This is a genomic window from Streptomyces vinaceus, from assembly GCF_008704935.1.
Taxonomy (GTDB): Bacteria; Actinomycetota; Actinomycetes; order Streptomycetales; family Streptomycetaceae; genus Streptomyces; species Streptomyces vinaceus.
On sequence record NZ_CP023692.1, the window covers coordinates 1,996,654 to 2,050,000 of the forward strand.

Annotated in this window: 41 protein-coding genes, 1 tRNA gene and 2 rRNA genes (2 of these 44 running past the window's edge); 18 read left to right on the plus strand and 26 right to left on the minus strand. The window is 72.2% G+C overall.

The genetic code is table 11. The features are described from left to right. Positions 1 to 762, minus strand: the beginning of a protein-coding gene (gene miaB, locus CP980_RS08645) for a tRNA (N6-isopentenyl adenosine(37)-C2)-methylthiotransferase MiaB (protein ID WP_150527906.1). Its footprint begins 765 nt before the window's first position; the window shows 762 of its 1,527 coding nt (coding positions 1–762); its start codon is at positions 760 to 762; its stop codon lies beyond the left edge, outside the window. A 93-nt stretch (positions 763 to 855) separates the two neighbouring features. On the opposite strand from miaB, the gene CP980_RS08650 reads away from it, so the two are divergent. Continuing rightward, positions 856 to 1,851, plus strand: a complete 996-nt coding sequence (locus tag CP980_RS08650) for a TAXI family TRAP transporter solute-binding subunit (protein ID WP_132759233.1) — start codon at positions 856 to 858, stop codon at positions 1,849 to 1,851. A gap of 16 nt (positions 1,852 to 1,867) precedes the next feature. Here CP980_RS08650 and CP980_RS08655 read toward each other — a convergent pair whose 3' ends face one another. Both CP980_RS08655 and CP980_RS08660 read right to left on the minus strand, forming a co-directional pair. Then, positions 1,868 to 2,809, minus strand: a complete 942-nt coding sequence (locus tag CP980_RS08655) for an ROK family protein (protein WP_150530176.1) — start codon at positions 2,807 to 2,809, stop codon at positions 1,868 to 1,870. 90 nt (positions 2,810 to 2,899) lie between these two features. Further along, on the minus strand, positions 2,900 to 3,931 hold the full coding sequence (locus CP980_RS08660; RefSeq protein WP_132759234.1) for a LacI family DNA-binding transcriptional regulator: 1,032 nt from the start codon (positions 3,929 to 3,931) through the stop codon (positions 2,900 to 2,902). A gap of 212 nt (positions 3,932 to 4,143) precedes the next feature. On the opposite strand from CP980_RS08660, the gene CP980_RS08665 reads away from it, so the two are divergent. Both CP980_RS08665 and CP980_RS08670 read left to right on the plus strand, forming a co-directional pair. After that, a complete protein-coding gene (locus tag CP980_RS08665) occupies positions 4,144 to 5,424 on the plus strand; it encodes a glycoside hydrolase 5 family protein (RefSeq protein ID WP_150527907.1) in 1,281 nt (426 codons plus the stop codon). 31 nt (positions 5,425 to 5,455) lie between these two features. After that, entirely contained in the window at positions 5,456 to 7,609 is a 2,154-nt protein-coding gene (locus tag CP980_RS08670) for an endo-beta-N-acetylglucosaminidase (RefSeq protein ID WP_150527908.1), read from the plus strand. 24 nt (positions 7,610 to 7,633) lie between these two features. Here CP980_RS08670 and CP980_RS08675 read toward each other — a convergent pair whose 3' ends face one another. Both CP980_RS08675 and CP980_RS08680 read right to left on the minus strand, forming a co-directional pair. After that, positions 7,634 to 9,046, minus strand: a complete 1,413-nt coding sequence (locus CP980_RS08675; protein ID WP_150527909.1) for a sensor histidine kinase — start codon at positions 9,044 to 9,046, stop codon at positions 7,634 to 7,636. 12 nt (positions 9,047 to 9,058) lie between these two features. Continuing rightward, positions 9,059 to 9,763: a response regulator transcription factor gene (locus tag CP980_RS08680; RefSeq protein WP_132759238.1), complete on the minus strand. Its 705-nt coding sequence runs from the start codon at positions 9,761 to 9,763 to the stop codon at positions 9,059 to 9,061. Positions 9,764 to 10,043: 280 nt separating this feature from the next. Here CP980_RS08680 and CP980_RS08685 point away from each other — a divergent pair, with 280 nt between their 5' ends. The 8 genes from CP980_RS08685 to CP980_RS08715 all read left to right on the plus strand — a co-directional run bounded on the left by CP980_RS08685 (position 10,044) and on the right by CP980_RS08715 (position 16,345). Next, entirely contained in the window at positions 10,044 to 10,829 is a 786-nt protein-coding gene (locus CP980_RS08685; protein ID WP_030859665.1) for an amino acid ABC transporter ATP-binding protein, read from the plus strand. Positions 10,830 to 10,916: 87 nt separating this feature from the next. After that, entirely contained in the window at positions 10,917 to 11,771 is an 855-nt protein-coding gene (locus CP980_RS08690) for a glutamate ABC transporter substrate-binding protein (RefSeq protein ID WP_150527910.1), read from the plus strand. An 83-nt stretch (positions 11,772 to 11,854) separates the two neighbouring features. Beyond that, positions 11,855 to 12,529 (plus strand): amino acid ABC transporter permease, encoded by a 675-nt coding sequence (locus CP980_RS08695; RefSeq protein WP_150527911.1) that lies wholly within the window; start codon positions 11,855 to 11,857, stop codon positions 12,527 to 12,529. Next, complete coding sequence (locus CP980_RS08700; protein WP_150527912.1) at positions 12,526 to 13,419, plus strand: amino acid ABC transporter permease; 894 nt, start codon at positions 12,526 to 12,528, stop codon at positions 13,417 to 13,419. Before CP980_RS08695 ends, CP980_RS08700 begins: the two co-directional genes overlap by 4 nt. Positions 13,420 to 13,600: 181 nt before the next feature. Further along, a complete protein-coding gene (locus CP980_RS08705; RefSeq protein ID WP_150527913.1) occupies positions 13,601 to 15,199 on the plus strand; it encodes an FAD-dependent monooxygenase in 1,599 nt (532 codons plus the stop codon). A gap of 33 nt (positions 15,200 to 15,232) precedes the next feature. Continuing rightward, positions 15,233 to 15,319, plus strand: coding sequence for a putative leader peptide (locus CP980_RS36545; protein WP_311318651.1), 87 nt, complete (start codon positions 15,233 to 15,235; stop codon positions 15,317 to 15,319). Positions 15,320 to 15,380: 61 nt separating this feature from the next. Further along, the gene (locus tag CP980_RS08710) at positions 15,381 to 15,950 is read left to right on the plus strand and encodes a cupin domain-containing protein (RefSeq protein ID WP_132759243.1); all 570 of its coding nucleotides are present in this window, start codon (positions 15,381 to 15,383) and stop codon (positions 15,948 to 15,950) included. Beyond that, positions 15,941 to 16,345 carry a rhodanese-like domain-containing protein gene (locus CP980_RS08715; RefSeq protein WP_132759244.1) on the plus strand — a complete coding sequence of 135 codons (405 nt, stop codon included), beginning with the start codon at positions 15,941 to 15,943 and terminating at the stop codon, positions 16,343 to 16,345. Before CP980_RS08710 ends, CP980_RS08715 begins: the two co-directional genes overlap by 10 nt. Positions 16,346 to 16,404: 59 nt before the next feature. On the opposite strand, the gene CP980_RS08720 is transcribed toward CP980_RS08715, so the two are convergent. The 3 genes from CP980_RS08720 to recA all read right to left on the minus strand — a co-directional run bounded on the left by CP980_RS08720 (position 16,405) and on the right by recA (position 20,838). Next, positions 16,405 to 18,951, minus strand: a complete 2,547-nt coding sequence (locus tag CP980_RS08720; protein WP_150527914.1) for an FtsX-like permease family protein — start codon at positions 18,949 to 18,951, stop codon at positions 16,405 to 16,407. A 105-nt stretch (positions 18,952 to 19,056) separates the two neighbouring features. Next, a complete protein-coding gene (gene recX, locus CP980_RS08725) occupies positions 19,057 to 19,725 on the minus strand; it encodes a recombination regulator RecX (RefSeq protein WP_132759246.1) in 669 nt (222 codons plus the stop codon). A gap of 3 nt (positions 19,726 to 19,728) precedes the next feature. Continuing rightward, a complete protein-coding gene (gene recA / locus CP980_RS08730; protein ID WP_099889169.1) occupies positions 19,729 to 20,838 on the minus strand; it encodes a recombinase RecA in 1,110 nt (369 codons plus the stop codon). A gap of 203 nt (positions 20,839 to 21,041) precedes the next feature. Here recA and CP980_RS08735 point away from each other — a divergent pair, with 203 nt between their 5' ends. Beyond that, a complete protein-coding gene (locus CP980_RS08735) occupies positions 21,042 to 21,818 on the plus strand; it encodes a Clp protease N-terminal domain-containing protein (protein WP_150527915.1) in 777 nt (258 codons plus the stop codon). Here CP980_RS08735 and CP980_RS08740 read toward each other — a convergent pair. Beyond that, positions 21,754 to 22,866 (minus strand): AI-2E family transporter, encoded by a 1,113-nt coding sequence (locus tag CP980_RS08740; RefSeq protein ID WP_189998955.1) that lies wholly within the window; start codon positions 22,864 to 22,866, stop codon positions 21,754 to 21,756. The two genes, CP980_RS08735 and CP980_RS08740, sit on opposite strands and share 65 nt — an antisense overlap. Before the next feature lie 273 nt (positions 22,867 to 23,139). After that, on the minus strand, positions 23,140 to 23,334 hold the full coding sequence (locus tag CP980_RS08745) for a DUF3046 domain-containing protein (RefSeq protein ID WP_030301520.1): 195 nt from the start codon (positions 23,332 to 23,334) through the stop codon (positions 23,140 to 23,142). Positions 23,335 to 23,416: 82 nt separating this feature from the next. On the opposite strand from CP980_RS08745, the gene CP980_RS08750 reads away from it, so the two are divergent. Next, entirely contained in the window at positions 23,417 to 24,355 is a 939-nt protein-coding gene (locus tag CP980_RS08750) for a hypothetical protein (RefSeq protein WP_150527917.1), read from the plus strand. Positions 24,356 to 24,405: 50 nt separating this feature from the next. On the opposite strand, the gene CP980_RS08755 is transcribed toward CP980_RS08750, so the two are convergent. The 3 genes from CP980_RS08755 to CP980_RS08765 all read right to left on the minus strand — a co-directional run bounded on the left by CP980_RS08755 (position 24,406) and on the right by CP980_RS08765 (position 26,361). After that, positions 24,406 to 24,714, minus strand: a complete 309-nt coding sequence (locus CP980_RS08755) for an AzlD domain-containing protein (RefSeq protein WP_099889173.1) — start codon at positions 24,712 to 24,714, stop codon at positions 24,406 to 24,408. Beyond that, positions 24,711 to 25,409 (minus strand): AzlC family ABC transporter permease, encoded by a 699-nt coding sequence (locus CP980_RS08760; RefSeq protein WP_132759289.1) that lies wholly within the window; start codon positions 25,407 to 25,409, stop codon positions 24,711 to 24,713. The genes CP980_RS08755 and CP980_RS08760 overlap by 4 nt, the downstream gene beginning before the upstream one ends. 88 nt (positions 25,410 to 25,497) lie before the next feature. Further along, a complete protein-coding gene (locus tag CP980_RS08765; protein ID WP_132759250.1) occupies positions 25,498 to 26,361 on the minus strand; it encodes a helix-turn-helix transcriptional regulator in 864 nt (287 codons plus the stop codon). Between the two features lie 80 nt (positions 26,362 to 26,441). On the opposite strand from CP980_RS08765, the gene CP980_RS08770 reads away from it, so the two are divergent. The 4 genes from CP980_RS08770 to CP980_RS08785 all read left to right on the plus strand — a co-directional run bounded on the left by CP980_RS08770 (position 26,442) and on the right by CP980_RS08785 (position 33,622). After that, positions 26,442 to 31,034 (plus strand): ATP-dependent helicase, encoded by a 4,593-nt coding sequence (locus tag CP980_RS08770; protein ID WP_150527918.1) that lies wholly within the window; start codon positions 26,442 to 26,444, stop codon positions 31,032 to 31,034. Positions 31,035 to 31,231: 197 nt separating this feature from the next. Then, positions 31,232 to 31,915 carry a hypothetical protein gene (locus tag CP980_RS08775; RefSeq protein WP_132759252.1) on the plus strand — a complete coding sequence of 228 codons (684 nt, stop codon included), beginning with the start codon at positions 31,232 to 31,234 and terminating at the stop codon, positions 31,913 to 31,915. 96 nt (positions 31,916 to 32,011) lie between these two features. Continuing rightward, on the plus strand, positions 32,012 to 32,815 hold the full coding sequence (locus tag CP980_RS08780) for an Fpg/Nei family DNA glycosylase (RefSeq protein WP_150527919.1): 804 nt from the start codon (positions 32,012 to 32,014) through the stop codon (positions 32,813 to 32,815). Between the two features lie 36 nt (positions 32,816 to 32,851). Further along, complete coding sequence (locus tag CP980_RS08785; RefSeq protein ID WP_150527920.1) at positions 32,852 to 33,622, plus strand: SDR family NAD(P)-dependent oxidoreductase; 771 nt, start codon at positions 32,852 to 32,854, stop codon at positions 33,620 to 33,622. On the opposite strand, the gene CP980_RS08790 is transcribed toward CP980_RS08785, so the two are convergent. The 9 genes from CP980_RS08790 to CP980_RS08830 all read right to left on the minus strand — a co-directional run bounded on the left by CP980_RS08790 (position 33,570) and on the right by CP980_RS08830 (position 48,019). Continuing rightward, complete coding sequence (locus CP980_RS08790) at positions 33,570 to 33,905, minus strand: hypothetical protein (protein ID WP_150527921.1); 336 nt, start codon at positions 33,903 to 33,905, stop codon at positions 33,570 to 33,572. The genes CP980_RS08785 and CP980_RS08790 overlap by 53 nt on opposite strands. A gap of 165 nt (positions 33,906 to 34,070) precedes the next feature. Next, the gene (locus CP980_RS08795) at positions 34,071 to 34,451 is read right to left on the minus strand and encodes a helix-turn-helix domain-containing protein (RefSeq protein WP_048477521.1); all 381 of its coding nucleotides are present in this window, start codon (positions 34,449 to 34,451) and stop codon (positions 34,071 to 34,073) included. Positions 34,452 to 34,560: 109 nt separating this feature from the next. Then, entirely contained in the window at positions 34,561 to 35,049 is a 489-nt protein-coding gene (locus CP980_RS08800; protein WP_229907209.1) for a CinA family protein, read from the minus strand. Positions 35,050 to 35,147: 98 nt separating this feature from the next. After that, a complete protein-coding gene (gene pgsA / locus CP980_RS08805; protein ID WP_099889181.1) occupies positions 35,148 to 35,804 on the minus strand; it encodes a CDP-diacylglycerol--glycerol-3-phosphate 3-phosphatidyltransferase in 657 nt (218 codons plus the stop codon). Beyond that, positions 35,801 to 37,297, minus strand: a complete 1,497-nt coding sequence (gene rimO, locus CP980_RS08810) for a 30S ribosomal protein S12 methylthiotransferase RimO (RefSeq protein WP_150527923.1) — start codon at positions 37,295 to 37,297, stop codon at positions 35,801 to 35,803. Before rimO ends, pgsA begins: the two co-directional genes overlap by 4 nt. A 115-nt stretch (positions 37,298 to 37,412) precedes the next feature. After that, positions 37,413 to 38,315 carry a helix-turn-helix domain-containing protein gene (locus CP980_RS08815; RefSeq protein WP_099889183.1) on the minus strand — a complete coding sequence of 301 codons (903 nt, stop codon included), beginning with the start codon at positions 38,313 to 38,315 and terminating at the stop codon, positions 37,413 to 37,415. A gap of 219 nt (positions 38,316 to 38,534) precedes the next feature. Further along, entirely contained in the window at positions 38,535 to 41,375 is a 2,841-nt protein-coding gene (locus CP980_RS08820; RefSeq protein WP_150527924.1) for an FtsK/SpoIIIE family DNA translocase, read from the minus strand. 151 nt (positions 41,376 to 41,526) lie between these two features. Further along, positions 41,527 to 42,207: a response regulator gene (locus CP980_RS08825; protein ID WP_132759258.1), complete on the minus strand. Its 681-nt coding sequence runs from the start codon at positions 42,205 to 42,207 to the stop codon at positions 41,527 to 41,529. A 277-nt stretch (positions 42,208 to 42,484) separates the two neighbouring features. Beyond that, entirely contained in the window at positions 42,485 to 48,019 is a 5,535-nt protein-coding gene (locus tag CP980_RS08830) for a HAMP domain-containing protein (protein WP_189998953.1), read from the minus strand. Between the two features lie 168 nt (positions 48,020 to 48,187). Here CP980_RS08830 and CP980_RS08835 point away from each other — a divergent pair, with 168 nt between their 5' ends. Next, positions 48,188 to 50,773, plus strand: a complete 2,586-nt coding sequence (locus CP980_RS08835) for a SpoIIE family protein phosphatase (RefSeq protein ID WP_229907205.1) — start codon at positions 48,188 to 48,190, stop codon at positions 50,771 to 50,773. Between the two features lie 34 nt (positions 50,774 to 50,807). Here the strand turns inward: CP980_RS08835 and CP980_RS08840 are convergent, their stop codons facing one another. The 4 genes from CP980_RS08840 to CP980_RS08855 all read right to left on the minus strand — a co-directional run. Beyond that, positions 50,808 to 51,410 (minus strand): HdeD family acid-resistance protein, encoded by a 603-nt coding sequence (locus CP980_RS08840; protein WP_132759261.1) that lies wholly within the window; start codon positions 51,408 to 51,410, stop codon positions 50,808 to 50,810. A gap of 128 nt (positions 51,411 to 51,538) precedes the next feature. Then, positions 51,539 to 51,614: transfer RNA gene (locus CP980_RS08845), tRNA-Thr, on the minus strand. A 5-nt stretch (positions 51,615 to 51,619) separates the two neighbouring features. Next, positions 51,620 to 51,736, minus strand: a 5S ribosomal RNA gene (rrf, locus tag CP980_RS08850). A 77-nt stretch (positions 51,737 to 51,813) separates the two neighbouring features. Beyond that, positions 51,814 to 53,347 (minus strand): 23S ribosomal RNA (locus CP980_RS08855); it runs 1,589 nt beyond the window's last position.

Genomic DNA, 53,347 nt, shown 5'->3' on the forward strand with positions numbered 1-53,347 from the left:
GTCCCGCGGGTGGGGGGAGGTGAAGCGGACCCGCTCCAGCCCCTCGATCCGGCCGCAGGCGCGCAGCAGCTTGCTGAACGCCTCGCGGTCGCCCAGGTCGGACCCGTACGCGTTCACGTTCTGCCCGAGCAGGGTGATCTCGGAGACGCCCTCGGCGACCAGCGCCTCGACCTCGGCGAGGATGTCGCCGGGCCGGCGGTCCTCCTCCTTGCCGCGCAGGGCCGGGACGATGCAGAAGGTGCAGGTGTTGTTGCAGCCGACGGAGATCGAGACCCACGCGGCGTAGGCGGACTCGCGGCGGGTCGGCAGCGTGGAGGGGAAGGCCTCCAGCGACTCGGCGATCTCGACCTGTGCCTGCTCCTGGACGCGGGCGCGCTCCAGCAGGACCGGCAGCTTGCCGATGTTGTGCGTGCCGAAGACCACGTCGACCCAGGGGGCCCGCTGGACGATCGTGTCCCGGTCCTTCTGCGCGAGGCAGCCGCCGACGGCGATCTGCATGCCGGGGCGCTTCGTCTTCATGGGGGCGAGCCGGCCGAGGTTGCCGTACAGCTTGTTGTCGGCGTTCTCCCGCACGGCGCAGGTGTTGAACACCACGACGTCGGCGTCGCCGTCGGACCCCTCGGGCGCCCGCGTGTAGCCCGCGCCCTCCAGCAGACCGGACAGCCGCTCGGAGTCGTGCACGTTCATCTGGCACCCGTAGGTGCGCACCTCGTATGTTCCCTTGACGTCCACTGCCGTGCTCCGGTCGCTGCTGCTGGTCATGGAACAAGGGTAGGCGGTGCCCGGAACCCCTCCGGCCCCCCTCCGCCGCGGGCGGGCCGTGACAGCGGCTCCGCCCGGTGGCAGGATCGCGGCATGGCTCACGTACCGCCCCGCATCCGCAGGCGCACCGCCCTGTGGGGGCTGGTGGCCGTACTGGCGGTGCTCGGGCTGCTCGCCTGGTGGCTCAGGCCCTTCGGGGAGCCGGAGCTCAGGGGCGAGCTGACCTTCAGCACGGGGGTCCGTACCGGCGTCTACCACCGCTACGGCCAGCTGCTGGACCACGCCCTCGCCGAGGACATGCCGGGGGTGAAGGTGCGGCTGCAGCCCAGCGAGGGCTCGCAGGAGAACCTCCAGCGGGTGGCCACCGGCAAGGCCGATTTCACCATCGCCACCGCGGACGCCGTCTCGAAGTACCGGGCCGACGGAAAGCCGGGCGCGGAGCGGCTGCGCGGTGTGGCGCGCCTCTACGACGACTACGTGCAGCTCGTGGTGCCGGCCGGGTCGGGCGTGCTGTCGGCGCGGGACCTGAAGGGCAAGCGGGTCGCGATCGGGCAGCCGGGATCGGGGGTGCGGCTGATCTCGGAGCGGCTGCTGAGGGCGGCCGGCCTGGATCCGGCGCGGGACATCACCCCGCTGTCGATAGGCATCGACACCATGCCGGCCGAGCTGGAGGCCGGCCGGATCGACGCGTTCTTCTGGTCCGGCGGACTGCCGACGCAGGCGGTGCGCGATCTGGCGGACCGGTACGAGATCCGCCTGGTGCAGCTCGGCGACCTGGTGCCCTCGCTCCAGGCCAGCGGGACCCCGGCCCGGTACTACCGGGCGGCGGTGATGCCGCAGGACGCGTACACGCGGGCCCGCAACACCTCGTCGGTGGCGACCTTGGCCGTACCGAACCTGCTGGTCACCACCGAGGGGACGGACCCGGAGCTGACCAAGCAGTTCACGCGCACGGTGATCGACAGCCGCGACACCATCGGGCACGAGGTGCACGCCGCGCAGCTGGTGGACCTGCGTACGGCGATCTACACGGACCCGCTGGACCTGCACGAGGGCGCGCAGCGGTACTACCGCTCGGTCAAGCCGTAGGAGCGGGAGCGGCCCGTCAGCCGGCGGGCAGCAGCATCACCGCCGCCGCGGCCGCCCCGATCAGCCCCGCGTGCGTCCCCAGGGCCGCCGGGACCACCCGCAGGCCGCTCACGAACGACAGCGTGGCGTAGTCGGCCAGGTGCGCGCGGATCGGCGCGAACAGCGTGTCCCCCGACGTGGCGACGCCCCCGCCGATGACGGCGATGTCCGTTTCGACCAGCGTCGCGGTGGCCGCGATGGCCGCGGCGAGGGCCCGGCCCGCCCGGTCGAACGCGGCCACGGCGACCGGGTCCCCGGCCTCGGCGGCCGCGGCCACGCCGGCCGCGGAAGCGTCCCCCTCCGGGTCCGCCGGGCTCCAGCCCTGCTCCAGGGCCCACCGGGCGATGGCGGTGCCGGACGCGATGGACTCCACGCAGCCGCGGCTCCCGCAGACGCAGGGCTCACCGTCGAAAGCCACGCTGATGTGGCCGATGTGACCCGCGTTGCCCGTGGGACCGGGGTGGAGCTGGTTGTCCAGGATGAGCCCGCCGCCGACCCCGGTGGAGACCACCATGCACAGGGCGTTCGCGTGCCCCCGAGCCGCGCCCAGCCAGTGCTCGGCGGCGGTCATCGCGACGCCGTCACCGGCGAGTACGGTCGGCAGGGCGGCGCCGTGCCGGGCCAGTTCGGCCTCGACCCGGGCCTGGACCGGGAACTCCCGCCAGGCCCCGATGTTCACCGGGCTCACCGTGCCGCGCGAGGTGTCCACGGGGCCCGCGCTGCCGATGCCGCAGCGGACCGCCCCGGACCACAGCGAGGAGCCGGCGAGCTCGGTGACGACCTCGGCGACGGCCGCGAAGACGCCTTCGCCGTCCGCGCCGCGCGGGGTCGGGCGGCGGGTGGCCGCCGTCATCGTGCCGTCGGGGTGCACCAGCGCGCCGGCGATCTTCGTACCGCCGATGTCGATGGCCACGGTCAGACCGGCGGGCGGACCGGGGGCGGCGGCGCGCGGTGCGGACGAGGCGGAGGTGGGACTGGTCACGGAAGCGGCTCCAGGAAGGGGTCGGGATCAGTATGCGGCCGCCGGCGGGGCCGTACTCTCCCGGGGCTCCAGCCGCGGCCGCTCGCCCTCCCGGGCCCGCGGCGGGCTCCCGGCGAGCACGCCGAGCAGCTCCTCGGCGGCGAGCCGTCCGAACCCCGCGGTGTCGCGCACGAGGGCGGTGAGCCGGGGGTGGGTGACCCGGCACAGCGCCGAGTCGTCCCAGGCGACCACGGAGATCCGGCCGGGGACGGCGATGCCCAGCTCCGCGGCGGCGGCGATGCCGGCGACCGCCATCACGTCGTTGTCGTAGACGAGCGCCGTCGGCGGTCCGGGCTCGGCGAGGACCCTGCGGGTGGCGGCCGCCCCCTCGGTGTCGGAGTAGTCGGTGACCACCGAGCGCACGTGCTCCGGGTCGAGCCCGCGCGCCCGGGCCTCGGCGCGCAGCGAGGCGATGCGGCGGGCGGTGTGGGCGAGCCCGGGCAGCCCGGCGACGTGGGTGATCCGGCGGTGGCCCAGCCCGTACAGGTGGTCCACGACCTGGGCCATGGCCCGGGCGTCGTCGGCCCAGACCGAGGACAGCGGGGCGCCGGCGCCCGTCCCGCCGATCATCACGGCCGGGAGTCCGAGCCGCGTGAGGAGCTCCGGCCGCGGGTCGTCCGTACGCGGGTCCACGACGAGGACCCCGTCCACGCGCCGCTCGGCCCACCAGCGGCGGTAGACGGCGCATTCGGCGTCGATGCCGTCCACGACCTGGAAGAGCAGCGCGACCCGGTCCGCGGAGAGCACTTCCTGTATGCCGGAGACCAGTTGGAGGAAGAAGGACTCGACGCCGAGGGTCTGCGCGGGCCGGGCGAGCACCAGTCCGACCGCGCCGGAGCGTTCGCCGGACAGGGCCCTCGCGGCGCTGTTGGGCTGCCAGCCGAGTTCCTCGGCGACGCGGCGGATCCGGGCGCGGGTGTCCTGGGAGACGCCGGGCCGGTCGTTGAGCGCGAAGGACACGGCGCTCTCGGACACCCCGGCCCGGCGGGCGATGTCCTTGATGGTGGGTCTGCGGGCCATCGCGTGCCTGCCTCTTCCTCCCGGCCGTTTCCGCACGGATTCGGAAGCCGGAACTAAACCGCATTAGTTCGCCCAGCTTGAGAGGCCGAAACCCTTCTGTCAACAGCACTGAAGCGCTTAAGTACCCGCTGTGGAGGCCCTGTTGACTTCACTTCCCGCACCCGGCAGGTTGTGCGTCACCCGGCGAATTCCCGAGCACTCCAGGACGCCTCATGCACGGCGAAGCCACCCCTCGTCCGCTCCGTTTCGGCGCCAACTACACCCCTTCCCGCGGCTGGTTCCACCACTGGCTCGACTTCGACCTCGACGAGGTCAGGGCCGACCTCGACTCCCTCGCCGCGCTCGGGCTGGACCACGTACGGGTCTTCCCGCTGTGGCCGGTGTTCCAGCCGAACCGGACGCTCATCCGGCCGCGCGCCGTCGAGCAGCTCGTCGCGCTCGCCGACGCGGCCGCCGAGCGCGGCCTCGACGTCAACGTGGACGGTCTGCAAGGGCACCTGTCGAGCTTCGACTTCCTGCCCGCGTGGACCGGGACCTGGCACCGGAGGAACATCTTCACCGACGCGGACGTCGTCGCCGCGCAGGAGGAGTACCTGCGCACGCTGGCCGCAGCCCTCGCCGACCGGCCCAACTTCCTCGGCATGACGGTGGGCAACGAGGTCAACCAGTTCTCCGACGGCCCGCATCCGGACCCGGACCGGATCACCGCGGAACAGGCCGGCCGCTGGCTGGAGCGGATGCTCGCCGCGTGCGAGAGGGGCGCGCCGGGCCGCTTCCACGTGCACGCCGAGTACGACGCCGCCTGGTACCGGGACGGCCATCCCTTCACCCCGGCCCAGGCGGCCCGGCTGGGCGCGGCCACGGCGGTGCACTCCTGGGTGTTCAACGGCACCGCCCAGCGCCACGGCCGTACCGGGACGGCCACCGAGCACCACGCCGCTTACCTGGTCGAGCTGTCGAAGGCCTGGGCGCGCGGTCCGGGCCGGCCGGTGTGGCTCCAGGAGGTCGGGGCGCCCGCGCCGCTGATCCCGGCGGAGCACGCGGCCGCGTTCACCGAGGCGACCGTGGCCAACGTGCTGGACTGCCCGGACCTGTGGGGCGTGACCTGGTGGTGCTCCCACGACGTGTCCCGGGAGCTCGCCGACTTCCCCGAGCTGGAGTACGGGCTCGGCCTGCTCACCAACGACCGCCTGGTCAAGCCCGCCGGCGCGGCCGTCGCCCGGATCGCCGCACGGTGGCGGGGCCGCGAGCACCGTCCCGCCGTACGGACCACCGCGCTGGCGGTGGACGTCGGCGGGGCGCAGGCGGCGCCCGGGCGTTCGGTGTGCGCCCCGGGCGGCGCCTTCTTCGAGGCCTGGGCCGCGCTGAGCGCCCGGGGGGTGCGCCCCGCCGTCGTCCTGGCGGAGCTCGCCGAGGACCCCGCCCATCTGTCGGCGCGCGGCATCACGGAGGTGCTGCGCGTCCGCGAGGTCGTCCGACCGCCCGCACGCTGACCGCCCGTCCCCCGTCACCGAGGAGCCCCGCATGTCCGAGACCGGCCACGGCGCCGACCCTCGTACCGCCCGCCCGTTACGCCCGGCGCGCACGACGCCGCCGACCCGCCGCCACGTCCTCGCCGCGGGTGCCGGAGCGGGAGCTGCGGCACTGCTCTGCGGGATCGCAGCCGCCACCGAGGCGCAGGCCGCGCCGGCGCCCGGCCCCACCCCCGACGCGGCAGCCGTCCCCGACCTGGCCCCCTACGCCTCGTACTGGTTCCCCGACTCCCTCCCCCAGGGCGCCCCCGGACCCGGCGTCACCTGGCGCTCCCTCAAGCAGTGGACCCCCGAGTCCGATCCGGACCTCGCGTACAACACGGCGACCGTGCCGCTGGCGCCGCGCTTCACCCCCGTACCCCCGAACGCGGGCGCCCGCGCCGGCCAGGCCCGGATCTCCTCGCTCGTCTCGTTCGGGCCCACCGCCCGGAACCCCTCGCAGGGCTCCGCGACCGCCGACCACTACGCCCTCACCCACTGGGCGTACCTCGACGAGCTGGTGTTCTGGGGCGGTTCCTCCGGCGAGGGCGTCGTCCTCGCCCCGAACGCGCCCGTCGTCGACGCCGCCCACCGCCACGGCGTCCCGGTGCTCGGCAACGTCTTCCTGCCGCCCGTCGTGTACGGCGGCGACCTGCGGTGGACCCGCGACCTCGTCCAGCAGGACCCCCTCGGCCGGTTCCCGATCGCCGAGAAGCTGGTGCTGGTGGCGCGGACCTACGGGTTCGACGGCTGGTTCGTGAACGCCGAGACCGACGGCGGGGACAGCTCGCTCGCCGCGCGGATGCGGGCGTTCCTGCGCGCCCTGCGGGCGGCCGGCGCCCCGTACGGACTGCGGACCACCTGGTACGACGCCATGAACAGCACCGGCCGGGTCGGCTGGCAGGGCGCACTCAACGCGCTCAACCAGGAGTTCTTCGAGGACCGGGCGGGCCGCGTCTCGGACACGATGTTCGTCGACTTCCGCTGGACGCAGCAGTCCCTGGCCGCCTCCGGCGCGCTCGCCGACCGGCTGGGCCGTTCCCGCCACGAGCTGTGGGCGGCCCTCGACGTGGAGTCGGCCGGCTGGGACTCCGGCGTCCGCTGGGACGCGATCATCCCGCGCGACCGCGCCCACGTCGTCAGCTTCGGCTTCTACCGCCCCGAGTGGACGCGCAACCACCTCGCCGACCGCTCCCCCGGCGCCTTCCACCGCGCCGACGACCGGTTCTGGACGGGCGAGTCGCTCGACCCGGCCCACCCGGCCCCCGAGGGCACCTGGCGGGCGCCCGCCACCGCCGTCGCCGACCGGTCCACCGTCACCGCGCTGCCCTTCGCCTGCGCCTTCAACACCGGACACGGGGAGCGCTGGTACGAGGACGGCGAGGTCATCTCCGACACCCCGTGGAACCACCTCGGGCTCCAGGACCGGCTCCCGGGCCGGCGCTGGGCCGTCGAGACCTCCGGAGCGCGCCCCTGCGTCACGCTGGACTTCGCGAGGGCCTGGCGCGGCGGCTCCAGCCTCCTCGTGTCGGGCTCCCTGACCGCTCCGGCCGTCGTCGGACTGCACTGCACGCGGCTGCCGCTGACCGCCTCCACGGTGCTGGAGCTGGTGCACACGACCGGGTCGGGCACGGTCACCGTCGAGGTGGGCGTGGCCACGCGCGAGCCCGCCGCCCCGGGCAGGCCCGTCCCGTACACCTGGTTCAAGGCCCGAGCGGTCTCCGGCCGGGGCGCCTGGCACACCTCCCGGACCGGCCTCGGGGCCCTGGCGGGCAGGACCGCGTACGGGATCGCCGTACGGATCACCCCCGGCGGGAACGGAGCGGTGTCCTGGCGGCTCGGCGCCCTGTCGGTACGCGAGGACACCGCGCGGCGGCGCCCGGCGGCTCCGGACGCACTGACCGTCGACGCCTCGGCCCAGCAGGACGGCAGGGCCTCCGTACGGCTGTCCTGGCGCCGGGCAGCCGGTCCGGTCCGCCACCACGAGCTGTACCGCCTGCTGCCGGACGGCACCCGCCGCTTCCTCGGCGGCACCTGCGGCACGGCCCTGTACCTCCCGGCGGTGACCCGGTCCGGACAGGAGCCCGCGGCCGTCTTCGAGGTCCGGGCCGTGGACGAGCTGTACGCGACCTCCGCCCCGGCGGGCACCACGCTCCCCTGGAGCTGACGACCGCCCCGCGGGTCGCGGCCGTCAGGCCGTGTGCGGATCGCTGCGCGGGACGGCCACCGTCACCCGCAGCCCGTGCGGCGGGTTCTTCTCGTAGGCGAGGGACCCGCCGCCCGCGGCGAGCAGCGCCCGGGAGATCGACAGGCCGAGCCCGGAGCCCTTGACGTTCTGGTGGCGGCCGCTGCGCCAGAACCGGTCGCCGACGCGGAGCAGCTCCTCGTCGGTCAGCCCGGGCCCGCGGTCGGCGACGACGACGTGCACGAAGGGACCGGCCGCGCCGACCGACACCTCGACCTCCTCACCCTCGGGGGTGAACTTGAGGGCGTTGTCGATGACGGCGTCGAGCGCACTGGAGAGCGCGATCGGGTCGGCCCAGCCCGTCACGGCGGTCCGGCCCGTCTCCGTGAGGCGTACGCCCTTCTCCTCGGCGTACGGGCGCCAGGAGGCGACCCGTTCCGCGGTCAGCCCGCCGATGTCGGTGAGGCTGAGCTCGGCGGAGGTGTGCTCGGCCAGCGCCAGGTCCAGCAGGTCGTCCAGGACTTGGGTCAGGCGCTTGCCCTCGGCCCGCACGGAAGCGATCTCCTCGTTGCCCTCGGGCAGTTCGAGGGCGAGCAGCTCGATCCGCAGGAGCAGCGCCGCGAGCGGGTTGCGCAGCTGGTGCGAGGCGTCGGCGACGAACGCCCGCTGCTGCTCCAGGACCTCTTCCACGTTGTCGGCCATCTCGTTGAACGAATGGGCCAGGCGTTGGAGTTCCGGGGGTCCGCCGGCCGCCGCGACCCGGGAGTTCATCCGTCCGGTCGCGATGCCGTGGGCGGCCGCGTCGAGGGTCCGCACGGGCTTGAGCACCCAGCGGGTGAGCACCAGGGCGGCTCCGAACGCCACGAGCATCGCGGCGGCGAGCCCGGCGATGATGATCAGCCAGCCGTCCAGGATGCGGGCCCGCATCTGGTCGGTGGGCGACTCGGTCACGACGACCGCGACCACGTCGCCGTCGAGGACGACCGGCGAGGCGACGAGCAGCTTGCCGTGCGTCTGCCACGGCCACACCTGGGCGGGGTCGTGGCTGCGCCGCCCGGCGAGGGCCTCCTGGAAGGCGCGGCGGCCCTCGCCCGTCGCCGGTGCCTCCCACCAGCCGGGCGCGCGGGCCAGGGCGTTGTCGTCGCGCCGGTAGATGCCGACCCGGATCCCGTACAGCTCCTGGTATCGGGCCAGTTCCAGCTGGAGGGTCTCCAGGCGCTCGGTGGCGCCCGAGGAGTTGGAGCCCTCGGCGTCGATGACGAACTGGGCGAGGGCGGCGAAGCGGGCGCTGTCGTCGATCCGGTCGACGACCACCCGCTGCTGCTGCCCTGCGGCCAGGCTCACGGCGAGCGGGAAACCGAGGGCGAGCAGCACGCCCGCCATGAGGACGACGAGCAGGGGGAGCAGGCGGGCGCGCACGGCGGGGCCCCGCTAGGGCGCGGCCGGGGTGACGAGCCGGTAGCCCACCCCGCGGACGGTCTCGATGAGCGCGGGCATGCGCAGCTTGGAACGCAGCGAGGCGACGTGGACCTCCAGGGTCCGCCCGGTCCCCTCCCAGCTGGTGCGCCACACCTCGCTGATGATCTGCTCGCGCCGGAAGACGACGCCGGGGCGCTGCGCGAGCAGGGCCAGCAGGTCGAACTCCTTGCGGGTGAGCGGTACGTCGACGCCGTCCACGCTGACGCGGCGGGTGGGCAGTTCGATGCGGACCGGGCCGAGCCGGACCACGTCGGGGGCGCCCGCCCCGGTGGCGGCGGCCTCCTCGGAGGCGCCGGTGCGCCGGGCGACGGCGTGGATGCGTGCGAGGAGTTCACCCGTGTCGTACGGCTTGACGACGTAGTCGTCGGCGCCCATGTTGAGGCCGTGGATGCGGGAGCGCACGTCGCCGCGCGCCGTCACCATGATCACGGGCGTCGCGGTGCGCTTGCGGATCTTGCCGCACACCTCGTAGCCGTCCTGGTCGGGCAGTCCGAGGTCCAAGAGGACGACGCCGAAGGGGGGAGCTCCCGCCGGCAGCAGGGCCTGCAGGGCCTCCTCGCCGCTCCGGGCGTGGGTGACCTGGAAGCCGTGCCGGGCGAGGATCGCGGACAGGGCGGCGGCGACGTGGTCGTCGTCCTCGACGAGCAGCAGTCTCACGGCGTCCCCCTTTCCTCTTTCCCGTTGTCGTGATCAGGGCCCGCGGTCAGGGCCACCCTGCATCCACGCCGATGAAGAGGCCCACGTCAAGGGGGTTCCGCTCCGGCGCGTCTTCCGTTATGCACCCGGTACGGGCGGCGCCGCCCCGCAGCCGCGTCGCGCACGGAGCGTATCGGAGCGAGGCCGTTTCGTTATGCTCAATTCTCCCTCAGATGTGATGACGGTGTGCGCGCCACGTCACTACTGTCCTCCCAACCGAGGAGGACGGAGCAAGAAGCCGATGAGCGGAGTATCAGTGACCAAGGACGCGCAGGACGCGGCCCCGGCCGCGGACGACCTGGTCGTACTGAGCAACGTCAACAAGCACTTCGGCGCGCTGCACGTGCTTCAGGACATCGATCTGAGCATTGCCCGCGGTGAGGTCGTCGTCGTGATCGGTCCCTCGGGATCGGGCAAGTCCACGCTGTGCCGGACCATCAACCGCCTGGAGACGATCGACTCGGGCACCATCACGGTCGACGGCAAGGAACTGCCGTCGGAGGGACGGGAACTGGCCCGGCTCCGTGCCGACGTGGGCATGGTGTTCCAGTCCTTCAACCTGTTCGCGCACAAGACCGTGCTGCAGAACGTGATGCTCGGTCAGCTCAAGGTCCGCAAGACGGACTCGGCGGCCGCGCTCGAGAAGGCCAAGTCCCTGCTGGACCGGGTGGGCGTCGGCTCGCAGGCCGACAAGTACCCGGCGCAGCTGTCCGGCGGCCAGCAGCAGCGCGTGGCGATCGCCCGCGCGCTGGCGATGGACCCGAAGGTGATGCTGTTCGACGAGCCGACCTCGGCGCTCGACCCGGAGATGATCAACGAGGTGCTGGAGGTCATGCAGCAGCTCGCCCGGGAGGGCATGACGATGGTGGTGGTCACGCACGAGATGGGCTTCGCCCGGTCCGCGGCCAACCGCGTCGTCTTCATGGCCGACGGAAAGATCGTCGAAGAGGCCGCACCCGAGCAGTTCTTCAGCAACCCGCGCAGTGACCGTGCGAAGGACTTCCTTTCGAAGATCCTGCACCACTGACGGTCCTGTCTGGTAGTGATCCCCTGGCGGCTCGGAGCACGCGTGTCGCTCGTCGTCCAACAACGTCTCATCCGAGGGAAGTTCACCATGAAGGTTTTCAAGGCCGGTGCGGCCGCAGCCGTTGCCGCAGTCCTCGCCCTGACGGCGACCGCCTGCGGCGGCAGCAGCGACAAGGCGAGCAGTGACGGCGGCGCGTCCGGTGGCGCCAAGAAGGACAAGATCGTCATCGGCATCAAGTTCGACCAGCCGGGTCTCGGCCTCAAGACCCCGGACGGCAAGTTCACCGGCTTCGACGTGGACGTGGCGACGTACGTCGCCAAGGAGCTCGGCTACCAGCCCGACCAGATCGAGTTCAAGCAGGCCGTCAGCGCCGAACGCGAGAACCTGATCGCCAACGGCGACGTCAAGCTGGTCGTCGCGACCTACACGATCAACGACAAGCGCAAGGCGAAGGTCGACTTCGCCGGCCCGTACTTCCTGGCCCACCAGGACCTGCTGGTCCGCGCCGACGACACCTCGATCACCAAGGCCGAGGACCTGAACAAGAAGAAGCTCTGCTCGGTCACCGGCTCCACCTCGGCGCAGAACGTCAAGACCAAGCTGGCCCCCGAGGCGGACCTGCTGGAGCAGGGCGGCTACTCCGAGTGCCTGACCGGCCTGGAGAACAAGAAGCTCGACGCCCTGACCACGGACAACTCGATCCTGGCCGGCTACGCCGCGCAGGAGAAGAACAAGGGCAAGTTCAAGCTGGTCGGCCTGAAGCTGAGCGACGAGCCGTACGGCATCGGCCTGAAGAAGGGCGACAAGGACCTCCAGACGAAGGTCAACGCCGCCCTCAAGAAGATGGTCGAGGACGGCTCCTGGCAGAAGGCGGTGGACGCCAACCTCGGCCCCGCCAACTACAAGGCCGAGCCTGCCCCGCAGATCACCGAAGGCAGCTGATTCATCGGTGAGGGGTGCCGCCGCCCGCCTGCCACGGGCGGCGGCCCTCCTCACCGGCCATCCTGGGGAGAGCGCAGGGCAACGTGTTCGACTTTCTTAATTCCGGGCAGTACGACGTGCTCGGGGCCTTCTGGGTGACGGTTCAGCTCACCCTCTACTCAGCAGTCGGATCCCTGATCTGGGGCACCGTGCTGGCCGGGATGCGGGTCAGCCCGGTCCCGCTCATGCGGGCCTTCGGCACCGCGTATGTCGACATCGTGCGAAACACGCCACTGACCGTCATCATCATCGGCTGCTCGCTGGGCCTGAATCAGACCCTCGGCATCTCACTCGGCGGCGGCACGTTCAAGGAGATCGGCTTCCGGCTGGCGGTCCTGGGCTTCATCGCCTACACGGGCACGTTCGTCTGCGAGGCGCTGCGCTCGGGGATCAACACGGTCCCCGTCGGCCAGGCCGAAGCCGCCCGCGCGCTGGGCCTGAGCTTCTTCCAGGTGCTCACCCTGATCGTGCTCCCCCAGGCCTTCAGGGCGGTCATCGCGCCGCTCACCAACGTGCTGATCGCCCTGACGAAGAACACGACCGTGGCGGCGGCCATCGGCGTGGCCGAGGCAGCGCTGCTGATGAAGGAAATGATCGAGAACGAGCCGCAGGCGCTCTTCGCGGTCTTCGGCGTCTTCGCCCTCGGCTTCGTCCTGCTGACCCTGCCCACCGGCCTGCTCCTGGGCTGGGTGGCCAAGCGAGTGGCGGTGAAGCGATGAGCTCCGTGCTGTACGACACCCCGGGCCCCAAGGCCAGGGTGCGCAACTGGATCTACACCGCGGCCTTCCTGGTCGTGTTCGGGCTGGCCATGTGGTGGGTCCTCGCCATCATGGCGGAGAACCACCAGCTCGACGCCGCCAAGTGGAGCCCGTTCGTCACCGACGGCGAGATCTGGACCACCTTCCTGCTGCCGGGTCTCGGCGAGACGCTGAAGGCCGGCCTCATCGCCATGGTCATCGCGCTGCCGCTGGGTGCGCTGCTCGGCATCGGCCGGCTCTCGGACCACCGGTGGGTACGGATACCGGTGGGCGCCTGGGTCGAGTTCTTCCGCGCCATTCCGGTGCTGATGCTGATGCTGTTCGGCTCCGCGCTGTACGTGCGCTACAGCGCCGTCAGTTCCGAACTGCGGCCGCTGTACGCGGTGGTCACCGGCCTGGTCCTCTACAACTCGGCGGTCATCGCCGAGATCGTCGTGGCGGGCATCAAGTCGCTGCCGCGGGGCCAGACCGACGCGGCCAAGGCGATCGGCATGCGCAAGGGCCAGATCATGCAGCACGTCCTGATCCCGCAGGCCGTCACCGCCATGCTTCCCGCGCTGGTCAGCCAGCTCGTGGTGATCCTCAAGGACACCGCGATCGGCGGTGCGGTGCTGGGGCTGGGCGAGCTGCTGTCGATGAACCGGCAGATCTCGGCGAACTACAGCAACACCATCGCAACCCTCGTCGTGATCGCGCTGCTGTTCATCCTGGTGAACTTCGCCCTCACCAACACGGCCTCCTGGCTGGAGCGGCGGCTGCGGAAGTCGCAGAAGGGCACCGGCGCGGTCGTCGCCGGGGACGTGGCCGAGGTCGACGCGGGCGGCGCGGCGGGCGTGGGCCAGGCTCCCTGACGGGTCTTCCCCGGCTCGGGGCACTGACGCCCGGTCAGTACACTTGCGTGACACCTGTGGTGCGGCGGAACTCATCCGCCGCACCACACGGCGTTGGCGGGGCCGGGTGTCACTTGACGCAGGCACCTCCAGTGGGTTGCATTCGTTCTGTGATCACATACCGGACATCGGGAGCCGCATCATGGACCCGGTGATCGTCGTCGGCGCGGGGCCCGTCGGACTTTCGCTGGCGCTGGCCCTGGCCGGCTCGGGCGTGCCCAGCGTCGTGCTCGACGAGGGACCGGGCAAGGACCTGCCGCGCCCGGCCCGTACGGTCGTGCTGCACGCCGACACGGCCGCCATGGCGCAGCGCCTCGGCTGTACGACGCTGCGCGACGAGGGCGCGTACTACGCCGCATGGCGCACGATGCGGCGCGGCCGTGACACCCGGCGGACCACCTTCGAGGACGAGCCGGCCCCGCTGCACCTGCCGCAGCACGCCCTCGCGCGCGGGCTGCGCGACGCCGCGGGCACGCATCCGCTGGTCCAGCTGGTCACCGACAGCAAACTGGACTCCCTGGAGCAGGACGAGCGCGGGGTCACCGCGCACACCCGGGGCGCCGAAACCACCTGGTGGCGAGGGAGTTACCTGGTCGGCTGCGACGGGGCGCGCTCCACCGTGCGCAAGCTGCTCGGCATCCGCTTCCCCGGCCGCACCGCCGTCGAGCGGCACGCCGTGGCCGCGCTGCGCACCGAACTCCCCTGGCCCGGCGAGGCCCTGCTGCACCGCGACCCGCCGCGGGAGACCACCGCCCGGCCGCTGCCGGACGGGGTGTGGCGGCTGGACTGGCTGCTCCCGGCCCGTGGGGAGCTCGTCACCCCCGATGCGCTGGTGGCCCTCGTACGGGACGGCCTGGCGGTGTGGTGCGGGGGCAGCACTCCCCCGTACGACCTGCTCGACACCGGGGTCCACACGCTGCACCACCGGCTGGCCCGGCGCTGGCGCGACGGCCGCGCCTTCCTCGCCGGGGACGCCGCCCACCTGCTGGGCGCGCTCGGCACGCAGGGCGTCGAGGAGGGGCTCCGGGACGCCGAGAACCTGGCGTGGAAGCTCTCGCTCGCCTGGCACCAGGGCGCCTCCGAGGCCCTGCTCGACAGCTACGAGGACGAACGGCGCACGGCGGTCGCGGCCCGGCTGCGCGCCGCCGACCAGGCGATGCCGGTGCTCCGCGGCGGGGGCGGGCTGCGGACCCTGCTGCCCGGTTCCGCCCGCGCCGGCGAACTGCTGCTCACCGACGGCCACCTGGGGCGGGGCCCGCTCGGCGCGCAGCCCTCGTACGCCCCGCCGGTGGCCGTGCGCGAGGTGCCGACGGACACCGATCCGGGCGGCCCCGTCGCGAACGTCCCGGTGACCGCGCCCGACGGGTCGACGGTGCCGCTGCGCGACCTGCTGGGGCGGGGCCGGCTGCTGGTGGTCCTCGTCGCCCCGGGCACCGGGGTCTGGGACCGGCGGCACTGGCTGGGCGCCGGGCTGATGCCGCGGCTCGCGGCAGCGGTGAGCGCGCTGCCGGCCCGTACGGAACTGCTGGTCGCGGACGGCTACCCGGGGGCGCCGGCCCACACCGTCCTGCTGGTCCGGCCGGACGGGCACCTGGCCGCGACCTTCGCGGGCGTACGGCCGGCCGAGCTGTACGAGGCGGCGGACGCGCTCCGGTGCGGGGCGCCCGAAGGCGCTCGTGCGGCGCTCGATCCCGCGCCGACGGCGCCCACGGCCCCGACACATCCAGCCGTGATCGATTGACCGTCCTCCGGTCCGCGTGCTTCACTCGCGGGCATGACCGGCAATGACGTACGCCTGTGGCGGAGGGTCCATATGGACCTGCTCCGCTATGCGGGCTGCGTGTGTCGCCCTTCCTGCTGATTCGCCTTCCCCCGCGCGCTCCGCGCGCACTTTCGCGAACCCCCAGGACGGTCACGCCCCCATGTCTGCGCCCCTTGCCCCCAGTGCATCCACTGCGCCCCTCGCACCTCCGCACGCCCCCGTACGCGCCGCCGCGCCCCCGGTGACGGCGGCGGACCTCCTCGACTTCGCCCTGCGCACCGCCGCCGACCCGGCGGTCATCGACTCCCTCCCCCTCGACCCCGAGGGCCGGACCTGGATCCGCCTCGACGGGCCGGGCGGCAGCGAGGCCTGGGTGATCGGCTGGCCGCCGGGCACCGGCACCGGCTGGCACGACCACGCCGAGTCGCAGGGCGCGTTCGCCACCGCCCGGGGCAGGCTGAAGGAGCACTCGCTGGCGGTCCGGCTCCCCTCCGAGGGCTGGCGGAGCCTGGAACTCGCCCCGGACCTCGACCGCAGCCGCAGCCTGGGCGCGGGGACGGGGCGGGCGTTCGGCGAGCACCACGTCCACGAGGTGCTCAACGAGTCGGAGTCGGAGCACGCGGTCTCGGTGCACGCGTACTACCCGCCGCTGCCCCTGATCCGCCGTTTCAGCCGCACCGGTCAGGTGCTCACGCTGGAGCAGGTCGAGCGTCCGGCGGACTGGCAGTGAGCGCCCCGACCGGCATCGACGCCCTGCTGGAGCAGGTCCGCTCGACGTACGCGCGGATCGGCCCGGCGCAGGCGTACGAGGCGTTCCGCGCCGGCGACGCGCTGCTGGTGGACATTCGGTACCAGGCGCTGCGCGAGCGGGACGGCCTGATCCCGGGGGCGCTGGTGGTGGAGCGCAACGAGCTGGAATGGCGCCTGGATCCCCAGGGCTCCCACCGCGCCCCCGAAGCCACCTCGCACGACCTGCGGGTGGTGGTGATCTGCAACGAGGGCTACGCCTCCTCACTGGCGGCGGCCTCCCTCCACGCGCTCGGCCTGCACCGGGCCACGGACCTGACGGGCGGGTTCCAGGCCTGGAAGTCCGCCGGCCTCCCGGTGAGTCCGTCCGGCGCCTGAGGACCCGGCCCGGGCCCCGCCGCTTCCGCGGTGGGGCCCCGGCGTCCGGCGGCGGGCCGCTACCGCGAGGTGGCCACCTCGACCGGCGGCACCCGCAGCGCGAGGCGCCCCGGCAGGGCGGTCGCGGCCGTCGCCAGCAGCCCCGCCACGCCCACCACCCCCACGTACACCACCGGCAGCACCGCCGGCGCGGCCGTCCCGGTCATCCCCACGCTGAAAGCGGTCAGCACGGCCAGCGCGATCCCCGAGCCCAGCACCGCCCCGATCAGCACCACGCCCACCGCCTCCATCCGCAGCATCCGCAGCACCTGCCGTCGCTTGGCGCCCGCCAGCCTCAGCATCGCGAACTCCCGCAGCCGTTCGGACGTGGACATCGCCAGGGTGTTGACCACCGCGATCGCGGTGAACGCGAGGACCAGCCCCATCGCCAGCAGGTTGATCTCGGCCCCCGCCTGCTGCCGCTGCGCCCGCACCTCGTCCGCGTCCCGCGCCGACAGCACGCCGACCCCCGGGAACCCCGCGACCGCCGCGGCCAGCCGCTCCCGCCCGGTGCCCGGCTCCGCCGCCACCAGCACGCTGCTCGCGAGCGGGTTGTCCACGTGCGCCGCGACGAGATCGTGCGACAGCGTCAGGTCCCCGAAGCCCAGCCCCCGCGCGTACACGGCAGCGACGGTCAGCGTGACGCGGGTCCCGTCCCCCAGCGCGAGTTCCAGCGGGCTCCCCGGCTTCAGCCCCAGCTGATCGGCGGCCAGTTCGCTCACCGCCACGCTCCGCTCGCCGAACCCGTCCAGGTTCCCGCTCGTCACACCGGGGTCCCAGGTCCGGGTCAGCCCGGCCGGGGTGACCCCCTGCGCCCCGTACTTCGTCAGCCCCACCCGCACGGACGTGTGCACGATCTCGGTGGCCGCCGTGACCCCGGGCGTGCGGCGGATCCGTTCCGCGGCCGCACCGGTGACGCCCGGGCCCTGCGCGGCCAGCACCCAGCCGGCCCGGACCCCGTCACGGGCCTGCGCGCGGGCGGCGTCGCCCAGGGTCGGCGTGATGAACAGGACGGTGCAGGTCATGCCGATCAGCAGGGTGAGCGGGGTGACGGCGGAGGCCATCCGGGTGGCGTTGCCGCGCAGGTTCGCGGTGGCCAGGTATCCGCCCGGGCCGGCCAGCCGCAGCGGCCCGGCGAGCACCGCCGTCGCGGCGCGGACCAGCAGCGGGCCGAGCAGCGAGACCGCCGCGGCGAAGACCACGACCGCGAGGAAGGTCACCGGGGTCGACGCCGGCTCGCTGCGCAGCGCGCTGAGTACGGCGACCAGCACCACCCCGCCGGCCAGCAGCAGCACACCGATCGCGATCCGGATCCACGCGGGGCGCCCCCGCTCGACAGCGGCTTCGGCGAGCGCCTCGGCCGGACGGATCCGGGCGATCCGCCGCCCGGTGATCCGCGCCGCGGCCCAGGCTCCGAGCAGGCTCGCTCCGACGGCGGCGAACATCGGGAAGATCCCGGCGGTGCGCTCCAGGTTGGCCGGGACGACCCCGCTCGCGACGAACCGGCCGTGCAGCCAGGCCGCGAGCGGGAGTCCGGCGAGCGCCCCCGCCACACCGGCGGCCAGGCCCACGAGCAGGGCCTCGCTGCCGATCATGCGGCGCAGCTGCCCGGGCGTGGCGGCGATGGCCCGCAGCAGGGCGAGTTCGCGGTAGCGCTGCTGGACGGAGAGGGCGAAGGTGCCGACGACCACGAGGATGGCGACGAGGAGCGCGGTGCCGCCCATGGCCCCGCCCATGGAGACGAGCTTGATGCGTGCGCCGGCCGCGTCCAGGAACTCCACCGGCCCGCGGGCGTCACCGACGGCGACCTGCGCGCCGCCGCCCTGACCCTGGAGCGCCTTCCCGATGCGCCCGGCCAGCTCCACGGGGTCGGTCCCGGGCGCCGGGAGCACCCCGATGGCGGTGACCCGTCCGTCTCGGGCGGCCAGCCGCTGCGCCTCGGCGTCGCCGAAGAACAGCGCGTTCTGCCGGGTGAGGTCGCCGCGGGCACTGTGCGCGATCCCGCTGACGGTGTACGTCCTGGGCTCGCCGGTGGCCTGCACGGTGAGCGGGGCGCCGGTCTTCAGCCCCGTACGGGCGGCCAGTTCGCGGTCGACGACGACCTCGCCGTCGCTCTGGGGGGCGCGGCCCTCGGTGAGCGTGAAGGGGGTGAGCGCCGCGGAGGTCCAGGCGTGCCCGTACGAGGGCTTCGCGCCGCCCGGGGCGTTGACCAGCGGGACGGCCTGGAAGCTGAGCTCCGGCACGGCCCGCCCGACGCCCGGTACGGACCTGACCGTCTCCACGGTGGCGGCGGGGAGCCAGGCCCGTTCGGCGACGGGCTTGGCCTTGTGCTTCGTCTTGGACGTGCCCTTCTTCTCCTTGACCGTGGTCTGGTGCACGTTCTGGTCGGCGGAGACGACGACCGGCGTGGCCGCGTAGCGCTCGGTGGCGATCTTTCCGCGGAGTCCGGTTTCCAGGAGCGTGCCGCAGGCGGTGACGAGGGCGGCCGCACACAGCAGTGCGACGAAGGCGCCGAGGAAGCCGGCCTTGCGGTCCCTGACGGTCTGGAGGGCGTAACGCAGCATCATGCGGCCAACTCTGCCGCCGGGCCCGGTGGTTGGCAGTGAAGCACCCCGGCGTCTCGGCCCGGGGGCTATCCCCACCCCCCGGGCCCGCGGCGCGGAGGGCGGTGCTCAGAACCCCGGGTACCCCGGCTCGTCTTCGTCCGCGCCCTCGGCGCCTTCTTGTTCCAGGGCGCGCCGGACCACCCGCAGGGCCATGCCCTCCGGGTACCCCTTGCGGGCGAGCATCCCGGCGAGGCGCCGGATCCGCTTGTCCCGCTCCAGGCCCCGGGTGGCGCGGAGCTTGCGCTCCACGAGCTCCCGGGCGGTCTGCTCCTCCTGGTCGGAGTCCAGCTGCTCCAGGGCTTCCTGGACGAGGGTGGCGTGCACCCCCTTGGTGCGCAGCTCCTGCGCGAGCGCCCGGCGGGCGAGGCCCCGGCCGCGGTGCCGGGACTCGACCCAGGCCCCGGCGAACGCGGCGTCGTCGATCAGGCCCACCTCCTCGTACCGGGAGAGGACCTCCTGCGACACCTCCTCGGGGATGCCCCGCTTCTCCAGGGCGTCCGCGAGCTGCCGCCGGGTGCGCGGCATCCCGGTGAGCAGACGCAGGCAGATCGCCCGCGCCTGCTCCTCGGGACTCTGGGGCGGCAGTTCCTGGCGGGCCTCCCGGCCGCCGTCACGACGGCCTTCGAGGCCGTCTTCGCGACGACCCTCCCGACCGTCCTCACGACGGCTTGTGCGACCGCCTCCGCGACGGCCCTCCCGGCCGCCGCTCCCGCCGTCCCTTTCCTGCTCCCGCACGGGTCAGCTCTTGGCGACGGCGGCCTTCGCCGTCGTCTTGGCCTTCGAGGCGGGGGCGGGCACGGCCGCGGCGTCGGCGGCAGGCGCAGCGGCGGCCGACTCGTCGGCGGCGTCCTTGCGCACGCCCACGCCCAGCTTCTCCTTGATCTTCCGCTCGATCTCGTTGGCGAGGTCGGGGTTGTCCTTCAGGAAGTTGCGGGCGTTCTCCTTGCCCTGGCCGAGCTGGTCGCCCTCGTACGTGTACCAGGCGCCGGCCTTGCGCACGAAGCCGTGCTCCACGCCCATGTCGATCAGACCGCCCTCGCGGCTGATGCCCTGGCCGTAGAGGATGTCGAACTCGGCCTGCTTGAACGGGGGCGCGACCTTGTTCTTGACGACCTTGACGCGGGTGCGGTTGCCGACCGCTTCCGTGCCGTCCTTGAGGGTCTCGATGCGGCGGATGTCGAGGCGCACGGAGGCGTAGAACTTCAGCGCGCGGCCACCGGTGGTGGTCTCCGGCGAGCCGAACATCACACCGATCTTCTCGCGGAGCTGGTTGATGAAGATCGCGGTGGTCTTGGACTGGTTGAGCGCACCGGTGATCTTCCGGAGCGCCTGGCTCATCAGCCGGGCCTGGAGACCCACGTGCGAGTCGCCCATCTCGCCCTCGATCTCCGCACGCGGCACGAGCGCGGCGACGGAGTCGATGACGATGAGGTCGAGGGCGCCGGAGCGGACCAGCATGTCCACGATCTCCAGCGCCTGCTCGCCGGTGTCCGGCTGCGACAGGATGAGGTTGTCGGTGTCGACGCCGAGGGCCTTCGCGTACTCGGGGTCGAGCGCGTGCTCGGCGTCCACGAAGGCGACGGTGCCGCCGGCCTTCTGCGCGTTGGCCACGGCGTGCAGGGTCAGGGTCGTCTTACCGGAGGACTCCGGGCCGTACACCTCGATCACACGGCCGCGGGGCAGCCCGCCGACGCCGAGCGCGATGTCCAGCGCGGTCGACCCGGTCGGGATGACCTCGATGGGGTCGTTCGGCTTGTCGCCGAGGCGCATGACCGCACCCTTGCCGAATTGCCGTTCAATCTGTGCGAGCGCGGCGTCGAGAGCCTTCTCGCGGTCGGTGCCTGCCATGGGTTCCACCCGGTTTGCTTGAGTCGATCGCTTCACGCCATTGACGCTAACGCCTGCCACTGACAATGCGCTTCCACGCCCGTTTCGGCTGTGGATAACTCATCAGAATGGATGTTCGATTTCCCTGTCAAGCGGGCTCGCCGGACACCGAACTGACAACCCAAGGTTGACACCCTTCCGACTGTCAACCTAGGGTTGCATCCATGACGAACCCTTCCGTGGAACCCGTTCGCATGACCAACCCGGTACGCCTCGACGACCTGATCGAGGCCATCAAGAAGGTCCACACCGACACCCTGGAGCAGCTCAGCGGCGCCGTCGTCGTCGCCGAGTCGCTCGGCGACGTCGCCGACCACCTCATCGGCCACTTCGTGGACCAGGCCCGCCGCTCCGGCGCCTCCTGGACCGACATCGGCCGCAGCATGGGCGTCACCCGCCAGGCCGCCCAGAAGCGCTTCGTCCCCAAGGCCGACAAGGAGGGCGAGGGCGGCATGGACCCCAGCCAGGGGTTCGGCCGCTTCACACCGCGCGCCCGCAACGTCGTCGTCACCGCGCAGAACGAGGCCCGCTCCGGCGGCCACACCGAGATCCGCACCGAGCACCTCGTCCTCGGCCTGCTCGCCGAGCCGGAGGGCCTCGCCGCGCTCGCCCTGCGCGCCCAGCACGTCTCGGAGCAGGACGTGCGCGCCGCCGCTACCGCCGCCCTGCCCCCGGCCGCCACCGGGGAGCTCCCCGCCCTCATCCCCTTCGACGCGTCCGCCAAGAAGGCCCTGGAGCTCACCTTCCGCGAGGCCCTGCGCCTGGGCCACAACTACGTCGGCACCGAGCACGTCCTGCTCGCCCTCCTCGAACTCGAGAACGGCGAGGGCCTCTTCAGCGGCCTCGGCGTCGACAAGGGCGCCGCCGAGGCGACCGTCAACGAGGCCCTGGCAGCGTTCCTCGACGAATCCGAGGCCGGGGGCGGGGCCGAGAAGGAGTAGCCGCCTCCCCGGCCGCCCGCTCGGTCAGCTCGTACCGCTTCACGTACGCGCCGAGGAAGGCCTGCAGCGTGGCGACGGCCGGGATCGCGATGAGCGCTCCGACCGCGCCCAGCAGGGCCGTGCCCGCGATGACGGACCCGAAGGCCACCGCCGGGTGGATGTCGACCGTCCTGGAGGTCAGCTTCGGCTGCAGGACGTAGTTCTCGAACTGCTGGTAGATCACCACGAACCCGAGGACGTACAGCGCGTACCAGGGCGAGTCCGGGAAGGCGATCAGCATCGGCAGCGCGCCCGCCAGGTAGGTGCCGATGGTGGGGATGAACTGGGAGACCAGCCCCACCCACACCGCGAGGGCGGGCGCGTACGGCACGTCGAGCACCGCGAAGACGACGTAGTGGGCGAGGCCGGAGACCAGGGCCATCAGCCCGCGCGAGTACAGGTAGCCGCCCGTCTTGGCCACGGCGATCTCCCAGGCGCGCAGCACCTCCGACTGCTTCGCGGGGGGCAGTACGGAGCACAGCGCGCGCCGCAGCCGCGGCCCGTCGGCGGCGAAGTAGAAGGAGAACAGCCCCACCGTCAGCAGCCGGAAGAGCCCGCCGAGCACCGTGGCGGACACGTCGAGCACGCCGGTCGCGCTGTTCTGCACGTACTTCTGGAGCCAGTCGGAGTGCAGCAGGCTGTCCTGGATCTCCAGCCGGGACAGCTTGGTGTGGAAGGTGGTGTTGATCGTTCCGATCACCGAGTCGAGGTAGCGGGGGAAGCCCTCCACCATGTCGACGATCTGCCCGGCGAGCATCGAGCCGAGCAGGACGACGAAGCCCGCGCCGGCGACGAAGACGCCCAGGAACACCAGGAAGGTGGCGAGCCCGCGGCGCATGCCGCGCGCCGCCATCCGGGACACGGCGGGTTCGACCGCGAGCGCGAGGAAGAACGCGATCAGGATGTTGACGAGCAGCCCGGTCAGCTGGTGGAAGGCCCAGCTGCCGAGCTGGAAGCAGGCGATGAGGGCGAGTACGAGGACGACGGCGCGCGGCAGCCAGCGCGGCATCCGGGCGCCGGCCCCCGCCGCCGGTGCGGCGCCCGCGCCGGGAGGGGCCGCGGCTCCGGCGGGCTCTGCGGCCCCGTCCGCCCCGGTGGTGTCGGTCCTCGTCCCGGACGACCCGGACGTCCCTGACGTCTGGGTCATCCCTGACGTCTCTGTAGTCCCTGACGTCTGTGTCGTCTGTGTCGTGCCGGTCGTCGTCACGGTCGTCTCATCGCTGGCTGCCACGCCGACCAGTCTGTCCCACCCGTCCCGCATACGCGGAAACGGCCGCCGGCGTCAGCGCAGCGAGGCGGGCACGTCCATCGCCGCGCACACGGCGCGCCACACGTCCTTGGCCTCCCAGCCCGCCTCCAGCGCCTGGTGGACGGTGCGTCCGCCGAGCTCCGTCATGACGTGGTCCCGCGCGAAGGAGTCCGCGTAGCCCGCGCCGAAGTGCTCGGCCATCCGCTCCCAGAAAATCGTCAACCGCATGCCCCCAGTATCCCGCCCCGGGAGAGTGCACCGGCGCCGTTCGCCCCCCGCCCGCGCCGCGGGGCGCCCTACGGTTTCCCGCATGCCTGGAGACGACGCTTCCTCGCCGGCGCCACCGCACTCATCGACCCCGCTGGCCCGCGCCGAGCGGTTCATCTGGCTCACGGCCCGGGTCCTGGAGCAGCGGCGGTTCGCGTTCCACTTCCTCGGCGGAGAGGCCGACGCGGTGGACACCGCCCTCGGCTCGTACCTCAACGCCGACGGCGGCTACGGCCACGCCCTCGATCCGGACCTGCGCGGCCCGCTCAGCCATCCGCTGCACACCGCCCACGCCCTGCGGATCCTGGACGGCCTGGGCCGCTGCGCCGGGCAGCGGATCGAGCGGCTCTGCCGCCACCTGACCCGGGTCTCCACCGCGGACGGCGCCCTCCCGGTGGTCCTCCCGGCCCCGCACGGCTACCCCGGAGCGCCGTACCACCCGGTGTACGACGATCCGCCGGGCGCGCTGCTGACCACGGGGCCGGTGGTCGGCGTACTGCACCGCAACCGGATCTGGCACGCGTGGCTGTTCCGGGCCACCGACTTCTGCTGGGAGCGGGTCGAGAACCTGCGCCGCGCGGACCCGTACGAGGTCCAGAGCGCCGTGGCCTTCCTCGACGGCGCCCCCGACCGGGCGCGGGCGGTGGCCGCCGCGGACCGGCTGGGGCGGCTCGTACGGGAGCAGCGGCTGGTGGTGCTCGACCCGCGCCGGCGCCGCGAGTACCCGCCGTACCCCGGCTGCGCGCCGGGCGAGCAGCTGTTCCCGCACGACGTGGCCCGGCGGCCGGAGTCGCTGGCGCGCGGCTGGTTCACCGACGAGGAGCTGCGGCGCTCGCTGGACTTCCTGGCCGCCGGGCAGCAGCAGGACGGCGGCTGGCCGGTACGGCGCCTCGCGTGGGCGCCGGGCAGTTCGCTGGAGCGGCGCCCGATCGCGACCCTGGAGGCCCTGCTGACCCTGCGCGCGTACGGCCGCCCGCTGTGACCGCCCGGGTCCGCACGACACGGCCGCACGACCCGGCCGCACCACACGGCCTAGCCGCCCAGGGCCCGGACCCCCGCGGTGACGACCACCGCGGCGGCGACCACGAGCAGGAACGGCGCCCGCAGCAGCAGGGCGAGCCCGGCGGCGGCCAGCCCGGCGGCGCGGGCGTCGAGGACGAGCTCGTGCCCGGTGCTGAAGGTCTGCTGGGCGGTGAGCGCGGCGAGCAGCGCGACGGGCAGCAGGGCGGCGAGCCGGCGCACCGCCGGCCGCTCCAGTGCCCCGGCCGGCACGAGCAGCCCGGCCAGCTTGACGGCGTAGCAGCCCACGACGGTGAGTGCGATGGCGATCCAGACGTTCACGAGCGGCGTCCCTTCAGCCAGAGGACCGCGGGGGCGGCGAGGGCGGCGACGAGCACCGGCAGCCCGGCGGGGAGAACGGGCAGCAGGCCCAGCCCGAGGACGAGGGCGAGCGCGGCGACGGCCCGCTCGGTGGCGGTCTTCAGCATCGGCGCGAGCAGGGCCAGGAAGACGGCCGGTCCGGCGGCGTCCAGCCCCCAGGCGGAGGTGTCCCCGAGGGCCTCGGCGCCGAGGGCGCCGAGCAGGGTGGTGAGGTTCCACAGGAGGTACAGGCTCAGGCCGGTCACGGTGAACCCGAGCCGCGCCGACCTGCGGTCCGGCTGGGCCAGCGCCACGGCGGTGGTCTCGTCGATCACCCAGTGGGCGGCGAACGGCCGCAGGGCCTTGGGCAGGGCGAGCAGCTGTGACAGCCGCAGCCCGTAGAAGGCGTTCCGCGTACCGAGGAAGAAGGCCCCGGCCGCCGCGGTGAACGGGTTGCCGCCCGCGGCCACCGCTCCCACCAGGGCGAACTGCGAGGCCCCGGTGAACACGAGCAGGCTCAGCACGCAGGCCTGGAGCACGCTGATCCCGGCTCCGGCGGCGGTGACCCCGAACGCGAACCCCGACAGCCCGACGGCCACGCCGACGCCGAGCGCGTCGCGCACGACGGCCGCCCGGGTCCGCTCCCCGACTCCGCCGGGGCTCTCCTGTCTCACCATCTGTCGTTCTGCCACCCCGCGACCGTACGCAGCCTGCCCCGGCCGGGTCTTGTACGTTCTTGCACGCCGGAGGGGGCGCGGGGTGGGATCAGCCGGCCGCCGGGGGCCGGCCGCCCGACCGCCCGCGGCGGTACGCGCCCGGGGTGACCCCCACGATGCGGGTGAAGTGGCGGTTCAGGTGGGGCTGGTCCGTGAAGCCGACGGCCACGGCCGCCTCCGCCGGCGCCGTGCCCGCGTCCAGCAGGGTCCGGGCCCGGCGGACGCGGGCGTCGGTGAGCCAGGTGTGCGGCGGCATCCCGTACCGCGCGCGGAAGGCGCGCAGCAGGGCGAACGGGCTGGTCTCCAGCTCCGCGGCGAGCTGTTCCAGCGAGGGCGGGCGCGCCATCCGCTCCAGGAGCACCGCCCGGGCCGCCGCCGCGTCGACCGCGCCGGCGCCGCGGACCGTACGGGCGGGCAGCGGCCCGGCGTGCCGGGTCAGCATCCGCGCCACCGCCCCGCGCAGCAGCGTGTCGGCGGCGAGCGCGTTGCCCTCCTCGGCGGCCCGGTGCACTTCGGTGATCACGTACGAGGTCTGCGGATCGGTCACCGAGTCGGCGGTGAAACCGGGGGTCCCGCGCAGGCTGCCGATCTCCGCGGCCACCTCCGCGATCAGCTCCCGCGAGGGGTAGAGGGTCGCGTACGCCCAGCCCTGGGGGACCCCGGCGCGCGCGGTGTGCGGCACCTCGGGGTTGATCAGGACCACGCTGCCCGGCCCGGCCCGGACGATGCCGCCGGGCAGGCCTACCTCCTCGATGCCGCCGGTGACGGCCGCGATGACGTACCCGTCGTGGGCGTGGCGCGGGAAGGTGTGGTGCACGTAGTGGGCGCGCAGCAGGTCCAGGCCGGGCAGTTCCGCGTACTGCCAGTGCCGGGCCCACTCCCGCTCGACCGACTCCTGCGCCCCGTCCGCCATGCCCCCATTCTGCGCCCCGCCCGGCCCGGGCGTTTGCCCAGGTCCGGGCCGTTGTCGGTGCCCGGGTGCAGGATGGGGGCATGGCCGGCTCCGCGCTCGATGCGTTCTCCCCCGCGACCCGCTCCTGGTTCACGGGGGCCTTCGTGCAACCCACCTCCGCGCAGGAGGGCGCCTGGCGGGCCATCCGGGAGGGCTCCGACGTGCTCGTGGTGGCGCCGACCGGCTCCGGCAAGACGCTGGCCGCCTTCCTCGCCGCCCTCGACCAGCTCGCCTCCACCCCGCCGCCCGCCGAGCCGAAGAAGCGCTGCCGGGTGCTGTACGTGTCCCCGCTGAAGGCCCTCGCCGTCGACGTCGAGCGCAATCTGCGCAGCCCCCTGACCGGGATCCGCCAGGAGTCGGTCCGCCTGGGTCTGCCCGAGCCGGAGATCCGGGTCGGGATCCGCTCCGGGGACACCCCGCCGGCGGAGCGGCGGGCGCTGGCCACCCGGCCGCCGGACATCCTGATCACCACGCCCGAGTCGCTGTTCCTGATGCTGACTTCGGCGACGCGCGACGCGCTGGCCGGGATCGAGACGGTGATCCTGGACGAGGTGCACGCGGTCGCGGGGACCAAGCGCGGGGCGCACCTGGCCCTGTCCCTGGAGCGGCTGGACGAGCTGCTGCCCCGCCCGGCCCGCCGGATCGGGCTGTCGGCGACGGTCCGGCCGGTGGACGAGGTGGCCCGCTATCTCGCGCCGCGCGGCAAGGTGGAGATCGTCCAGCCGCCCTCGGCGAAGGAGTTCGACCTGTCGGTGGTCGTCCCGGTGCAGGACATGGGCGAGTTGGGCGGCTCGCCGGCCACCGAGGGGCGGGAGGGCGGGGACAAGCCCTCGATCTGGCCGCATGTGGAGGAGCGGATCGCCGATCTCGTCCAGGCCCACCGCTCCACGATCGTGTTCGCCAACTCCCGCCGCCTCGCCGAGCGGCTGTGCAACCGGCTGAACGAGATCGCGTACGAGCGCGCCACGGGCGAGCAGCTCGCCGAGGGGGCTGCGCCGCCGGCCGAGATCATGGCCCAGTCGGGGGCCGCCCAGGGCGCCCCGCCGCTGCTGGCGCGGGCGCACCACGGCTCGGTCTCCAAGGAGCAGCGTGCACTGGTGGAGGAGGACCTGAAGGCGGGGCGGCTGCCCGCCGTCGTCGCCACCTCCAGTCTGGAACTGGGCATCGACATGGGCGCGGTGGACCTGGTGGTGCAGGTGGAGTCGCCGCCCTCGGTGGCCTCCGGGCTCCAGCGCGTGGGCCGCGCCGGGCACCAGGTGGGCGCCGTCTCCACGGGGGTCGTGTTCCCCAAGTACCGCGGGGACCTGGTCCAGGCGGCCGTGGTCACCGAGCGGATGCGCACCGGTTCGATCGAGTCGCTGCGCATCCCGTCGAACCCGCTGGACGTGCTCGCGCAGCAGCTGGTCGCGATGACCGCGATGGACACCTGGCAGCTGGACGAGCTGCTGGCCCTCGTACGGCGGGCGGCGCCGTTCGCGGCGCTGCCGGAGTCGGCGTTCACGGCGGTGCTGGACATGCTGGCGGGCCGGTATCCCTCCGACGCGTTCGCGGAGCTCAGACCGCGGGTCGTCTGGGACCGGGTGGCGGGGACGGTCACCGGCCGGCCGGGGGCGCAGCGCCTCGCGGTCACCTCCGGCGGCACCATCCCCGACCGGGGCCTGTTCGGGGTGTTCCTCGCGGGCGCCGATCCGAAGAAGGGCGGGGGCCGGGTCGGCGAGCTCGACGAGGAGATGGTCTACGAGTCCCGCGTGGGGGACGTGTTCACGCTGGGGACGACCTCCTGGCGGATCGAGGACATCACCCGCGACCGGGTCCTGGTCTCGCCCGCCCCCGGTGTCCCGGGCCGGCTGCCGTTCTGGAAGGGCGACCAGCTGGGCCGGCCCCTCGAACTGGGCCGGGCGGTGGGCGCGTTCCTGCGCGAGCTCGGCGGCCTGGCCGAGGAGGACGCCCGGCTGCGCCTGGTGGCGGCGGGCCTGGACGCCTGGGCCGCCGAGAACGTGCTCGCGTACCTCGCGGAGCAGCGCGAGGCCTGCGGTCACGTCCCGGACGACCGGACGATCGTGGTGGAGCGGTTCCGTGACGAGCTGGGCGACTGGCGGGTGGTGGTCCACTCCCCCTTCGGCGCCCAGGTGCACGCCCCCTGGGCGCTCGCCCTCGGTGCCCGCCTCGGCGAGAAGTACGGGATGGACGCGCAGGTCATGCACGCCGACGACGGGATCGTGCTCCGGCTGCCCGATGCGGACCTGCTCTCCATGGACCTCCTGGACCACGACCCCGCGGCCTCCCGCGCCTTCGAGTTCGACGACGAGCAGGCCCCGCTGGGCGCCGCGGACGTCGCCTTCGACCAGGGCGAGATCAACCAGATCGTCACCGACCAGGTCGGCGGCTCCGCCCTGTTCGCCTCCCGGTTCCGCGAGTGCGCGGCGCGCGCCCTGCTGCTGCCGCGCCGCAGTCCCGGCAAGCGGACCCCGCTGTGGCAGCAGCGCCAGCGCGCCTCCCAACTGCTCCAGGTGGCTTCCGAGTTCGGTTCGTTCCCGATCGTGCTGGAAGCCGTACGGGAATGCCTCCAGGACGTCTTCGACGTGCCGGGTCTGACGGAGCTGATGGGGGACATCGAGTCGCGCCGGGTCCGCCTGGTCGAGGTCACCACCCCCGAGCCGTCCCCCTTCGCCCGCTCCCTGTTGTTCGGGTACGTGGCCCAGTTCCTGTACGAGGGGGACTCGCCGCTCGCCGAGCGCAGGGCGGCCGCGCTCTCGCTGGACTCCCGCCTGCTGGCGGAGCTGCTGGGCCAGGCGGAGCTGCGCGAGCTGCTCGACGCGGAGGTACTGGAGGAGCTGGAGCGGGAGCTCCAGTGGCGGACGGAGGACCGGCGGGCCAAGGACGCCGAGTCGGTGGCGGACCTGCTGCGCCTGCTCGGCCCGCTGACCACGGACGAGCTCGCCGAGCGCGGCGCCGATCCGGCCTGGCCGCAGGAGCTGGCCCGGGCCCGCCGGGCCATCGCGGTCCGCATCGGCGGCGCGGACCACTGGGCGGCGATCGAGGACGCGGGCCGGCTGCGCGACGCGCTGGGCACGGCGCTCCCGGTCGGGGTCCCGGAGGCGTTCACCGAGCCCGTCAAGGACCCGCTCGGGGACCTCCTCGCCCGCTACGCCCGCACCCACGGGCCGTTCACCACGGCCGCCGTCGCCGCCCGTTTCGGCCTGGGGGCGGCGGTGACCGAGGGGGCCCTGCACCGGCTCGCGGCGGCCGGCCGGGTGGTGCAGGGCGAGTTCCACCCGGCCGGCATCGGCCAGGAGTGGTGCGACGCGACCGTGCTGCGCAGGCTGCGCCGCCGCTCGCTGGCGGCGCTGCGCCAGGAGCTGGAGCCGGTCCCGCCGACCTCCCTGGCCACCTTCCTGCCGCAGTGGCAGCACCTGGGCGGCGCCCTGCGCGGCATCGACGGCCTGGCCAGGGCGATCGAGCAGCTCCAGGGCGCCCCGGTGCCCGCCTCGGCGCTGGAGCGGCTGATCCTCCCCTCGCGGGTCTCGGGGTACTCCCCGACCCTGCTGGACGAGCTCACCACCAGCGGGGAGGTGGTCTGGGCGGGCGCCGGGGCCCTCCCGGGCAAGGACGGCTGGGTCTCGCTCTACCTGGCGGACGCGGCCCCGCTGCTGCTGCCCCCGCCGCACCCGCTGGAGCTGACTCCGCTTCACCAGTCGCTCCTCGACACCCTGTCCGGCGGGTACGGGCTGTTCTTCCGCCAGCTCGCGGAGATCGTGCGCGCCAAGTGGTCCGAGGCCACCGACCTCGAACTGTCCGAGGCCGTCTGGGACCTGGCCTGGTCGGGCCGGCTCACCAATGACACGCTCTCCCCGCTGCGCTCCCTGCTCGGTTCGGGCCGTACGGCGGGCGCCACCGCCCACCGGGCCCGGCGCACCGTCCCGCGCGGCCGGTACGGGACGCTCAGCGCCCAGGTGTCCCGCCCGGGCCCGCCCACGGTCTCCGGCCGTTGGTCGCTGCTGCCCACCCGGGCCCCCGACCCCACCCACCGGGCGCACGCGCTGGCCCGGACCCTGCTGGACCGGCACGGGGTGGTCACGCGGGGCGCGGTGGCCGCCGAGGGCGTGGAGGGCGGCTTCAGCGCGGTGTACCGGATCCTGTCGGCCTTCGAGGACAGCGGGCAGGCCCGGCGCGGCTATGTGGTGGAGGGCCTGGGCGCGGCCCAGTTCGCGATGGACGGGGCGGTGGACCGGCTGCGCTCGGCCGAGCGGAATCCGCCCCCGCTGGCGGCGGTGGTCCTGGCGGCCGCCGACCCGGCGAACGCGTACGGGGCGGCCCTGCCCTGGCCGGAGCCCCCGGCCGGGGCCGCGCACAAGCCGGGCCGCAAGGCGGGCTCGCTGGTGGTGCTGGTCGACGGGGAGCTCGTCCTGTACGTGGAGCGGGGCGGCAAGACGCTGCTGGCCTGGCCCCCGGCGGAGGATCCCCGGCTCGCGGCGGCCACCGCGGCCCTGGCGGCGGCCGCCCGGACCGGCACGCTCCCTGCGCTCACGGTGGAGCGGATCAACGCCGCCCCCGCGCTGACCTCCCCGCTGGGTCCGGTCCTGGAGGCGGCCGGCTTCCACGCCACCCCTCGGGGGCTGCGCATGCGCTCGTGAATCCGGTGCGGGGATCCTGTGACGGAATCCGGCAGTCCGGTCTCGACCATCCCGCTTATGTTGCGCTTATGTCTTGAGCACGTCACGAAGCCCTTCTCGGCTGGCACCCCCGCCCCCTTCTGGACTATCAAGATCACCGCAGGCATCAGTCCTGACGATGCCACGTCAAAAGATCACACTCATGGGGGACCGGAAAAGTGAGCACCAACACCATGCGGCGAGCGGCAACGGGCGTCATCGGTCTGGCGGTTGCCGGCACGCTGACCCTCACCGGCTGCAAGAACGGCAACGAAGAGACCGCACCGGCCCAGTCGAGCCCGCCGGCCGCCCAGCCCAGCCAGGGCGGGCAGGACTCCGCGCAGCCCAGCACCCCGGCCAGCCCCTCCGCCGGCGGCGGCCAGGCCCCCGCGGCGGGCCAGGCGAAGCCGGGCCAGACCTTCAAGATCGGCGAGACGGCGCAGGTGCCGTTCAACTACGGCAGCACCAAGGGCGGCACCATCGCCCTCACCGTCACCGGCGTCGAGCAGGGCCAGCCGGCGGACCTGGACTCGCTCAAGCTGGGCGACAAGGTCAAGGGGATGATCCCCTACTACATCCGCTACACGGTCAAGAACGTCGGCACCGTGGACCTCTCCTACGCCTCCGTCGGCCACATGAAGGGCCTGCTCCCGGACGGCTCCGAGGCCCAGGGCGTCTCCGTCATCGGCAAGTTCGAGAAGTGCAAGGACGAGTCGCTGCCGAAGGGCTTCACCAACGGCCAGACGCAGACCAGCTGCGCCATCGCGCTGGCCCCGTCCGCCCAGACGAAGGTGGTCGGCGCCGAGTACTGGGGCGACCCGTACAACAGCCTGAGCGACGGCAAGGGCCTCTTCTGGAAGTAGGGCTCCGCCTTCCCCGCGACCGGGCCCCCGCCCGCGCCACGGCGCGGCGGGGGCTCCGGCCGTCCCGGCGCCGCCCCGCGGGGCGACAATGGCGCCATGCCCGAAGGAGACAGCGTCTGGCGCGCCGCGGCCCGGCTGCACGCCGCCCTGGCCGGCCACGAGCTGACCCGCAGCGATCTGCGCGTCCCCCGCTTCGCCACCGCCGACCTCACCGGGCGCACCACCCTGGACGTCACCCCGCGCGGCAAACACCTCCTGGCCCGCTTCGAGGGCGGCCTCACCCTCCACACCCACCTGGGCATGGACGGCTCCTGGCGGGTCTTCGGAGCGGACGAGAAATGGCACGGCGGACCCTCGTACGAGATCCGCGCCGTCCTCGGCACCTCCGCGCGGACGGCCGTCGGCTACCGCCTGCCCGTCGTCGAGCTGCTGCGCACCTCCGAGGAGGACCGGGCCGTCGGCCACCTGGGCCCCGACCTCCTCGGCCCGGACTGGGACGCCGAGAAGGCGGCGGCCAACCTCCTGGCCCTCCCCGGGCGCCCGCTCGGCGAGGCCCTCCTCGACCAGCGCAACCTCGCCGGCATCGGCAACATCTACAAGTCCGAGCTCTGCTTCCTCGCCCAGGTCACCCCCTGGACCCCGGTCGGCGGCCTGCCCGACCCCCCGACCACCGCCGTCCGCCTGGCCGGCGCCGCCCACCGCCTGCTGCGCGCCAACACCGGCGCCGACGCGGTCCGCAACACCACCGGCCTGCGCCGACGCGGGCAGGAGCTCTTCGTCTACGGCCGCGCCCGCCGCCCCTGCCTGCGCTGCGGCACCCCCGTCCGCGAGGCACCGCAGGACGACCGCCCGACGTACTGGTGCCCCCGCTGCCAATCCGGCCCCACCCCGTCCACCTAGTTGACGCTCCGTCAGATCCGGTCGTACGGTCCCGGCATGCCCACACCCAGAGCCCCGTACGACCTCACCGGCCGGACCGCCCTGATCACCGGCGCCGCGAGCGGCATAGGCCGCGCCACCGCCGTGCTCCTCGCCGAGGCGGGCGCCGCCGTGCACTGCGCGGACCGCGACGAGCAGGGCCTCGCCGAGACGGCCGCCGTCGTCAGCAAGGCCGGCGGCACGGCCGGCGTCCACCCCCTCGACGTCACCGACCGGGCCTCCCTGCGCGCCGCCGTGGCGGCCGCCGGACCGCTCGACATCACCGCCGCCATCGCCGGGATCATGCACACCAGCAGCGTCCTGGACACCTCCGACGAGGACCTCGACCGGGTCCTGGACATCAATTTCAAGGGCGTCCTGCGCACCTGCCAGGAGGCCGCCCGCGCCATGATCGCGGCCGGGCGCCCCGGCTCGATCGTCACGATGGCCTCCGGCGCCGTGGACGCCGCCCAGCCCGGTCTGCTCTGCTACAGCGCCGCCAAGGCCGCCGTCGTCCAGCTCACCAAGACGCTGGCCACCGAGGCCGGCCCCCACGGCATCCGCGTCAACGCCGTCGCCCCGGGATGGATCCGCACCCCCATGACCGGCCGGCACAGCCCCGAGGCCCAGGAGCAGACCGAGGCCGCGATGGTCCGGATGTCCCCCCTGCGCCGCGTCGGCGAGCCCGAGGACATCGCCCAGGCGGTGCTCTACCTCGCCTCGGACGCCTCGTCCTTCATGACCGGCCAGATCCTGCGCCCGAACGGCGGGGTGTCGATGCCCTGGTGAGCAGCTCGTCGACCGGCACCCCTCCCACCGGTTCGGCCTCCACCCCGCCGACCGGCTCCGCCGCCGCCCGCCGGGCCCTGCGCCGGGGCCCAGGCGTGCAGTGCACCGGCAGCAGCCCCAGCCCCCAGCCGCCCACGGCCACCGCGCCCTCCACCGGGCCCGCCTCGCCCGGCGCCAGCGCCAGCCGCAGCACCGCCCACCACCACAGCGCGCCCATCGCCACCGCGAGGGCCGTCACCGGGGGTATGCCCAGTACCGGAGGTATGCGTAGAGAACGCCGCACGGCTGCCTCCCGGGATCAGGGCCGCGATCCGGACTCGTCCGGATTCCCCATCCTCCCGTACACCCCCCGGCGGCGCACCCAGAACGGCCCGGAGCCCCGGCCGGTGCACCAGGCACCGGCCGGGGCTCCGGCCACGCTCATTTCTTCACAGCACGCGCACGGGGCTCACGCGGCTACGACATTCACCGCTTCCGCAGGTGCCTTGATGGTCACCCGCTCCGGACCGCCCGTGACCGAAGCCACGGAGACCGAATTGAGCATCGGGCGCACCGGCACCGTGACCGGTTCGCTTGCCGCGGCCGACTGCGCCAGCTCGGCCAGCGACAGCTCGTCACTGACCTCGCGCATCAGCTCGGACATCCGTACGTCCAACGCGTCGCAGATCGCGGAGAGCAGCTCGGAGGATGCCTCCTTCTGCCCCCGCTCCACCTCGGAAAGATAGCCGAGAGAAACTCGGGCGGACGAGGAGACTTCGCGCAGAGTACGGCCCTGGCGCTGGCGCTGCCGACGCAGCACGTCACCCAGCAGGCGACGGAGCAGAATCATCGGTGGCTCCCTCCTCTGACCGTGTAGCCGCATCCTTCACGCCCCACCGTACCGCCTCGCGCCGCGGCCGTGCGGGGAGCTATGTCGTGTTCACTCAGGGCTGCAAACATCAAATCCCCCCGTTCTGTTCCGTATCCTGCCCCCGCGCATTCTCGCGGAGTTCCCTCGAAAGCAGTTCGAGCACTGTCCGTGCACTCTCCCTACGAATTTCCGTACGGGAGCCGTTCAACCTCAGCGGGACGGTTTTCCTGCCCTCCGGACCCGCGACGGCGATGAAAACGGTGCCCACCGGCTGCCCGTCCTGGGGGTCCGGACCGGCCACTCCGGTGGTCGCGATCCCCCACGATGCACCCAGCACGCGCCGCACACCCGCCGCCATCTCGGCCGCGACCTGCGCGTTCACCGCACCTTCCGCGGCCAGTAGCCCGGCGTCCACCCCCAGGATCCGGTGCTTCAGCTCGGTGGCGTACGCCGTGACCGAACCGCGGAACGACCGGGAGGCCCCGGCGACGGCCGTGAGCTCCGCGGCCACCATCCCGCCGGTCAGCGACTCCGCGACGGCGAGGGTCTGGTCACTCTCCGCAAGCAGGCGCAGCACGTCCGCGGCGAGCGCTGCGGTGGTCCCGGGCTCCGCCGCCGGTTCCGCGGCGCCCGAGGACGCCCCACCGACCTCCGGAGATTCCCCCACCGCGTATGTCACCTTGCGGCCCGCTCCGCTTCCAGCCCCTGGCGCCGCAGCACCACGGCCTGGCGGATGTAGTCCAAACCGGTGACCACGGTCAGCACGACGGCGACCGCCATCACCCAGAAGCGCAAGGAGGCCAGCGGCCCGGTCAGCGCGAGCACGTACATCCCCACCGCCGTTCCCTGGGCCAGGGTCTTGAGCTTGCCGCCCCGGCTGGCGGGAATCACTCCGTACCTGATGACCCAGAAACGCATGAGCGTGATCCCGAGTTCCCGCCCGAGGATCACCCCGGTCACCCACCAGGGCAGGTCACCCAGCCAGGAGAGACAGATCAACGCCGACCCCATGATCGCCTTGTCGGCGATGGGGTCGGCGATCTTCCCGAAGTCCGTGACCAGGTTGTACGTACGGGCCAGGTGCCCGTCGAAGATGTCCGTGATCATGGCGACCGCGAAGGCCGCCCACGCCCACGCCCGCCAGACGGGGTCGTAGCCCCCGTCGGCGAGCAGCAGCAGGACGAAGCCCGGCACCAGGACGAGCCGGATCATCGTCAGGATGTTCGCGATGTTCCACAGGCTGGCCTGATCGACCGCCGCGGCTCCCAGCTTCGCGCCGGGCGCGGGCCGGCGGCCGGTCCCGCCCGCCGCAGATGCCGGGACTCCGGTCATCCTGCCGCCTCCTCGTCAAGGTGCAGGGGCTCGGCCACCAGGTCGACGCCGAGCGTGCCGACCACCTTCGCCGTCACGATGCGGCCGGGCACCAGGCCCGTGCTGTCCGTGAAGACGACCTGGCCGTCGGTCTCGGGCGCCTGGTGCGCGGCACGCCCGTAGGCACCGGTCTCGTCCTCGTCGCCGCCGTCCACCGCCTCGACGGTTTCGACGAGCACCTCCAGGATCTCCCCGATCCGCTCCTCGGCGCGCTGCGAGGTGAGCTCCTCGGCGAGCCGCTGCATGTGCGCGAGCCGCTCCGCGATCGTCTCCTCGTCCAGCTTGTTGTCGTACGTGACGGCCTCGGTGCCGTCCTCGTCCGAGTAGCCGAAGACGCCGATCGCGTCGAGGCGCGCATGGGTGAGGAAACGCTCCAGCTCCTTGAAGTCGGCTTCCGTCTCACCGGGGAAGCCGACGATGAAGTTGGACCGGACGCCGGCCTGCGGGGCCTTGGAACGGATGGTGTCCAGCAGCTCCAGGAAGCGGTCGGTGTCACCGAAGCGGCGCATGGAGCGCAGCACGTCGGGGGCCGAGTGCTGGAAGGACAGGTCGAAGTACGGCACGACCTTGGGGGTCGAGGTCAGTACGTCGATCAGGCCGGGCCGCATCTCGGCGGGCTGGAGGTAGCTGACGCGGACGCGCTCGATGCCGTCCACCTCGGCGAGCTCCGGCAGCAGGGTCTCCAGCAGGCGGATGTCGCCGAGGTCCTTGCCGTACGAGGTGTTGTTCTCGGAGACCAGCATGATCTCCTTGACGCCCTGCTCGGCGAGCCAGCGCGTCTCGCCCAGCACGTCGCTGGGGCGGCGCGAGATGAAGGAGCCGCGGAAGGACGGGATGGCGCAGAAGGAGCAGCGCCGGTCGCAGCCGGAGGCGAGCTTCACCGAGGCGACCGGGCTCTTGTCCAGGCGGCGGCGCAGCGGCGCGCGCGGCCCGGAGGCGGGAGCGACTCCGTCGGGCAGATCGGCGGGGGCCTCGGCCACCGGCTCCTGCGCGTGGCCGGGCAGCGCCACCGCGCTCTCCTGGCGGGCCGCGGGGCTGATCGGCAGCAGCTTGCGCCGGTCGCGCGGGGTGTGGGAGGCGTGGATGCCGCCGTTCAGAATGGTCTGGAGGCGGTCGGAGATGTCGGCGTAGTCGTCGAAGCCGAGCACGCCGTCGGCCTCGGGGAGGGCCTCGGCGAGCTCCTTGCCGTAGCGCTCGGCCATGCAGCCGACGGCGACGACGGCCTGGGTCTTGCCGTGATCCTTGAGATCGTTGGCTTCGAGCAGGGCGTCTACGGAGTCCTTTTTGGCGGCTTCGACGAAACCACAGGTGTTGACGACGGCGACGTCCGCATCGGCGGCGTCCTCGACGAGCTCCCAGCCATCCGCCGCCAAGCGGCCTGCGAGCTCCTCCGAGTCCACCTCGTTACGGGCGCAGCCAAGAGTGACAAGGGCGACGGTACGGCGTTCGGGCATGGACTCAAGACTACTTTGTCCAAACGCCGGCCCCCGCCCCAAGTCCCGGTAAACCAAGATCCCCGGGGTGCGGCGCAGCACCCCGGGGACCCGGAATCACGGATTCAGCGCTGTATCAGCCTGCCTGGGCCGGTCCCTGGCGGGGGTCGTCCTTGGTGTATGTGAGGCGTTCCACCTGACCCGGCTGGAAGTCGTCCTTGATCTCCTTGCCGTTCACGAAGAGCTTCACGACCCCGGCGTCACCGAGGACGAGGTCGATGGACTCCTTGTCCGTGAAGGTCTTGGACTGGCCGGGGGTCAGCGTCCCGTCGAACAGCAGCCGGCCGCTGTGGTCCTTCGCGGAGATCCAGCTCTCTCCGTCGTTGGCCGTCAGGACGACCGTGACGACATCCTTGGGCGCGGCGGCGATCGCACTGTCCGAGGGCTCCGGCTTGGGGGCCTTCGGGCTCTGCTGCGGCTGGGGCTGGGCGGCCGGCTTTCCGGCCGACTGCTTGGGCGCGGCCTGCGGGGCGGCGGAGGCGTCCGCCATCTGGCGCTTCTCCTTCGCGTCGCCGCCGCTGAAGGCGGTGAAGCCCACGAAGCCGATCACGGCGACGATGGCGGCGACCATGGCCGCGGTCCAGTTGGGCCGCTGCCGCTCGGGACGGATGCGCTCGGCGTCGAACATCGGCGCGGCGGGCGTGGGGGCCGGCCGGCCGCCGTGGGCCGCGTCGTACGCGTCGACCAGGGGTTCCGGATCGATATGGACGGCGCGGGCGAGCGTACGGATGTGACCGCGGGCGTAGACGTCGCCGCCGCACCGCGTGAAATCGTCAGCTTCGATCGCGTGCACGATCGGGATGCGCACACGGGTGGTGGAACTGACCTCGTCGACAGTGAGCCCGGCGGCGATCCGGGCCTTCTTCAGGGCCGTCCCGATGGACGGTCCTTCGGCCTTGCGTTCGATGATGCGGTCCTCGGACCGGTCGTCGGTCGAAGGACGCTCATCTTCGGGGGAGTTGGAGTTGCCGATGGACACGAGGGCGCCTTTCGAGCGTGTAGCCACCTGCTGGATGTCCAGTCTAGGGGGGTGACGAAAGGGTGGAGCAACCGGAGGGTGGACTTCCTACGCCATCCGAATGGCAATCCGAACAGAGTCTGGGAAGTCCGGGTGCTGCGACGGCCCCGCACCGGGCACGGTGCCGTCACCTCCCTCAACTTGACGCGGGCCCAGGGGAAACGGTTGCCCGCCCGTGAATCACGGTTGGGTCTCTCCCCGGATGACGGCGAGGACCCCGTCCAGCTCGTCCGCCTTGACCAGGACGTCGCGCGCCTTCGAACCCTCGCTCGGGCCGACGATCCCCCGCGACTCCATCAGGTCCATGAGGCGGCCGGCCTTCGCGAAGCCCACCCGCAGCTTGCGCTGGAGCATCGAGGTCGACCCGAACTGGGTGGAGACCACCAGCTCGGCCGCCTGGCACAGCAGGTCCAGGTCGTCGCCGATCTCCTCGTCGATCTCCTTCTTCTGCTTCTGCCCGACCGTGACGTCGTCCCGGAAGACCGGGGCCATCTGGTCCTTGCAGTGCTGGACGATCCCGGCGATCTCGTCCTCGGTGACGAAGGCGCCCTGGAGGCGCACCGGCTTGTTCGCCCCCATCGGCAGGAACAGCCCGTCGCCCTTGCCGATCAGCTTCTCGGCGCCCGGCTGGTCGAGGATGACCCGGCTGTCGGCGAGCGAGGAGGTGGCGAAGGCGAGCCGCGAGGGCACGTTCGCCTTGATCAGGCCGGTGACCACGTCCACCGAGGGCCGCTGGGTGGCGAGCACCAGGTGGATGCCGGCCGCGCGGGCCAGCTGGGTGATGCGGACGATCGAGTCCTCCACGTCGCGCGGGGCCACCATCATCAGGTCGGCGAGCTCGTCGACGATCACCAGCAGGTACGGGTACGGGCTGAGCTCCCGCTCGCTGCCCGGTGGCAGTTTGATCTTGCCGTCCCGGATGGCCTGGTTGAAGTCGTCGATGTGCCGGTAGCCGAAGGCGGCCAGGTCGTCGTAGCGCAGGTCCATCTCGCGCACGACCCACTGGAGGGCCTCGGCGGCCCGCTTGGGGTTGGTGATGATCGGCGTGATCAGGTGCGGGATGCCCTCGTACGCCGTCAGCTCGACGCGCTTGGGGTCCACCAGCACCATCCGGACGTCCTCCGGGGTGGCCCGCACCATCACCGAGGTGATCAGGCAGTTGATGCAGGAGGACTTTCCGGAGCCGGTGGCGCCGGCCACCAGCACGTGCGGCATCTTCGCGAGGTTGGCCATGACGTAGCCGCCCTCGACGTCCTTGCCGAGCGCCACCAGCATCGGATGGTCGTCCTCGGCCGCGTCCGCGAGCCGCAGCACGTCGCCCAGGTTGACCATCTCGCGGTCGGTGTTCGGGATCTCGATGCCGACGGCCGACTTGCCCGGGATCGGGCTGATGATCCGGACGTCCGGCGAGGCCACCGCGTACGCGATGTTCTTGGTCAGTGCCGTGATCCGCTCGACCTTGACCGCGGCGCCGAGGGTGACCTCGTACCGGGTGACCGTCGGGCCCCGGGTGAAGCCGGTGACGTCCGCGTCGACCTTGAACTCGGTGAACACGTTGCGCAGCGAGGCGACCACCGCGTCGTTGGCGGCGCTGCGGGTCTTGCCCGGCCCGCCCTTCTCCAGCAGGTCGAGCGAGGGGAGGGCGTACGTGATGTCCCCGCGCAGCTGGAGCTGCTCGGCGCGGGGCGGCAGCGGCTGGGCGGCCGGCGGGGCCTTGGTGAGGTCCGGGACGGACAGGGTCCCGGACGCCGCGGCGGTGGTGTCGTGCGGGCCCTCGGCCGGCTCCGGCTCCGCGCCCGCACCCGCGCCCCGGTCCCGGCCCTGGTCCGCGGGCGCGGCCCCGGGCCGCTCCGCCCGCGCCGGCGGCACGGGCGGCACCGGAGCGGTGATCTCCGCCCCCTCGCGTCCGGCGCGCTCCCCCGAGATGCCCTGCGTCAGATCGGCCACCAGCGGGGAGGGCGGCATTCCGCCGTAGACCGCCCCGTCCAGCGCGGCGGCGGCCGCGGCGGCCACGTCGACGGCGTCCATCTCCCGCTCGGCGGCCGGCCGGGCCGGGGTGCGGCGCGGACGCCGCCGGCGGGCGAGCGCCTGCTCCTCGGCGGCGTCGGCGGGATCGGCGGAACCGGCCGGCCCCACCGCGGCACCGCCGGCGGATCCCGACCGGGCCCGCCACTGCTCGGGGTCGTGCCGGTCGGCGGCGCCGCCCTCCCCGTACCCCTCGTCGTACTCGTTCGGGGCGATGATCCCCAGCCGGATCCCGAGCCGCCGCAGCCGCTGCGGGATCGCGTTCACCGGGGTCGCGGTGACCACGAGCAGCCCGAAGACCGTCAGCAGCACCAGCATCGGCACGGCCAGCGGCGCGCCCATGGTGAAGATCAGCGGCTTGGAGGCGGCCCAGCCGATCAGCCCGCCCGCGTCCTGCATGGCGGTGGTGCCCTCGTCGCGGCCGGGTGCCCCGCAGGCGATGTGCACGAGGCCGAGGACCCCGATGGCGAGCGCGGAGAGGCCGACGCCGATCCGGCCGTTGGCATCGGGCTGCTCGGGATGGCGGATGAAACGTACCGCCATCACGCCCAGCAGGATCGGCACGAGCAGATCCAGTCGTCCGAAGGCACCCGTGACCAGCATGGTCACCAGATCCCCGACGGGACCGCTCAGGTTCGACCAGGTACCGGCGGCGACGATCAGCGCGAGGGCGAGCAGCAGCAGCGCGACGCCGTCCTTGCGGTGGGCGGGGTCGAGGTTCTTGGCCCCCTGGCCCACTCCGCGGAACACCGCGCCGACCGCGTGCGCGCAGCCCAGCCACACGGCGCGCACCAGCCGCACCACGCCCCCGGTGGGGGACGGCGCGGGCTTCGGCGGCGCCTTCTTCGCGGGGGCGCGCCGGGGCGCCGCCGCCTTCTTCGCGGCGGACCCGCGCGCGGCGGCCGCTTTCTTCGCCGGCGCCGTCGTCCGGCCGGTGCGGCCCTTCGCGGTGCCCGCTGCGCTCTGGGAACCCTTGCCGGACGTACGTGAGGCCATGGGCCCGAGGTTACCGGTGCGCGCGCCGGTGGACACGCGTGCCCACCCCTTCACCCGTTCGTGTCGCGCGCCGCGTCAGTGCTTTGACGCACCGCCAGACACGACGGTGGTGCGAACGGCCAGGCAGGCGGCCCCTCGTGGGCTCGGGCGCTCAGCCCTGCGCGGGCAGCATCGGCGTTCCCCCGCCGGTCCCGGGCTCCAGCGCGTCGAGCGCCCGCCGCAGTCCGGTGAGCTTGCGCTCCAGATGGGCCGCTGTCGCCACGACCGCCGCGTCGGCCGATTCCTCGCCGAGCTGCTTGGTCAGCGCCTCCGCCTGCTCCTCGACCGCCGCGAGCCGCGCGGAGAGCTCGGCCAGCAGGCCGGCCGTCTCCTTGCTGCCCTCGCCGCCCGCACCGCCGCCCTCCAGCTGGAGCCGCAGCAGCGCCGCCTGCTCGCGCAGCTGGCAGTTCTTCGTGTACAGCTCCACGAACACCGAGACCTTGGCCCGCAGCACCCACGGGTCGAAGGGCTTGGAGATGTAGTCCACCGCTCCCGCCGCGTAGCCGCGGAACGTGTGGTGCGGACCGTGATTGATCGCGGTGAGGAAGATGATCGGGATGTCCCGGGTCCGTTCGCGCCGCTTGATGTGCGCGGCGGTCTCGAATCCGTCCATCCCGGGCATCTGCACATCCAGCAGGATGACCGCGAAATCGTCCGTCAGCAGCGCCTTGAGCGCTTCCTCCCCCGACGACGCCCGGACCAGTGTCTGATCGAGCGCGGAGAGGATGGCCTCCAGCGCCAGCAGATTCTCCGGCCGGTCGTCGACCAGGAGGATCTTGGCCTTCTGCACCATGCCCTGTCCTCCTCGCCCCGGCATGGGGCCTCCCCGGCTCCTGGCACCGGCCTGTACGCCGGGCCCCGCCCCAGAAGAGGACGGCATCCTTGCGCCGTCCGTCCTTGTGCCGGTCATCGTAGCCCCAGTCCCGAGATCGCCACACCCTGTCACCAGGATGTCACTGTGCACGAAGCAGAAACGGTGTGGGGGAGCAGAAGGTTCCCCGCTGCCCGCCCTTTCACACCGTTTTCGCCACGGTCAGTCAGCAATTGGTATCAGAGTGCTCGCCCGCCGATCACTTGCCCCGCATCCACTGTTCCATGACCGACAGGAGATAGTCCGGGTCGACCGGCTTGGTGACGTAGTCGGAAGCACCGGAGTCGATCGCCTTCTCCCGGTCCCCCTTCATCGCCTTCGCCGTCAGCGCGATGATCGGCAGTCCGGCGAACTGCGGCATCCGCCGGATCGCCGAGGTCGTCGCGTACCCGTCCATCTCCGGCATCATGATGTCCATCAGTACGACCGTCACATCGTCGTGCTGCTCCAGGACTTCGATGCCCTCGCGTCCGTTCTCCGCGTACAGCACCGCCAGTCCGTGCTGCTCCAGCACGGAGGTCAGCGCGAACACGTTGCGCACGTCGTCGTCCACGATGAGCACCTTCTCGCCGTGGAAGTCGTACGACCGCGGCAGCACCGGGAGTTCCTCCTCCGGATTGACCCAGTCGCCCTCGGGCCCCTGCGTGTTCGGCTGCCCCGGCACCGCCGTACGCGGCTCCAGGTCGCTCAGCGCCTTGCGCCTGCGCCGGAACAGCGCGGCCCCGCCCTGCCCCTGACCGGCCGGCTCGGCGGCCGGCAGCGCGGGCCGTGCCTGCTGCGCGTGCTGCGGCTGCGCCGCGGAGACCGGCGCCGCCGGGGTGGCCGGCAGCGCGGGCCGCGCGCCGTCGCCCTGCCTGCGGTACACCTCGCCGCGCCCGCCGCCCGGCGTGGGCGGCGCGTACCCCTGCGGCGGCAGCTCGCTCGGGTGCAGCGGCAGGTACAGCGTGAACGTGGAGCCGCGGCCGGGTTCGCTCGCCGCGTGGATCTCCCCGCCCAGCAGCCGGGCGATCTCCCGGCTGATGGACAGCCCGAGCCCCGTACCGCCGTACTTCCTGCTCGTCGTCCCGTCGGCCTGCTTGAACGCCTCGAAGATCACCAGCATCTTGCTCGCCGCGATCCCGATGCCGGTGTCCGTCACCGAGAAGGCGATCAGGTCCGCGTCCGCCTCGCGCAGCGAGCCTGCCTCCAGCAGCTGCTCCCGGATCGCCGTCGGCACGTCGGAGCCCGCGGGCCGGATCACCAGCTCCACCGCCCCGGTGTCGGTGAACTTCACCGCGTTCGACAGCAGGTTGCGCAGCACCTGGAGCAGCCGCTGCTCGTCCGTGTGCAGGGTCGCGGGCAGCTCCGGGGAGACCCGGACCGAGAAGTCCAGCCCCTTCTCCGCGGTCAGCGGCCGGAAGGTGGCCTCCACGTAGTCCACGAGCTGCACGAGCGCGATCCGCGTCGGCGAGACGTCCATCTTCCCCGCCTCGACCTTCGACAGGTCGAGGATGTCGTTGATCAGCTGGAGCAGGTCGGAGCCCGCGCCGTGGATGGTCTCCGCGAACTCCACCTGCTTCGGCGACAGGTTCTCGTCCGCGTTGTCGGCGAGCAGCTTGGCCAGGATCAGCAGCGAGTTGAGCGGCGTACGCAGCTCGTGCGACATGTTCGCCAGGAACTCGGACTTGTAGCGCATCGAGACCGCGAGCTGCTCGGCGCGCTCCTCCAGGACCTGCCGGGCCTCCTCGATCTCGGTGTTCTTCACCTCGATGTCCCGGTTCTGCTGGGCCAGCAGCTCCGCCTTCTCCTCCAGCTCGGCATTGGCGGCCTGGAGCGCCTTCTGCCGGTTCTCCAGCTCGTCGGAGCGCTCCCGGAGCTGCTCGGTCATCTCCTGCGACTGCTTGAGCAGCATCTCCGTCTTGGAGTTGACGCTGATCGTGTTGACGCTCGTACCGATCATCTCGGCGATCTGGCTCAGGAAGTCCTTCTGGATCTGCGTGAAGGGCTGGAACGACGCCAGCTCGATGACGCCGAGCACCTTCCCCTCGAACAGCACCGGCAGCACGATCACATGGGCCGGCGGCGCCTCCCCGAGCCCCGAGGAGATCTTCAGGTAGCCCGGCGGGGTGTTCTCGACGAGGATCGTCCGCTTCTCCTCGGCGACGGTCCCGATCAGCCCCTCCCCCGGCCGGAACGAGGTGGGCACCGCCCCGCCCGCGTACGCGTAACTCCCGCGCATCCGCAGCTCGTACGAGCCGTCGGGACCGCCCTCGGTCCCGATCTCCGTGGTGCCGCCCGAGGGCAGCGCCAGGAAGAACGCGCCGTGCTGGGCGGAGACCACCGGCGTCAGCTCGCTCATGATCAGCGAGGCCACGTCGTCCAGCTCGCGGCGGCCCTGCATCAGGGCGGAGATCCGGGCCAGGTTGCCCTTCAGCCAGTCCTGCTCCTTGTTGGCCAAGGTGGTGTCGCGCAGGTTCGCGATCATCGTGTTGATGTTGTCCTGGAGGACCTGGATCTCGCCCGACGCGTCCACGTCGATCTTCAGGTTGAGATCACCGCGGGTCACCGCGGTGGCCACGGCCGCGATCGCACGCACCTGCCGGGTCAGGTTCCCGGCCATCTCGTTCACGGACTCCGTGAGGTCGCGCCACGTGCCGTCCACGTCCCGGACCCGCGCCTGACCGCCCAGGATCCCCTCGGTACCCACCTCGCGGGCCACCCGCGTCACCTGGTCGGCGAACGAGGACAGCTGGTCGACCATCGTGTTGATCGTCGTCTTCAGCTCCAGGATCTCGCCCCGGGCGTCGATGTCGATCTTCTTGGTCATGTCGCCCTTGGCGATGGCGGTCGTCACCATGGCGATCTGCCGCACCTGGCCGGTGAGGTTGGAGGCCATGAAGTTCACCGAATCGGTGAGGTCCTTCCACGTACCCGACACACCCGGCACGTGCGCCTGACCGCCCAGGCGGCCCTCCGTACCCACCTCGCGGGCCACGCGCGTGACCTCGTCCGCGAACGAGGACAGGGTCTTGACCATCGTGTTGACCGTGTCCGCGAGCTGCGCGACCTCACCGCGCGCCTCGACCGTGACCGTCTTCGTCAGATCGCCGTTGGCCACCGCCGCCGAGACCTGCGAGATGTTGCGCACCTGCGAGGTCAGGTTGTTGGCCATCAAGTTGACGTTGTCGCTGAGGTCCTTCCAGATGCCGGTCACCCCGCGCACGCGCGCCTGACCGCCCAGGATGCCCTCGGTACCCACCTCGCGGGCCACCCGGGTCACCTGCTCGGCGAACGAGGACAGCTGGTCCACCATCGTGTTCACGGTCGTGACGAGTTCGAGGATCTCGCCCTTCGCGTCCACGGTGATCTTCTTCGACAGGTCGCCCATGGCGACCGCCGTCGTCACCTCGGCGATGTTGCGCACCTGCGAGGTCAGGTTGTTCGCCATGAAGTTGACGGACTGCGTGAGGTCCTTCCAGGTGCCGGAGACCCCCTTCACCTCCGCCTGACCGCCCAGGATGCCCTCGGTACCCACCTCGCGGGCCACCCGGGTCACCTGCTCCGCGAAGTTCGAGAGCTGGTCGACCATCGTGTTGAGGGTGTTCTTCAGCTCCAGGATCTCGCCGCGCGCGTCCACGTCGATCTTCTGGGAGAGATCGCCGCGGGCCACCGCCGTCGCGACCTGGGCGATGTTGCGCACCTGCGAGGTCAGGTTCCCGGCCATGCCGTTCACCGAATCCGTCAGGTCGCGCCATACGCCGGCCACACCGGGCACCTGCGCCTGGCCGCCGAGCCGGCCCTCCGTACCCACGTCCCGGGCCACCCGGGTCACCTGCTCCGCGAAGGCCGAGAGCTGGTCGACCATCGTGTTGATGGTGTTCTTCAGCTCCAGGATCTCGCCGCGCGCGTCCACGTCGATCTTCTGGGAGAGATCGCCGCGGGCCACCGCCGTGGTCACCTGCGCGATCTGCCGCACCTGGGAGGTCAGGTTGCCGGCCATGAAGTTGACGGAGTCCGTGAGCTCCTTCCAGGTGCCCGAGACCCCCTCCACCCGGGCCTGGCCGCCGAGGCGGCCCTCCGTACCCACGTCCCGCGCCATCCGCGTGACCTGGTCGGCGAAGCTGGAGAGCTGGTCCACCATCGTGTTCACGGTGTTCTTCAGCTGGAGCATCTCGCCCGAGACGTCCACGGTGACCTTCTGCGACAGGTCGCCGTTGGCCACCGCCGTCGTCACCTGCGCGATGTTGCGCACCTGGCCGGTGAGGTTGCGGAAGGCGGTGTTCACCGAATCGGTGAGGTCCTTCCACGTGCCCGCCGCACCCGGCACCTGCGCCTGACCGCCCAGCTCACCCTCGACGCCGACCTCACGGGCCACACGCGTCACTTCCGCGCCGAAGGACTGGAGCTGGTCCACCATCGTGTTGACGGTGTTCTTCAGCTCCAGCATCTCGCCGGCCACGTCGACCGTGACCTTCTGCGACAGGTCGCCGTTGGCCACCGCCGTCGTCACCGTCGCGATGTCCCGCACCTGCGTGGTGAGGTTGCGGAAGACCGTGTTCACCGAATCGGTGAGGTCCTTCCACGTACCCGCCGCGCCCGGCACCTGCGCCTGGCCGCCGAGCGTTCCCTTCGCCCCGACCTCGCTCGCCACGCGCGTGACCTCGTCCGCGAAGGTCCGCAGCGTCTCCGTCATCTGGTTGATCGTTTCGGCCAGCTGCGCCACCTCGCCGCGCGCGCTGACCCGTACCTTCTGCGACAGATCACCGTTGGCCACGGCCGTCGTGACCTGCGCGATCCCGCGCACCTGGGCCGTCAGGTTGCCCGCCATCGTATTGACGGAGTCGGTCAGGTCCTTCCAGACACCCGCGACCCCGGGCACCTTCGCCTGGCCGCCGAGCTCACCCTCCGTACCCACCTCGCGCGCGACCCGCGTCACCTCGGAGGAGAACGACGACAGCTGGTCCACCATCGTGTTCACGGTGTTCTTCAGCTGGAGCATCTCGCCGGCCACGTGCACCGTGACCTTGCGCGACAGATCGCCCTTCGCCACCGCCGTCGTGACGAGAGCGATGTCACGCACCTGAGCGGTGAGGCGGTACGCCATCGTGTTGACGGAGTCGGTCAGGTCCTTCCAGGAACCCGACATCCCGCGCACCTGGGCCTGACCGCCCAGCTTGCCCTCGGTACCCACCTCCAGCGCGACCCGCGTCACCTCGTCGGTGAACGCCGACAGCTGGTCGACCAGGTTGTTGACCGTACGCCCGACCTTCAGGAACTCACCGCGCAGCGGATGCCCGGCCCCGTCCGCGGCCTGCGTCCGCAGGTCCATCCGCTGGTCCAGATCACCCTCGGCGACCGCCGACAGCACCCGGCCCACCTCGGACACCGGCCGGGCCAGATCGTCCACCAGCTGGTTCGAGGCGTCGATCGCGGCCGCCCAGGAACCCTCACAGGCACCTGTTTCCAGCCGTTCGCTCAGCTTGCCCTCGCGGCCCACCATCCGCCGCACCCGCGAGAGCTCTCCCGTCAGATGGAGATTGCGATCGGCGACCTCGTTGTAGACGGCGGCGATCTCCGCCATCACACCGTCGCCGGACACCGTCAGCCGCTTGCGGAAATTCCCGTCCCGCATCGACACCAGGGCCGTGAGCAGCCGGTTCAGGGCAGCGGTATCGACTTCCGTCGTGCCGCCCCGACGGGACCTCCCGCCCTTCGGGCGCGTTCCCGTTCGCCGCACCGCTGCGCCAGACTCCACCGTGTCCCTCCCGAAAGGGTCGACCGCTGTTCCACCGACACCCGGCGAGTCGCACGCCCGGCTCTTCGATCCTGCCCAGTGTTTCACCCCGGCCGAACCCGGCCATAACACTTCGGCACCATCGCACACCGGCCGCACCCTGCGGGTGGAATCCCGGACGACGGCACCATGCCGACCGCGAAGGTAAGTAACCTGGCACCCGATGTCCAACCGCGTCGAAGGAGATTCGTGATCACGGCTCGGGCGGCTGCCAGCTTCGACCCCCTCGGGCGCTCGGTCGCCGCGGCCCGGGCGTTCGTCCGCGACACCCTGCAGGGATGGGGCTTCGCGGACATCGTCGACGACGCCGTGGTGCTCACCAGCGAGCTCGTCACCAACGCCGTGGTCCACGCCGGCACCAAGGCCGAGGTCCTGTGCCTGCGCTCCGGTGACGGCGTACGGGTCGAGATCGCCGACCGCTACCCGGAACGTGAGCTTCCTCTCCAACACCCCGGCGAGCGCCCCTACGCCGACCCCGACCGCGAGAACGGCCGCGGGCTGATGCTCTGCGCCGCCCTCGCCACCCGCTGGGGAGTCGAGTACACCGCCACCCACAAACACGTGTGGTTCCGGCTCGACCTCCCGGACCGGCCGGTCGGTACCCGCTCGGCCGGACCCGTCGTACCGGACCGCCTCCTGCCCCTCGCCGACAGCCGCGTACGCGTCGCCGTCCTCCAGATCGACGCCTCCGACGCGATCTCCGCCTGGAACGAGGACGCCGAGCACGTCTTCGGCTACGCCGCCGAGAAGGTCCTCGGCCGCCCCCTCGCCGAACTCGCCGCCTGGCCCCAGACCCCCGGCACCGGCACCGGCATCGCCGAGGCCCTGCGCCTGTCCCGCTGGGAGGGCAGCTACGGCATCCGCGGCGCCGACGGCCGAGTGATCCCCGTGTACGCCTCCCACCTGCGGGTCCGCGATGCGCACGGCGAGCCGTCCATCGTCTGCCTGCTGGTCCACGACGACGAGCGGGCCCTGCTCCAGACCCCCGTACGGGTCGCCTCCGCCGACAGCCTCCAGCTCACCGAACCCCGCCCCGCGGACCCCTTCGAGGTCTTCATCGGCTCCCCCGCCCCCGACGACCTCGACGGACTCCTCCAGCGCACCGTCGAACGCGCCCGCGACATGCTCGACGCCGACTCCGCCTTCCTGCTGCTCGCCACCGACGACGAGACGGAGCTGGAAGTCCGCGCGACGACCGGGCTCCCCTCCACCCGCCAGCGCTTCGCCCGCGTCCCCGTCGAAGCCGGCACCAACCGCTACGGCTCCGCCCGCATGCCCGCCGTCCACGACGACCTCGCCGCCGTCCCCGGAGCCGTACCGCTCCTGGAGGCCACCGGCATGCGCTCGGTGATCACCGTCCCCCTCAAGGTCGAAGGCCGGCTCACCGGCTCCCTCGGCGTCGCCGCCGAGAACCCCGGCCGCTACTCGAACGCCGAGGCCCTGCGCCTCCAGTTCGCCGCCGACCGCATCGCCCTCGCCGTCGAATCCGCCCGCCTCGGCGAGCTGGAACGCCTGCGCCGCGGCTCCCTCTCCTTCCTCGTCGAGGCCTCCGACCTGCTCGCCGGCACCCTCGACCGGGACCAGACCCTGGCCCTCATGGCCCAGATGACCGTCCCGACCCTGGCCACCTGGTGCGCCGTGTACACGATCGCCGACCAGTCCTCGGACCCGTACCTCGCGTACGTCCTGCACGAGGACGAGGAGCGCATCGACGGCCTCAAGGCCCTGCTCTCCCACGTCAGCCCGCCCGACCCGGTCCGGGAGGCCGGCGCCCGCCCCTGGCCTGCGACGGCCCAGGCCGTCGGCGGGGAGACCGTCGTCCTCCCGCTCCTGGCCCGCAACCGCGTGATCGGCCTGCTGACCCTCGGCAAGCCCTCGGAGGAGCACTTCCGCCAGGAGATCCTCGAACTCGCCGAGGACCTGTCCCGCCGCGCCGCGCTCGCCCTCGACAACGCCCGCCTCTACTCCGAGCGCACGGCGATCAGCCGCTCCCTCCAGCGCAGCCTGCTCCCGCCCGGCTCCCCCGCCATCCCCGGCATGGAGGTCGAGGTCATCTACCGCGCGGCCGGCGAGGGCAACGAGGTCGGCGGCGACTTCTACGACGTCTTCCCGATCCGCGACGGCGCGTACGGCTTCGCCATCGGCGACGTCTGCGGTACGGGCCCCGAGGCGGCCGCCGTCACCGGCCTCGCCCGCCACGCCCTGCGCCTCCTGGCCCGCGAGGGCCTCGGCGGCCCGGCGGTGCTGGAGCGGCTGAACGCGGCCATCCTCGACGAGGGCGCCCGCAGCCGCTTCCTCACCCTCCTGTACGGGGAACTGCACCCCCAGCCGGACGGCAGCGCCCTGATGAAGGTCGTCTGCGCCGGCCACCCGCTCCCGCTGCGCCTGCGCCCGGACGGCCAGGTCACCCCGGCCGCGGACCCTCAGCCCCTGCTCGGCGTGATCGACGACCTCGACCTCTACGAACAGACCCTGACCCTGGACCCGGGCGACGTACTGCTCTGCGTCACGGACGGGGTGACGGAGCGCCGCGAGGGAACCCGCATGCTGGGCGACGACGGCCTCACCGAGGTCCTCACCACCTGCACGGGCCTCACCGCGGGCGCCGTCGCCGCCCGCGTCCTGCGAGCGGTGGAACGCTTCGCGGCCGAGCCCGCCTCGGACGACATGGCCATCCTGGCCTTCCGCGTCCCCCAGCCGCGCACGGGCGACTAGGGGGCGTCCGGCGGATCATGGCCGGGGGCATCCCCTAGCCTGAGCCCACGCGGCGGGTGGCGGAGCGCAGTGCGAACGCCATCACCACTTCGAACACGCCGAGCAGGACGAGCCAGAGTCCCAGCAGCCGGGTCAGCGCGACCGCGGAGTCCACGGGGAAGCACAGCACGACGATACCGGCGACGGCGCCGAGGGCGCCCAGGCCGAAGAGCAGGCCCCGGTGGGCGACCGTGTGGTCCGCGATGGCTGTGTACGCCGTGAGCACGCCGGTCACCAGCCAGAACACGCCGAGGATCAGGGACAGCGCGCCGATCGTCTGCATCGGATGCCGCAGCACCAGCACGCCGGCCAGCAACGCCAGCACGGCGACCAGGACGGCGGCCAGCCTGCTGCCGCCGTCGTTGCTGTGCGAGAAGGCGGTGACGAAACGGAAGACACCCGCCACGAGGAGCTGCAGGCCGATGATGACGGCCAGGATGTGCAGGGTCTCGTCGGGCCAGACGAGTACGAGGATGCCGGGGATCAGGGTCACCAGGGCGAGGCCCAGCGCCCAGTGCCAGGTGCCTCCGACCTGCTTGAGGACGTCGTCAGGGTCGCTCTGCTTGTGCTGCGGGGCCGCGTCGAAGGGAACGGTCATCACGCCTCCCAAGGGTTCACCCCTTGTCGCCCATGCTAGAGAGTCGCGGTGCAGCCCGCCCGTCCGGACCGCCGGGCCGACTCCGGAAACGCAAAAAGGCCCCCGCCAAGAGGCGGGGGCCTTTTCTTTGGAGCCCTTTAACGGAATCGAACCGTTGACCTTCTCCTTACCATGGAGACGCTCTACCGACTGAGCTAAAAGGGCGGGTTGTTCGGCGGCGTCCTACTCTCCCACAGGGTCCCCCCTGCAGTACCATCGGCGCTGAAAGGCTTAGCTTCCGGGTTCGGAATGTAACCGGGCGTTTCCCTAACGCTATGACCACCGAAACACTATGAAATTTGAACACTGGACGGCAACACAGCTGTTCGTTATTTCAGAACTAACACAGTGGACGCGAGCAACTGAGGACAAGCCCTCGGCCTATTAGTACCAGTCAGCTCCACCCGTTACCGGGCTTCCACATCTGGCCTATCAACCCAGTCGTCTACTGGGAGCCTTACCCTCTCAAGGAGGTGGGAATACTCATCTTGAAGCAGGCTTCCCGCTTAGATGCTTTCAGCGGTTATCCCTCCCGAACGTAGCCAACCAGCCATGCCCTTGGCAGGACAACTGGCACACCAGAGGTTCGTCCGTCCCGGTCCTCTCGTACTAGGGACAGCCCTTCTCAATATTCCTACGCGCACAGCGGATAGGGACCGAACTGTCTCACGACGTTCTAAACCCAGCTCGCGTACCGCTTTAATGGGCGAACAGCCCAACCCTTGGGACCGACTCCAGCCCCAGGATGCGACGAGCCGACATCGAGGTGCCAAACCATCCCGTCGATATGGACTCTTGGGGAAGATCAGCCTGTTATCCCCGGGGTACCTTTTATCCGTTGAGCGACGGCGCTTCCACAAGCCACCGCCGGATCACTAGTCCCGACTTTCGTCCCTGCTCGACCCGTCGGTCTCACAGTCAAGCTCCCTTGTGCACTTACACTCAACACCTGATTGCCAACCAGGCTGAGGGAACCTTTGGGCGCCTCCGTTACCCTTTGGGAGGCAACCGCCCCAGTTAAACTACCCATCAGACACTGTCCCTGATCCGGATCACGGACCGAGGTTAGACATCCAGCACGACCAGAGTGGTATTTCAACGGCGACTCCACCCCAACTGGCGTTGGGGCTTCAAAGTCTCCCACCTATCCTACACAAGCCGAACCGAACACCAATATCAAACTGTAGTAAAGGTCCCGGGGTCTTTCCGTCCTGCTGCGCGAAACGAGCATCTTTACTCGTAGTGCAATTTCACCGGGCCTATGGTTGAGACAGTCGAGAAGTCGTTACGCCATTCGTGCAGGTCGGAACTTACCCGACAAGGAATTTCGCTACCTTAGGATGGTTATAGTTACCACCGCCGTTTACTGGCGCTTAAGTTCTCAGCTTCGCAACCCCGAAAGGTCACTAACCGGTCCCCTTAACGTTCCAGCACCGGGCAGGCGTCAGTCCGTATACATCGCCTTACGGCTTCGCACGGACCTGTGTTTTTAGTAAACAGTCGCTTCTCGCTGGTCTCTGCGGCCACCCCCAGCTCACGGAGCAAGTCCGATCACCAGTGATGGCCCCCCTTCTCCCGAAGTTACGGGGGCATTTTGCCGAGTTCCTTAACCATAGTTCACCCGAACGCCTCGGTATTCTCTACCTGACCACCTGAGTCGGTTTAGGGTACGGGCCGCCATGAAACTCGCTAGAGGCTTTTCTCGACAGCATAGGATCATCCACTTCACCACAATCGGCTCGGCATCAGGTCTCAGCCTTAATGAGGGACGGATTTGCCTACCCCTCGGCCTACACCCTTACCCCGGGACAACCACCGCCCGGGCTGGACTACCTTCCTGCGTCACCCCATCGCTTACCTACTACAAGTCTGGTTCGTCGGCTCCACCACTTTCCTTT

Excerpts from the sequence above, each read along its gene's own strand:
- CP980_RS08650 (WP_132759233.1), top strand. The coding sequence starts at position 856 with ATGGCTCACGTACCGCCCCGCATCCGCAGGCGCACCGCCCTGTGGGGG.
- CP980_RS08660 (WP_132759234.1), bottom strand. The coding sequence starts at position 3,931 with ATGGCCCGCAGACCCACCATCAAGGACATCGCCCGCCGGGCCGGGGTG.
- CP980_RS08665 (WP_150527907.1), top strand. The coding sequence starts at position 4,144 with ATGCACGGCGAAGCCACCCCTCGTCCGCTCCGTTTCGGCGCCAACTAC.
- CP980_RS08670 (WP_150527908.1), top strand. The coding sequence starts at position 5,456 with ATGTCCGAGACCGGCCACGGCGCCGACCCTCGTACCGCCCGCCCGTTA.
- CP980_RS08685 (WP_030859665.1), top strand. The coding sequence starts at position 10,044 with ATGAGCGGAGTATCAGTGACCAAGGACGCGCAGGACGCGGCCCCGGCC.
- CP980_RS08690 (WP_150527910.1), top strand. The coding sequence starts at position 10,917 with ATGAAGGTTTTCAAGGCCGGTGCGGCCGCAGCCGTTGCCGCAGTCCTC.
- CP980_RS08700 (WP_150527912.1), top strand. The coding sequence starts at position 12,526 with ATGAGCTCCGTGCTGTACGACACCCCGGGCCCCAAGGCCAGGGTGCGC.
- CP980_RS08705 (WP_150527913.1), top strand. The coding sequence starts at position 13,601 with ATGGACCCGGTGATCGTCGTCGGCGCGGGGCCCGTCGGACTTTCGCTG.
- CP980_RS36545 (WP_311318651.1), top strand. The coding sequence starts at position 15,233 with ATGACCGGCAATGACGTACGCCTGTGGCGGAGGGTCCATATGGACCTG.
- CP980_RS08710 (WP_132759243.1), top strand. The coding sequence starts at position 15,381 with ATGTCTGCGCCCCTTGCCCCCAGTGCATCCACTGCGCCCCTCGCACCT.
- CP980_RS08720 (WP_150527914.1), bottom strand. The coding sequence starts at position 18,951 with ATGATGCTGCGTTACGCCCTCCAGACCGTCAGGGACCGCAAGGCCGGC.
- recA (WP_099889169.1), bottom strand. The coding sequence starts at position 20,838 with ATGGCAGGCACCGACCGCGAGAAGGCTCTCGACGCCGCGCTCGCACAG.
- CP980_RS08735 (WP_150527915.1), top strand. The coding sequence starts at position 21,042 with ATGACGAACCCTTCCGTGGAACCCGTTCGCATGACCAACCCGGTACGC.
- CP980_RS08740 (WP_189998955.1), bottom strand. The coding sequence starts at position 22,866 with ATGCCGCGCTGGCTGCCGCGCGCCGTCGTCCTCGTACTCGCCCTCATC.
- CP980_RS08745 (WP_030301520.1), bottom strand. The coding sequence starts at position 23,334 with ATGCGGTTGACGATTTTCTGGGAGCGGATGGCCGAGCACTTCGGCGCG.
- CP980_RS08750 (WP_150527917.1), top strand. The coding sequence starts at position 23,417 with ATGCCTGGAGACGACGCTTCCTCGCCGGCGCCACCGCACTCATCGACC.
- CP980_RS08760 (WP_132759289.1), bottom strand. The coding sequence starts at position 25,409 with ATGGTGAGACAGGAGAGCCCCGGCGGAGTCGGGGAGCGGACCCGGGCG.
- CP980_RS08765 (WP_132759250.1), bottom strand. The coding sequence starts at position 26,361 with ATGGCGGACGGGGCGCAGGAGTCGGTCGAGCGGGAGTGGGCCCGGCAC.
- CP980_RS08770 (WP_150527918.1), top strand. The coding sequence starts at position 26,442 with ATGGCCGGCTCCGCGCTCGATGCGTTCTCCCCCGCGACCCGCTCCTGG.
- CP980_RS08780 (WP_150527919.1), top strand. The coding sequence starts at position 32,012 with ATGCCCGAAGGAGACAGCGTCTGGCGCGCCGCGGCCCGGCTGCACGCC.
- CP980_RS08785 (WP_150527920.1), top strand. The coding sequence starts at position 32,852 with ATGCCCACACCCAGAGCCCCGTACGACCTCACCGGCCGGACCGCCCTG.
- CP980_RS08795 (WP_048477521.1), bottom strand. The coding sequence starts at position 34,451 with ATGATTCTGCTCCGTCGCCTGCTGGGTGACGTGCTGCGTCGGCAGCGC.
- pgsA (WP_099889181.1), bottom strand. The coding sequence starts at position 35,804 with ATGACCGGAGTCCCGGCATCTGCGGCGGGCGGGACCGGCCGCCGGCCC.
- rimO (WP_150527923.1), bottom strand. The coding sequence starts at position 37,297 with ATGCCCGAACGCCGTACCGTCGCCCTTGTCACTCTTGGCTGCGCCCGT.
- CP980_RS08820 (WP_150527924.1), bottom strand. The coding sequence starts at position 41,375 with ATGGCCTCACGTACGTCCGGCAAGGGTTCCCAGAGCGCAGCGGGCACC.
- CP980_RS08825 (WP_132759258.1), bottom strand. The coding sequence starts at position 42,207 with ATGGTGCAGAAGGCCAAGATCCTCCTGGTCGACGACCGGCCGGAGAAT.
- CP980_RS08835 (WP_229907205.1), top strand. The coding sequence starts at position 48,188 with ATGCCGACCGCGAAGGTAAGTAACCTGGCACCCGATGTCCAACCGCGT.
- CP980_RS08840 (WP_132759261.1), bottom strand. The coding sequence starts at position 51,410 with ATGACCGTTCCCTTCGACGCGGCCCCGCAGCACAAGCAGAGCGACCCT.